Here is a 57,671-nt window from a genome sequence, read left to right as displayed (position 1 = left end):
TATTCGTGTCAACGCTGGTGCCGCCGCTGTTTGCAGGACTCGTCGATGACGCGTCCCTGCTGCCGCCGGGCATCGTCGGGTTCCGCGAGGTCCTCGAGGCGCACGCCAAGCACCGCGACTCCTGGTACGAGCCTCTCGTCGGCGCTCTGCTCGTACCCTCGTCGTTGGTTGATCTTGATCTGTCTCCGCGTGGCCTGGCCGTCGGCGTCGTGAACGACGCCGCGATCAGCGCCCTGCCGGCCGTGGTCGCCAAGCTCAGGGCCGCCGGCGCCGTCGTGGGCCAGGTCGAAGCGGCCGTCGCCCGCCGCGGTGAGGACCCGCAGCCCGGCCTGGCAGCCCTGCGCGAGCTGGCCGCGGACCAGACCGACCTCGACGTGTACGCCGAGATCCCGCTGAGCTGGGGTCTGCTGGCCGGGCTCGACACCGTGGCCGGACTGCGGGCCGACGGGCTGCGGATCGCGCCGAAGTTCCGGGTCGGCGGGCTCGCTGCGGAGCTGTTCCCGACGCCTGTCGAGCTGGCCGCGGTCATCTGCGCCTGCCGGGACCGCGACCTGCCGTTCAAGCTCGCCGCCGGGATCCGCCACGCGCTGCGGCACACCGACCCCGAGACTGGATTCACCCACCATGGCTTCCTGAACGTCCTGGTCGGGTCGGCGGTGGCGGCCGAGGGCGGTGAGGTGGCCGAGGTGGCCGAGGCGCTCGGCGCGACACACCCGGTGCCGCTGGTCGAGCCGGTGCGCTCCCGGCGGGACCAGCCGCGGCCGCTGTGGGTGGGGTTCGGTGCAGGCAACGTGCTGGAGCCGCTGACGGAGCTGATCCGTCTCGGCCTGATCAACGGCGGCTACGAGTGACCCTCTTCGACCTGCGCAACCTCCCCTACGCCGTCTTCAGCAGGCCCGACGGGGTGCGGCGCATCGGCGTACGGCTGGGTGACGCCGTGCTCGACCTGTCCGCGGCCGAATCGTCGGAATTGATCCTGGCCGGTGGTGCGCTGTGCCGTTCTTCGCTCAATGTGCTGATGGCGCTCGGGCGTCCGCAGTGGACGGCGATCCGCGCCCGGATCGTCGAGCTGGCCCCGACGCTGCCCGCGATCCCGCTGACCGAGGTCGAGCTGCACCTGCCGTTCGACGTGGCCGACTACACCGACTTCTACTCGTCCGAGCACCACGCGACGAACGTCGGCCGGATCCTGCGCCCGGAACGGCCCGGCCTCCAGCCCAACTGGAAACACCTGCCGATCGGCTACCACGGCCGCTCCGCCACGGTCGTCGTCTCGGGTACGCCCGTCGAGCGACCCTCGGGCCAGCTCGGACCCGGTGTTTTCGGCCCGACCGAACGCCTCGACGTCGAGGCCGAGGTCGGCTTTGTCGTCGGCGTTCCCGGCCGCCGCATCAGCACCGAGGATTTCGCCGACCACGTCTTCGGGGTCGTCCTGGTCAACGACTGGTCGGCCCGCGACATCCAGGCCTTCGAATATCAGCCGCTCGGGCCCTTCCTGGCCAAGTCGTTCGCCACCTCCGTGTCGCCGTGGGTCGTTCCCCTCGAGGCCCTGACCGGCGCGTTTGTGCCGCCCGTGGCTCAGGACCCCGTCCCGGCCGGCTATCTCACCCCGCCCGGCAACGGACTCGACCTGTCCCTGTCCGTCGAGTGGAACGGCACCGAGGTCAGCACCCCGCCGTTCGCCCAGATGTACTGGACACCCGCCCAGCAACTCGCCCACCTGACCGTCAACGGCGCCAGCGTCCGCACCGGCGACCTCTACGCCTCCGGGACGGTCTCCGGGACTACCCGCGGCGAGGCCGGCTCGTTCCTCGAACTCACCTGGAACGGCACCGAGCCGGTCAAGCTCGACGACGGCTCCACGCGAGGCTTCCTCCAGGACGGCGACACCGTCACGATCGGCGCCACCGCGCCCGGAACGGACGGCGCCCCGATCGGGCTCGGCGCGGTAACCGGAACCGTCTGTCGCTGACGGACAACTCCCCGTACCTTGTAGGCGGGAGGTCACGCTATGTCCACGGTCGCAGTGACACGGCTGGTCGAGGCACCGGTCGCTGCCGTGTGGCGTGTCTTCACCGACCTGCCCAGCCGGTGCGCCTGGCTGTCGACGGTCACCGAGGTCGAGATGCTCACCTCCGGGCCGTTCCGCGCGGGCACGGTCTGGCGGGAGACCCGCACGATGGCCGACGGCGGTGAGATCACCGAGGAGTTCCACGTCGAGGAGTGCGCGATCCCCGAACGCTTCGTCGTGGCTTCCCCCGGGATCGGCGCCGAATACCGCATGACCTACACCTTCGTCCCCATCATCGAGGGCCGGCACCGCGGCGGCACGATGGTCACGGTCGTGCAGGACGGCAGCCCCACAGCCCCGGCGGGCCGGTTCCTGGCCCTGGTCTTCGGCGGGCTCGCCGCGCGTACGGTCGAGGGCGCCCTCCGGCGTGACCTGGACGACCTCGCCGCTGCCGCCTGACCTATCGTCGCTGGGTGACCCTTCCCCGTGCCCTCGCCGCGCTCCTCGTGCTCGCCGCCGCGGGACTGATCGGGTGGCGGGTGCTGGCGCCGGCCGAGGTGATCGAAGAGGCCGTCGAGCCCTACCCGGTCGCCGTGACGCTCCCGGCGGGAGTCACCGGGAAAACAACGATGGCGCCGCTGATCGTCGACGGGCGGATCCGGGTCTACGCCGGTACGCGGCTGGTCAAGGCCGATGCGCCGGTCGAGGCGAAGACGATGTACACGCCGCTGTGGTCGTACCGGCGCTGGCCCGCCCGGCTGGCGGGGGTGGTCGCCGTCGGCACCACGGTGGTCAGCCGATGGTCGGACGGGCGGCTGGTGGCGCTCGACGGGCGCACCGGGAAAGTGGTCTGGCGGGCCGACGGTCCTCCGGCCGACGGTTTTGCCGGACGCACCGGGTCGGCGGCGGTGTGGGCGCCCGCCGGAATGCACGTCGCCGGGACAAGTGTGCTGGTCAGCGACGGCAAGCAGGTGACCGCCCGGGCGGTGGAGGACGGCCGGGAGCGCTGGTCGACCACCCTGCCGCCGGGCTGCACGGACGGCTTCGTGACCGCCGGTGGCCGGTACGTGTGCGGCGCCGGCGCGTGGGACGTGATCTCGGGTAACGAGGTGCGCGGCTGGCCGGCCGGGCCGTCGACCGCGATGAGTTGCGACGTGGCGCGCTCGGCGTGCGCCGGGCTGCGGGACGCGTCCGGACAGGTGTGGCTGACCGGTGGCCGACGGCCTGTCCCGGCTCCCGGCTCCGCCGTTGCCGGTGATCTTGCGCTGACGGTGTCGGGTGGTGCCGTGATCGCTTCGCGTGCGGGACGTGAGGTGTGGCGGTGGGCGGGAACAGCGCAGGTCCTGGGCGTTCGCGCGGGCAAGGTGGTGCTGCTCGCCGGCAACCAGCTGGTCGTACTGGACGCCGCGACGGGTGCTGCACGGGCGACGTTCCCGCTTTTCGTGGCGAACGAGCGGGTCGAGGCGTGGCAGCCCGACGGCTGGCAACTGACCGACGGATACGTGGCGATCCAGCGCGTGCGGCCGGGCACGTCGGAGTTCTACACAACGGACCCGGTCGTTATCGCCGCCCTCTGACCCTCCCGGCCCCGGCCTGGTCCCGGCCCCGGCTCTGGCCCCGGCTCTGGCCCCGGCTCTGGCCCCGGCTCTGGCCCTGGCCCTGGCCCTGGCCCTGGCCCTGGCCCTGGCCCCGGCCCCGGCCCCGGCCCCGGCCCTGGCCCTGGCCCTGGCCCCGGCTCTGGCCCCGGCCCTGGCCCTGGCCCTGGCCCCGGCTCTGGCTCTGGCCCCGGCCTGGTCCCGGTCCCGGCCCCGGCACGGCCCCGGCCCGCCCTCGGCACGGCCCCGGCCCCGGCCCTGGCCCCGGCCCGGGCACGGCCCCGGCCCCCGGCCCCGGGCACGGCCCTGGCCCCGGCCGCCTTCGCCTCAGGTCAGGCGGGCCAGCAGGGCCGTCCAGGCCTCCTCGGCTGCGCCGACGATCGGGCCGTTGTCGCCCAGCAGGGCCGGTAGGACCGGTGGGGGTGTTGCGCGGCGGAAACTCATCAGGCCGGCCTCGTAGGCCGCCAGGAGCTGGGCGGGTGCGGCGGCCAGCAGATCGACGCCCAGCCCGCCGAGGGTCACCAGGTCGGCGTCCAGGCCGTTGACCAGGCCCGCGATGCCCCGGCCCAGGGCGGTGGCCACGGTTGCCGCCGCGGCCGCCGGCTCGGGGTTCGGGTCGGTGATGATGCGCCGCGCGTACGTGACGGGGTCCGGGGGTGTCTCGTGGCCGAGCAGGCGGGCCAGGGCCGAACCGTCCACTGCGGTGCCCCAGCAGCCGAACGCGCCGCACGGGCAGCGGACGGCCGGGTCGCCGAACGGCATGTGGCCGAACTCGCCGGACGCGCCCAGCGCGCCGATCAGCACCCGGCCGCCGTCCACGACCGCGCCGCCGAGGCCCGCCTCGATGCGCAGGTGCAGCGCCACCGCCGCGCCGACGGCGATCCCGCGCCGGGACTCGGCCGAGGCGGCCAGGGTAGCGTCGTTGCCCGCCACGAAGATCTCCGCGCGGGGCCAGGCCACGGCCAGGTCGACGTCCTGCCAGCCCAGCTGGCTCGCATCCAGCATCAGGTCGCGGGAGACCGTGCCCGGCACCGAGATGCCGATGCCACGGATCCGGTCGCGGTACTCGATGCGCAGGCGGTGCACGGCCGCACCCAGCGCCGCGACCACCTCGTCGCCGCTCCGGCCCGCGAGCTCCTCGCCGGCGGTGGCGAGGATGCTGCCGCCCAGCTCGACCACGTCGACGCGCCAGGCCTCATGGGTGATCGAGGCGGCGGCGATCAGCGGTCCGCGCGGATGGGGGATCAGGGCGGTCGTCGGGCGTCCCCGGGCTCCGCTCGGTGCCGTCGGTCCCTCGGCCAGCAGCTCGGCCTGTCCCAGCCGGCCGACCAGCTCGGTGGTGGCGCCGGTGCCGACACCGATCAGCCGGGCCGCGTCGGCCCGGGTGACACCGGGCCGGGCGTGAACCACCCGCAGCAGCTCGGTTGCGCGCGTCGTCACAGCGATCCCCCTTCTTTTACTCTTTGCCAGAGCTTATTGTCTTGTGGTGAACCAGAACCACCGCGGCGCCCTCGTTGTCCTCGGCGCTTCCTGCTTCGTCTACGTCACCGCGGAGACCATCCCGGTCGGGCTGCTCCCGCAGATCGCCGACGGTCTGTCGGTCAGCGAGGCAGACGTCGGGCTGTTGCTGACCAGCTACGCCGTCGTGGCGGCGCTGACCACCATCCCGCTGACCGCGCTCACCATGCGGATCCCGCGGCATCTGCTCATCGCCGCGACCGTGGCGATATTTGCAATCTCCCAGCTCATCGCCGCTTTTGCGCCAACCTTCCTCATCCTCACTCTGTCGCGTCTGATCTGTGCGGTGGCACACGGCGTGTTCTGGTCCACGATCGCCCCGGTGGCCGCCCGTCTCGTGCCACCGGACCGGGCCGGACGAGCCACGGCACTGGTCTTCCTCGGCAACTCACTGGCGATCGTGCTCGGGGTGCCGCTCGGCACCGCCCTCGGCCAATGGCTGGGCTGGCGGGTCGCCCTGGCCGTCCTCGCCGTCCTCGGCGCGGCCTGCGTGGCGGCGCTGATGATCGTGCTCCCGAAACTGCCGGCACTGCCGCGGGATCTGGCCGTCCGGGCGGGTGCGCAACTCAAGGCCTCGGTGCAGATCATCCGCTCGGGCCCGGTCGCGGCGGTCTGCCTGATCACGGCGGTGCTCGTGATCGGACACTTCGCGGCCTACACCTACATCGCCCCCCTGGTACGCCGTGACGGCGGCCTGGAAGGCATCGGCCTGAGCGCTCTGCTGCTCGGCTACGGCGCCGCGGGCCTGCTCGGCAACTGGATCGTCAGCCGTTTTGTCGACCGCAAGCCCCGGACGTTGCTCACCATGCTGATCGGCATCATGGTCGTCTCGCTGGCGTTGCTGATCCCGGTGCTGGGCACGGCACCGACCGTGCTGGCCGCGCTGGCCTGGGGCGGCACCTTCACCGCGATCCCCGTGATCCTCCAAGCCGCGATCCTGCGCGTAGCACCCGACGCCCGTGACGCCGCCTCGGCGGTCTACGTGGTCGCCTTCCAGATCGGCATCGGCGGAGGCGCGCTGCTCGGTGAACGGTTTGTCCGGGCCGAGATGCTGGCCTGGCTGCCGGTCATCGCCGCCGTGCTCACCCTCGTGGCCGGTCTGACGGTCCTGACGGCCCGGCGAGCTTTCCCGTCTCACGTCCCACTCCCTTCGGCTGTTTGAGCGCCACCAGACCGGTCTCGTAGGCGACGATCACCAACTGCGCGCGGTCACGAGCGTGCAGCTTGGCCAGCAACCGGCTGACGTGCGTCTTGACCGTGGCCAGACTCAGCCCGAGACGGCCGGTGATCTCGGCGTTGGACAGGCCCTGGCCGACCAGCGACAGCACCTCTAGCTCGCGGTCGGTGACACCGTCGAGAGAGCCCAGAGGCCGGGCGACCGGCTCCGGCCGGCCGACGAAGTGGGCGATCAGCCGCCGGGTGACCGCGGGCGCCAGGAGAGCCTCGCCCGCGGCGACGGTCCGGATCGCCGCAAGCAGATCGTCGGGCTCGACATCCTTGAGCAGGAAACCACCGGCGCCGGCGCGCAGCGCCTGGAAGACGTACTCATCGATGTCGAACGTCGTCAGAATCAGAACCTTCGTAGCCGCTGTTGTCGGCGAGGTGCAGATCAGCCGGGTCGCCTCGATGCCGTCGAGGTCCGGCATGCGGATGTCCATGAGGACAACGTCGGGGTGGTCGCGCTCGGCTGCGGCGACCGCCTCCGCTCCCGTGCCCGCTTCTCCGACCACCACCAGATCCGGGGTCAGGTCGATCAGCAGCCGGAAGCTCGCCCGCAGCAGAGGCTGGTCGTCGGCGATCAGCACCCGGATCGGGTCTTCGGTGTGAGCACTCATGCTGTCTGCTCGTAGGGCAGCGTGGCTGAGACAGCGAACCCACCCTCGGCGCGAGGGCCGGCGGTCAGACTGCCGTGGTGCAACGCGACGCGCTCGCGCATGCCGGTCAGACCGGCACCGTCGACGGTCTGGGAGCGGGCCGGAGGACCGTCGTTGGCCACCTCGATCTGCAACTCGCCCGGTCCGCCGCGAATCTTGATACGGCACGTGGTCGGGCCCACGTGTTTGACCACATTGGTCAGCGACTCCTGCACGATGCGTACTGCTGCGAGCGCAATCCCGTCGGGCACGGTCCCACCGTTCTGAATGGTCAGGTCGACCTGGACACCGGCCTCGGCGGCGCGCTCGGCGAGTCGCGACAGCTCTTCCAGCGTGGGCGGTGGCGCGAAGTCTGCCTCCGTGCGCAGAGCTCCGACTGCGCGGCGCAACTCGGTCAGAGCGCCGCGGCTGGTCGACGCGATCACCCGCAGAGCCGCCGACGCCTCTTCCGGACGTTGCTCGGCCACATGGCTGCCGATGGAGGCTTTGACAGCGATGACGGTCAGGCTGTGCCCGACGATGTCGTGAATCTCGCGGGCGATGCGGAGGCGTTCGTCAATGACCGCCTGGGCGGTCGCTTGTGAGGTTGCCTGGGCCACACTCGCGCGCCGTTCGCGCAACGTCCAGCCGACCAGCCAGCAGGCACCCAGCGCGACGACGACAAATGCCACCTCGGCGCGACCAGGACCGGCCTTGGAGTTGCCGGCGATCAGCATCCCGGCCGTCGCGGTGGCGATCGAGCCGACAAGCACGACATAGCTGCGGCGACCGGAGACGCTCACGGCGACGGTGTAGACGGTGATGCCCGCGGCGGCCAGCGGGCCGGTGGAGGCGTAATCGGGAACCACGCCCAAGGAGAGCCAGACGCCGGCCGACACCAGCACCACCACCGCGACCACGACCGGCCAGATCCGGCGCACCGCAAGGGGCGCACCGAGGGTCACCCCGACCAGGACCGTGACCCAGGCGGGCTCGTGCACCCCGCCGGCGGGCGGCAGCGGAGACTCGGAGGCGGCATACCAGCAGAGGACGCCGACCGCCTCCGCGAGGAGGACGTCGAGCGCCCACCGCAGCGTGGGAACAGGTCGGATCAGCACGGATCCGACCCTAGCGGCGGCCGTCCGGCCGGGCGTCGTGCCCGAGACCGTCATACCCGAGGATGACTTCCAGAGTCCTGTACGGCGCCAGGAGGACCGACTCTGGCCTGACGACAGCAGCGGCATCTGCGGGGATCGTCCTCGGCATGACAGCTGCCCTCCGCGACGTGCGGATGATCTACGGCCCCGAGACCCGGCAGGTGCTCGCCCTCGATGATGTGACCGTGGAGTTCCCGCCCGGGACGTTCACCGCCGTGATGGGACCGTCCGGCTCCGGCAAGTCGACCCTGCTGCACTGTGCGGCGGGACTGGAACGCCCTACCGCCGGCTCGGTGACGATTGCAGGCACCGATCTCGGCGGGCTCACCGAGACCGCACTGACCCATCTGCGGCGCGAGCGGGTCGGCTTCGTCTTTCAAGCGTTCAATCTCGTCTCGTCGCTGACCGCGGCTCAGAATGTCGCGTTGCCGTTGCGTCTCGCCGGTCGCCGCCCGGCCCGGCAGGAGATTTCGGCCGCACTGGCTGCGGTCGGGCTGGCCGACCGGGCCCGGCATCGCCCGAGTGAGTTGTCCGGCGGCCAGCAGCAACGGGTCGCGATCGCCCGGGCACTGATCACCCGCCCGGCGGTCGTCTTTGCGGACGAGCCGACCGGGGCGCTCGACAACCGCAGCTCCAAGCAGGTTCTCGACCTGCTGAGAGCGCTGGTGGACGACCACGGGCAGACGGTGGTGATGGTGACCCACGACCCGGTGGCCGCGGCGTTCGCTGACCGGGTGCTCATGCTGGCCGACGGCCGGCTGGTCGACGAGCTCGAGGATGCCGATGCGGCGTCGATCGCGGCTCGGATGACGGCGTTGGAGCTGGCATGGTGAGCCGTGACCGGCTGGGGACGTTCGTCGCGGTGTGGCTCAGCACCGCGATCGTGGCGGCGACGCTGCTGTTGCTGACTTCCGCGCGTCCACGGGTGCCGGACAGGTTTGCCGGCCTCAGCGTGGTCGTGCAAAGCCCGGCAGCGAAGAACTCGCCGGGCTCGTTTCCTTCGAGCGTTCCGTGGTCCGCGGCGGACGTGGAGCAGTTGACCGCGAGACTACGGACGGTTCCCGGTGTCACCGGTGTGACGGTCGATCGGCCGTTCTACGCGCAGCCCGTCTCGGGCCCGGCCACGGGCAACGGCTGGGCCGGCGCCCACACGCCGTTGCTGGAGGGCCGGCCACCGACCGGAGACAAGGAAGTAGTGGTCGACAGAGCTTTCGGCGTGCCAGTGGGACAGGACATCACCTTGCTCACGGCGAGCGGTCCGGCACAGTGGCGCGTCACCGGGCACGTCGGCACTGCGGCGGTCTACGTCTCCGACGCTGTCGCCGCGCGGATGAGCCCGGGAGCGCGGGCAATCGGACTGCACGGCAACCCGGATCCCGGTGCTGTGCGGGCGATTGTCGGCGTTGCGGGACAGGTGTTGACCGGTGATGCCCGGGGCGCGCTGGAACCCCGCGCCGATGCCCGCACCCGGTGGATCGGCATGCAGGTCCTGTCCGCGATGGCCGGGCTGGCCGGCTTCGCCTGCGTGTTCCTGGTGGCGTCGACGTCAGCGTTCTCAGTCGACCAGCGGCGCCGCGAGATCGGCCTGCTTCGGGCAGTCGGTGCGACTCCACGGCAGGTCCGCTCCAGCTTGTACAGGTCGGCGCTGGTCGTAGGGGCGGTCGCTGCGGCAGCCGGCGTGGGCGTCGGTGCGCTGGCCGCGGTCCCGCTGTCCCGGCTGCTGGTCAGCGGCGGTTTTGAACCTCGGGGTTACAGCGTGCGCTGGGTGCCGTGGGCGTTGCTCGTAGCGTTCGCCGCCGGGCCAGTGGTCTCGCTGCTCGGGGTGGCCGCCTCAGCCCGCAGGGCGTCCCGGACAGGTCCGCTCGACGCATTGCGGGTCGCCGAGGTCGAGAGCCGCCCGATGTCTCGCGCCCGATGGTCTGCGGGGCTTGTCTTCGCAGTCCTCGGAGTTGTTGCCGGTGTCTACACCGCATCGGCGGCCGACGTCACGGAGATGGGACAGACCTCCTTGCTGGGCGCCATGGCGTTGGTGGTCGCAGTGACGCTGCTGGCGCCGGCCGTGATCCCGCTGCTGGTCAAGGTGCTGCTGCGGCCGCTGACCGGTGTGACTGCGATGCTCGTGCGGGAGAGTGCACTCACCGGCGTCCGTCGTACCGCGTCGACTGCCGCACCTGTGCTTCTCACGGTCGCGTTCGGAATCTTCGTGGGCGGCACGGTGCAGACCTCAACGGCGGCCTTCGCGGCCCGTCGCGGTGCTGCTGTGCCGGCTGGAGTGGTGCTTGTCCCGGACGGAACGCCGGGTCTGCACGATGCAGCCGCGCCGGATGCCCCGCTCCGGACCGAGCTCTACGTCGAGGGAGCCGCCGTGACCGCAGTCGGCACGTCGCCGGTGGAGCCCGGAAGTGTCCTGGTCTCCGGCTCCGCGGCGTCCCGATATGCCGGCACGGTGTCTGTGACCTATGCCGACGGGGTTCGTGAGGAACTGCGCATCGCGGGCACCGCCCCGCCAGGTCCGTTGACCGCTGACCTGTTCCTGTCGCGTGGGACGGTCCGGGCTCATGACTCTTCTGCACTGGCGACGGCGGCGTTCGTGCCGGGCGGCACACGCGCCGCGACCGGGGCGAAGGTCGTCTCGGCGGCCACGTACGCCCGGCAGGCTGACACCGAGGAAGATCGGTTGGTCTGGCTGTTCACGCTGCTGCTGCTCGGCGCCTCGGCCGGCGCGGGCGCCCTGGCCGTCGTGAACACCCTCCTCATGGCCACTCGTCACCGCGTCCGCGACTACCAGGTGCTGCGTCTGGCCGGCGCGGCGCCACGTCAGGTGGCGCTGACGGTCGCGTTGGAATCGGCGCTGGTCGTGGTGCTGGGCTCGGTGCTGGGCGGAGCGGCAGCACTGATGGCCCTGGTGGGCTCGGCCCGATCCCTCAGTGCCCAGATCGGCGAAACGGTCCCCGTGGTGGTGCCCTGGTCGATCGTCGTGCTTGTGGTCGGGGCCTGCCTGGTCCTGGCCGTGGCGGCCAGCGCGCTACCGGCTTGGAAGATCCGGGCGGTGGTCTGACGTGACAGACCAGATGCAACATGCAGATGACCTGGCGCTGGCGGTCATTCTGGTTGGCCGCCGTGGGCCGGATCCGGCCGGTCTTTCGGAGCGCCGGTGCTGTTCAGAAGCGACGGCCCGTGCGAGGCACGGACCGTCGCCAGGAAGCATCTGGTCCTCAGGAAGTGAGGGCCGACTCCGCGGCGGCCAGGAAGGCGTCGTTCTCTTCCGGGGTGCCGATCGTGACGCGGACGCCGTCGCCGGCAAACGGGCGGACGATCACGCCGCGCTGCTCACAGGCCGCGCCGAAGGGCACCGCGGCGTCGCCGAGAGGGAGCCAGACGAAGTTGGCCTGGCTCGACGGGACGTCCGGGAGGAACTTGTGAAGGGCCTCGGTGACACGTTCGCGCTCGCTGATGACCAGGGAGCAGCGGCGGATCACCTCGTCCTCGGCGTCGAGTGCCGCCAGCGCGGCGGCCTGAGCGACCAGGCTGGTCGAGAACGGCGTGAGCACCTTGCGGATCGCCGCTGCCACCTCGGGCTGGGCGACCAGGAAGCCGACGCGGAAGCCGGCCAGGCCCCAGGCCTTCGACATCGTGCGGAGGACCACCACGTTGGGGCGATCGCCGTAGGTCTTGAGGGCGTCCGGGACCTGCTCGTCCGTCACGAACTCGCGGTAGGCCTCGTCGAGCACCACCAGCACGTCCGACGGCACCTGCGACAGGAAACGGTCGAGCTCTTCCTTGCGGACGCTTGTGCCCGTCGGGTTGTTCGGATTGCAGACGATCACCAGGCGGGTCCGGTCGGTGATGGCGTCGGCCATGGCCTGCAGGTCGTGACCGTGGACCGGCGTGTTCGGCACGCGGACGCTGGTCGCGCCGACACCGGCGGAGATGATCGGGTACGCCTCGAAGGACCGCCACGAGTAGACGATCTCGTCGCCGGGCAGGCAGGTCGCCTTGGCCAGGTGTTCGGCCAGCGCCACCGAGCCGCAGCCGGTGACGATGCGGTCCGGGTCCACGCCGTAACGCTGCGCCAGGCGGTCGCGGAGGGCAACCACGCCCATGTCCGGGTAGCGGTGGGACTCGGTGACAGCCCGGGCCACGGCCTCGGCGACACCCGGCAGCGGGCCGAACGGGACCTCGTTGCTGGCCAGCTTGACCGCCTCGGCGATCCCCAGCTCGCGGGCCAGATCAGCCACGTTGCGTCCGGGCACGTACGCCGGCAGCGCGTCCAGGTCGGCGCGGGTCAGCCTGCTCATCTCTTTCCTCCGGTGGAATCGTCGGCGTGGTCGGGCGTCGTCGCCTGCGCCGGCTGCTCGGGCCGGCCGGGCGGCACCGCCACGACCACCGTCGCGGCCGACTTGTCGTGCAGCGCCTGGCGGAGTTTCTGGTCGAAGAGCACCGAGCCGGAGTCGACCAGCTGAGCCACGAAGCCCAGGCCGTAACAACTCCACAGCGGTGTCCACATGCCGAGGCGGGCCCAGCGCCGGAACGCCCGGCCGAAGCCCAGCTGGTCGGTGTTCTCCAGCTTCACGACCTTGACCTGGAGCAGCCGTTTGCCGAGGGTCTGACCGCTGTTGGCCAGGGCCGGCACCTCGTAGGCGAACCAGAGCGCCGTCGCTACCACGAGCATCGTGAGGATCAGGTAGCTGGAGCGGGCGGAGACCGGGTCCGGGGTGGCGAACGGGTCCGCCATCGTCGCGCGGAATACCGGCTCGACCTCGAGCCACCACTGGTAGGCCAGCCAGCCGTTGACCAGGACGTTCAGGATCAGCACGGCGACGATGTCGACGAGCCGCGCGACCAGGCGGCGGCCCAGACCGGCCAGTGGCTGCCCGTGCGGACGGGCCTCGACCTGATAGGCGTAGGCGTGCGGAGCCCACCCGGGCGGCGGCTGCCAGCCCGCAGGCGGCTGCGTCCAACCGGCAGGCGGCGGTGCCCAGCCGGCAGGCGGCGGTGTCCCGCCGGGCGGCGTCCATCCGGGCGGTGGGGTCCATCCGGGCGGCGGCTGCCAGCCGGGGGGAGGCTGCTGCGAGCCGGCCGGGGGCTGCCCCGGTGAAGGCTGATGCCCGGGCGGTGGGGTCCAGCCGGGCGGTGGGGCCCAGCCGGGCGGTGGCGTCCAACCCTGCGGTGGGGTCCAACCCTGCGGTGGGGTCCAACCCTGCGGGGGCATCCCGCCCGGTGGGGGCTGCCACCCCGCGGGTGGCGGCGTCCAACCGGCAGGCGGTGGGGTCCACCCGGGCGGCGGCTGCGAGCCCGGCGGTGGCCCGGGAGACGCCCAGCCCGGAGGCTGAGCCGGCTGGACCGCAGCAGGACCGGAAGGCACGCCGGGAGCAGCGGGCGTCACGGGCGCGGCGGCAGGCTCTTCCTCCTCGGCGGGCGGGGGCCCGTCGGGCGGCGTCGCGTCGGCCGGGAGGGCCTTGCCCAGCCAGCCGTCGCCGTCCCACCAGCGCTGGGTCGACGGGTCGGCCGGGTCCTTGTACCAACCGGCAGGCAGCGAAGTCATGGCGCAACCTTTACCACGACGGTCTTGGCGACCTTGTCGTGCAGGGTCTGCTGGTAGGGCTTGTCCCACAGTTGCCAGAGGCCGTCGAGGTAGGTGAAGAACGGCACGATGATGCCGACCACGAACTCGATCAGGTAGCGCTTCGCCGCGATGCCGCGGGTCAGGACCGCGCCCGGCTCCAGCGGAACGACCTTGATCTTCATGAGCTTCTTGCCGACGGTCTGGCCGCTGCGGTACATCATCTCGACGTAGTAGACGTAGTAGGCCACGAACAGCAGCACGAAGAAGCCGAGTTCGAGCAGCAGGAACGGGATGAAGAACTCGGCGGGGTCGAAAGTCGGCGTGTACGACGGGTCCGCGGCCGAGGGGAAGTCCGGCATCACGTTGAACACGAAGATGAACATCACCGGCAGGAACACGACCGTGGCGATGCCTCCCACGATGGCGCCGTCGATGAGGTGTGACAGCAGCCGGATGCCGAAGTCGGCCAGGGGCCGTCCGTCGGGTGCCACCGGTACGGGCGGCGGCCGCCACCCGTACCCGGGCGGCGGCGGCCCGTAGTAAGCCGGCGCGGGACCGCCGGGCATCGGACCACCGAAGGCCGGCGCGGGACCGCCAGGCACCGGACCGCCGGGCATCGGACCACCGGGCATCGGACCACCGAAGGCCGGCGCAGGACCGCCAGGCATCGGACCACCGAACGGTGGGGCCTGGGGCGGCGGTCCGGCAGAAGCGGGACCGCTGGGCGGTGGGCTGCCGGGAGGCGGTCCGGCGGGCGCCGGGACGGGGACCGGCTCACTCACGGGCGGCCGGCCCACGTCAACGGCGTCGTCGTTCGGTTGTGTCACGGGGACAGTGTTACAGGTTTCCGCGCAGCTCTTGCTCCCGCTCGATCGCCTCGAACAGGGCCTTGAAGTTGCCCTTACCGAATCCGAGCGACCCGTGCCGCTCGATCAGCTCGAAGAAGACCGTCGGGCGGTCCTGGACCGGCTTGGTGAAGATCTGCAGGAGGTAGCCGTCCTCGTCCCGGTCGACCAGGATCGAGCGCTTCTTCAGTTCCTCGATCGGTACGCGCACCTGGCCGATCCTGGCTCGCAGCGAAGGGTCGTCGTAGTACGAGTCCGGCGTGTCGAGGAACTCCAGGCCGGCCGCGCGCATGGCGTCGACGCTGGACAGGATGTCGTTGGTGGCCACGGCGATGTGCTGGGCGCCGGGGCCGCCGTAGAACTCCAGGTACTCGTCGATCTGGGACTTGCGCTGGGAGACGGCCGGCTCGTTGAGCGGGAACTTGACCTTGCGGGTGCCGTCGGCCACGACCTTCGACATGAGCGCGGAGTAGTCGGTGGCGATGTCGTCGCCGATGAACTCGGCCATGTTGGTGAAGCCCATGACGCGGCCGTAGAAGGCGACCCACTCGTCCATCTTGCCGAGCTCGACGTTGCCGACCACGTGGTCGACGGCCTGGAAGTAACGCTTGGGCTGGAGGCCGGCGTCGATCGCGGGCTGCCGGTCGACGATCGGGCTGCGGGCCACGAAGCCGGGCAGGAACGGACCGTCGTACCTCGACCGGTCGATCAGCGTGTGGATCGTGTCGCCGTAGGTGGCGATCGCGGCGATGCGTACCGTGCCGTGCTCGTCGGTCAGGTCGTGAGGTTCGGTGACGGGTCGCGCGCCGGCGGAGACCGTGTGGGCGAACGCCTTGTCGACGTCCGGGACGTGCAGTGCGATGTCGTAGATGCCGTCGCTGTGCCGGGTGACGTGGTCGGCGCCGGGCGCACCGGCGTGCACCGCACCGGTGATCAGGAACCGGGCGGACCCGCTGACCAGCACATATTCGGCGTGGTCGCGGTAGCCGTTCTCCGGCCCGCGGTACGCCACACAGGTCATCCCGAAGGCGGTCGAGTAGTAGTGGGCCGCCTGCTTCGCGTTGCCCACGAGGAACTGGAGGTAGTCGACGCCCTTGACGGGGAAAACGTCGACGGTCTCTGTGGCGGTTTCCATCACCTGCGTCATGTCCAGAGGCTGGCCTCTCCCCGCCCGGTGGGCAATAGTGAGAATTCTGGCTGGTCAGTATGCGCATTCGGTAGAGTCCGGGAGCACCATGGCTGTACAAGATGTCCACCTCGACGCCCTCGACGGCAAGATGCTCGCGCTACTCGCCGAGGAGCCGCGGATCGGCGTGCTGGAGCTGTCCCGCCGGCTCGGCGTCGCCCGCGGCACGGTCCAGGCCCGGCTCGACAAGCTGACCGCCCGCGGCGCCATCCGCGGGTTCGGCCCGGACGTCTCGCCGGCGGTCATCGGCTACGGCGTGATGAGCTTCGTGACTCTCGAGATCAGCCAGCGGTACGGCCACACTGCCGTGACCGAGCACCTCACGGACATCCCGGAGGTCCTCGAGGCACACACGATCACCGGCAGTGGTGACCTGATGTGCCGGATCGTCGCCCGGTCGAACGCCGACCTGCAGCGGGTCATCGACCGGGTGCTCGCGTACGAGGGGATCGAGCGGGCGTCGACCATCATCGCGCTGGCCGAGCAGATCCCGTACCGGACGATGCCGCTGGTGAAAGCGGCAAGCCAGGCATAATCGCTCGACACGGGCTTTTCGGGCTGATCGTCGAGTTGTGCCGGTCTGGCTACCGTGTCGGCGTGGCTTCCGGCGGGTCGGCGAAGGGCTACGCGCTGGTCGGCGTCGTGGTCGTCATCGTCCTGGCCACGACCGGGGTGTGGAACCCGTTCCCCCAGATCTGGTCGTGGATCAACCAGAGCGACCCGATCGCCGAGGGGGTGGCCACCTGGCAGACGGCCATCGGCGGGTCACCGAAGAGCGTCACCATCAGCGGCGGCGCGATCGTCGTCGAGTACAGGACGTCCGTGGAGGCGTACGGGATCACGGCCGGGGTGAAGCTCTGGAAGTCGGACGCTGACTGGGCCGGCGTGGCCGGCGGTGACAGCGACGCGGTGGTGGTTGTCGGCCGGCTGCTGACCAAGGGTTACGAGGTGCTCGACCCGGCGACCGGCGCGGTCCGGCGCACGGACACCGAGGCCACGGCCGTCTGGACCTACGCCGACGCGGTGCTCGACCTGCGCTGTCCCAAGGCCGGGGAGTGCGAGCTGAGCGCGTGGGAGCCGCGCGGCAGCCGACCCATGTGGACGATCGCGACGCCGGGCATCGGTTTTGTGCTCGACGCCTCGAACCCCGACCTGCCCGACACGCAGCCGTTGACGTCGTCGCAGTTCGACGGGCGGGCGGCCGGGCCGCGGTCGTTGCCGAACCTCATCGGCCTCCCCGGCGACGGCAAGATCCAGGTTGTCGACACCGCGCAGGGCCGTGTGGTGCAGACGCGGACCCCGGCCCGTGACCAGCGGGTCACCGTGGTCGGCAGCCGGGTCCTGACCGTGACCGGCGTGGCCCGCGACGGCACCTGTTACTACAGCGTCATCGCCCACGACCCGCCCAGCGGTCACGCGGTGTGGCAGCGCGACGGTCTCAACCTGCGGACCGCCGACAACGGCTCGACCTGCAAGCAGGAGCGGGACCCGGCCGGCGGGTACGACGTGGTGCTCGGCGTCGACCCGGTCGGCCGCCAGGAGCTGATCGCCGCACACGACGGACGGGTCCTCTGGCACGGTGAAAAAGGGCAGACCGTGCTGGCCGTCAACGACGCGTACGCGCTCGTCCGCACCTCCGACCAGCGCACCCTCACGGCCCGCTCGTTCGGCCGCGGGAAGGTCAACTGGCGGCGGGGGATCAACCCGGGGGCGCAGGCCGCGCTGACGCCGTACGCCGCCGTGGTGGCCGAGACGAAGCCCGCGAAGGTGGTTGCGCTCAGCCCGCGCACGGGTGGTGTGCTGGCCGAGGCGCGTACCGATGCGAAGGTTTTTGCGGTCGGCCCGAGCGGCATGATCCTGGTCTCCGGACGGGACATGGCCTACGTCCCGTTCGCGGGTTCACCGGCACGGTGATCGAACCGGTATGTGGGCGTGACCCTGCTGGTTCGCACCTTGTGCAGGCGCTGGCCTAGGCTTGCCCGTCATGAGCAGAGCCGCCGCTTTCTCGTACTCGCCGCTGTTGCCGCAAGGTGACGACCTGACCGAGTACCGTCTGGTCTCGGACGAGGGTGTCGACGTGGTCAACGGTCCCGGCGGCCGCCGGTTCCTCACCGTCGACCCGAGCGTGCTGACGCTTCTCACTGCCGAGGCCATGCACGACATCGCGCATTTCCTGCGCCCGGCCCACCTGGCCCAGCTGCGGTCCATCATCGACGACCCGAAAGCTTCGCCGAACGACCGCTTTGTCGCCCTGGACCTGCTGCGCAACGCGAACATCGCGGCCGGCGGCGTCCTCCCCATGTGCCAGGACACCGGCACGGCGATCGTCATGGGCAAACGTGGCCGGCACGTCCTGACCGACGGCACCGACGAGGAAGCCATCGCGCAGGGCGTCTACCAGGCGTACACCCGGCTCAACCTGCGTTATTCGCAGCTGGCGCCGCTGACGATGTGGGACGAGCGCAACACCGGCTCCAACCTGCCCGCACAGATCGAGCTCTACGCCGAGGACCCGGGCGGTCAGCCCGACGCGTACAAGTTCCTCTTCATGGCCAAGGGCGGCGGCTCGGCCAACAAGTCGTACCTCTACCAGGAGACCAAGGCGCTGCTGAACCCCGCGCGCATGATGGAATTCCTGGACGAGAAGCTGCGCCTCATCGGCACGTCGGCCTGCCCGCCGTACCACCTGGCCGTGGTCATCGGCGGCACCAGCGCCGAGTACGCCCTGAAGACCGCCAAGCTGGCCAGCGCGAAATACCTCGACAACCTCCCCCGCGCCGGCTCGATGACCGCCCACGGCTTCCGCGACGTCGAACTCGAAGCCGCCGTCCTCGAACTGACCCGCGACTTCGGCATCGGCGCCCAGTTCGGCGGCCGCTACTTCTGCCACGACGTCCGCGTGATCCGCCTGCCCCGCCACGGCGCCTCCTGCCCGGTCGCGATCGCCGTCTCCTGCTCCGCCGACCGCCAGGCCGTAGCCAAGATCACCCCGTCGGGCGTCTGGCTCGAACGCCTCGAACCGGACCCGGCCCGCTACCTGCCCGACGTCACCGACGAGGGCCTGGAAACCGACGAGGTCGTCCGTGTCGACCTCAACCGGCCCATGTCCGAGATCCGCGACGAGCTCAGCAAATACCCGGTCAAGACCCGCCTCTCCCTCACCGGCCCCCTCGTCGTCGCCCGCGACATCGCCCACGCCAAAATCGCCGAACGCCTCGACGCCGGCGAACCGATGCCGCAATACCTCAAGGACCACGCGGTCTACTACGCCGGCCCGGCCAAAACCCCCGAGGGTTACGCCTCCGGCTCCTTCGGCCCGACCACCGCCGGCCGCATGGACGCCTACGTCGAAAAGTTCCAGGCCGCCGGCGGCTCCCTCGTCATGCTGGCCAAAGGCAACCGCTCCGGCCAGGTCACCCGCGCCTGCCAAAGCCACGGTGGCTTCTACCTCGGCTCCATCGGCGGCCCGGCCGCCCGCCTGGCCCAGGACTGCATCCGCCACGTCGAAGTCCTCGAATACCCCGAGCTCGGCATGGAAGCCGTCTGGAAGATCGAGGTCGAAGACTTCCCCGCCTTCATCGTCGTCGACGACAAGGGCAACGACTTCTTCGCCGAAGTCACCAAGCCGGTCCTCGGAATCGGTCGCCGCTGAACAGCAAAAACTTCATTGCCACGCCCGGTGCATGGCAATGACCGCCGCTCCCGCGGGGACCGGGCGCGGGGATCCAGTCGCTGGCGCTCCTGAACGGATCCCCGCACCCTGCCGGCTGCGTGATCGGCCGAGCCGGCTCAGCTCTCCGGGGTGGCCACCCCGAACTCGTAGGTCATGGGATTCGAGATGATGTCGCCGACGTGCTCGCGGACCGTCAGGGTGTGCCACCCGGTCTGCTCCGCCGTCGGGGTCCAGGTCAGGGTGGCCGTGCCGTCCGCCGCTGCCGGGATCGTGTGCTCCTGGCCGTCGTCCAGGCGCCAGGTGTAGGCCGTGACACCCTCGTAGGCGGGGCTGAAGCTGAACGTGCCGGCGATGCCTGGTCCGCCTGACGTCCCCCACTCCCGGTAGTCCGCGGACTGCACCGTCGGGGCGTGCCACCTCAGAATGAAGTCGGAGGAGGTCGCCTCCGACTCCAGTCCGTCTGCCGTCCGGCTGGTCACCTGGACGGTGATGTTCGAGTCGTCCCGCTCGGTCCAGGTCACCGTGGCCGTGCCGTCGGCGTCCGCCTGGACCACCTGCTCAGCGCGACCGTTGACCTTCCAGACGTACTCGGTGACGCCGGCCATACCCGGGTGGAACGTGAAGGTAACCTGCTCGCCGACCAGCGGCAGATCATCGCTGCCGTCCTCCGGGAAGTCGGGAGACGTCACCGTCGGCGCGGTAGGGACATGGATCCGGTAGTCGGTCCGGGTGGACAGCTGACCGGACGTGGTGCGGCTGATCACGTGGACCTCTGTCGTGCCGACCTGGTCCGGTGTCACGGTCACCGTCGCCGTGCCGTCCGTTCCCGCTGGGACCGTGGTCTTGTCGCCGTCGTTCAACCAGTAGGTGTACTCCGCCACGTCCGGCATGCGCGGGGCGAAAGTGAGCGACCGCGGCTCGAAGAGCTGCCCCTCAGGGTTGTGGTCGGTGACGATCGGTTCGGTCAATCTGACCTGGAACTCATAGGTCGTAACCGCGGACCGGTTCCGTGTCCGGTCGATCGCCTGCACTTCGAGCCGTTGGGTGCCGTAGAACGTCGGCGTGAACTCGACCGTGGCCGTGCCGTCCGGTTCAAGGGGCACCTCGTTGCCCGGGCCGTTCGATCCTAGCCATCGGAAACCGACCACGTCGTTGTCGCGCGGGTCGGAGGTGATGGTGAAGGTGCCAGGAATGCCAGGACCCCCGGCGGCTGGGCCGGGATAGTCATCCGAAGAGACCTTCGGTGCCCGTGGAACTCTCGTGTCGACGGTGAATCGGCACTCCGCCGACCAGACGGACTTTGCCCCGGCCCGGTCGGTGGCCTGCACCGCGAATGCGTAAATCTCACCTTCAGTGAGTTCGCCGGGCACGGTCATCTGAACCGGTCCGGCGAACGACAAGTTGTCCTGGGTCAGTTCGGTGCGCTCGGTGGGCCTGACGACCGGCCAATAGGCGACCGTCGCGGTGACGGAATCGCTGGGGAAGTCAGGGTCTTCGATCTGGGCCCATAGCTTTGGGGTTCGAGTGCCCACAAAAATGCCGTCCGGCGTGCAGACCAGCCCGCTCACGCCGAGCTGCCCCGGCGTCGCAGGTGGACGGTTGTCCACGGTCTGGATGCCGACATTGACGACGCGGCGGCCGGCGGCCACCTTGCCCTCCTGGTCGTCGGGCACTCGCAGCATCAACGTCACCGAAGCGGCTTTTTCTGCCTGGGCCGCGCGCAGAACGGCGGCTACGTCGGTGAAGAGGTAATGACTCGGACACTGCGCCGGCGACGAGGCCAGCACACCGGCGCGGGTCAGTTGCTTCGGCGCTCTTTTCCATGTCGGTGCGGTGCTGGTGGCGGCGACCCGCCAGACCTCGATCGCCCGGGACCGGGTGCAGTCGGCCACGGTCTTCTCCTCCAGGGAGATGGTCGCCTCGGTGATCTGCCGGCCGGCCAGCGGTGACAGATCGAACGTGTAGTAGGCGCGGGAGACGTGTTTGTCCCCGTCAGCATCGAGCCAGGCACCGATCGGCGCTTGGTCCGTCGAACTGAGCGGGAAGGCCGCCTTCGGAGAGTCGCTGTCGGTGTGGGCGCTCAGCGTCAGTGGCAGGAACCGGGACGCCGCGGCTGCGGGTTGTGCCGGTAGGGCGATCAGTCCGGCAGCGACAAGAATCGACGCTCCGAACGCGGGCGCAAAAAGGGCGCGCAAGGGTGCCACAGGTCCTCCGGGTAGGCGGTGCTGACGGTCGTTCAGGGGAAACCAGCGCGGGGATCCAGTCGGTGTCGATTCCGAACGGATCCCCGGCGCCTGTCGGCTGCTGGAGGATCAAGAACCCTCGGGCTCGGCGACGATGAGGCTGTATTCCTTTTCGTCGGAGGTGACGTCTCCGATGTGTTCGCGGACCTTCAGGGTGTGCCAGCCGGTTTGGTCGGTGGTGGGGGTCCAGGTTGTGGTGGCTGTGCCGTCGGTGGTGGCCGGCACGGTTTGTTCGGGGCCGTCGTCCAGGCGCCACGTGTAGGACGTGACGCCGGGCTGGGCCGGGCGGAAGGTGAAGGTGCCTTCGATGCCCGGGCCGCCGCCGGTGGACCACTCCGGGTATTCGGCGGACTCGACCGTCGGGGCGTGCGAGGTCAGCGTGAGGAAGTACGAGTTGGGGGTCGACTCGAAGCCGTCCGCTGTGCGCGAGGTCAGCTCGATGTTGAGGTACGTGTAGTCGCGCTCGGTCCAGGTGACCGTGGCGGTGCCGTCGGCGTCGGCCGGGACGACCTGCTCGTCGCGGCGGTTGATTTTCCAGACGTACTCGGTGACGCCTGGCATGCCCGGGTGGAAGGTCAGTGTGACCTGCTTGCCGACCAGGGGGCCTTCACTGTTTTCGCCGTCCGGGAAGTCCGGGGAGGTCAGCGTCGGCGACGTCGCGACGTACATGTAGTAGTCGGCCTTGCCCGAGGGGAGGTCGGTCGAGGTCCGGCTGGTCACGTACAGGTGGTTGGTTCCGGCGAGGTTGGGCGAGACCACGATGGTGGCCTTGCCGTCAGCGCCTGCGGGGACCGTCGTGTGGGGACCGTCGTTCAGCCACCACGTGTATTCGACGACGTCGTCCATGGCCGGGGAGAGCACGATCGTGCGCGGCTGGAAGATCGCGCCGTCCGGGTTCTGGTCGTCGATCTGCGGCTGGGTGGTCTTGACGCGGAACGTGTAGTTGACCGTGTCCGAGCGGTTCAGGGCCCGGTCGTACGACGCCAGCGACATCGTCAGCGGTCCGTCGGACGTGGGTGTGTAGCGAACGGTGACCGTGCCGTCCGGGCCGACCGGAACGTTCTCCAGGACGCCGAAGACGCCCCAGCGGAACTGCGTCACGTCGGTGTCGCCGGGCGCGACCCTGAAGGTGAAGGAGCCGGGGATGCCGGGTCCGCCGTTCCAGCCGGTGGTCGGGTAGTCGGCCGAGGTGATGCTCGGGATACCCGGCCGGGTGGTGTCGATGGCGAACTTGCATTCCGGCGACCACGCCGACGTGGCGCCGGCCCGATCGGTGGCCCGGACCGCAAATGCGTAGGGCACGTTCTGCGCGAGCGCGGTCGGCACCGTGTAGCGCAGGAGGGTCCCGGTCGAAGTCTCCGACGACGTCCACTCGACGCGCTCGGACGGCCGGTCCACCGGCCAGTACGCGAACGTCGCGGTCAGGCGCTCGAACGGGTTGCCCGGATAGTCGGCGTCGTTGATCTCGGCGCGCAGCTCCGGGGTGGTGGTGCCGATCCACGGCGTGCCGTCGGTGCAGGCGATGCCGCTGACCGAGAGCTTGCCGGGCACGGCGGGCGCGCCGTTGTCCTCGAGCGAGATCCCGACGCTGGCCACCCGGCGGCCGGCGGCGACCGTGCCCTCCTGGCTCTGCGGGACCCGGAGCATCAGCGTGACGGCCGAGGCACCTTCCTGCTGGACGCTGCGCAGCAGCGGGCCGAGGTCGGCGTACAGATAGCGGCTGGGGCACTCCTGGGGCTGTGCGGGTGCCAGCTCGCCCACGCGCGTCAGCTGCGCCGGGGCGTTCTTCCAGGTCGGAGCGTTGGCGGTGGCGGCCACACGCCACACCTCGATGGCTCGCGGGCGGGTGCAGTCGGCGACCGACTTCTCCACCAGGCTCAGCGTCGCGTCGGTGATCTGGCGGCCGGACGCCCGGGCCAGGTCGAACGTGTAGTAGCCGCGGGAGACGTGCTTGGCCCCCGCGGAGTCCAGCCAGGCACCGATCGGCGCCTCGCCGAGGTAGTCCAGCGGGTACGCCTTTTTCGGCTTGCTGTTGTCGGTGTAGGCAGTCAGCGAATTCGGCAGGAAGTAGCTCGCTGCTGCCGCCGGCTGGGACGGCAGAGCGAGCAGTCCGGCAGCGGCCAGGGCCAGTGCCGAGAAGAGGGTGAGAAGACGAGGAACGGGCGCGAAACGGACGCGCAAGGGTGCCACGGGTCCTCCGGGATCAACGGTCGCCGATCTGGCGAGAGCGCTGATGTTAGGGGCCCGCTACGACATTTTCTGCCCCGTCGCTCAGGTCGCGCAGAGCCCCGCGACCGGGTCCATCCAGTCGGGCATCTTCGCCCGGAGCGTACGGTCGAGGTCCTTGGTGGTCTTGACCTTGTCGAACATGGCCTTGTCCGAGGCGCTCTTGGAGAACTTGGTCGCCGAGACCGCGCCGGCGGTCTTGAGGTCGGGGTCCTCGGCCGCCGAAGTTTCCTTGCGGACCTTGGCGCCGACCTCCTTGAGCTCCTTGCTCGCGAGCTTGCGGGCGGCCTCGGCCTCGTCGGCCTGCTTGGCCTCCTTGTAGGCGATCATCTTGCCCATCGCCGTGCCGAACTGGGCCACGTCCGCGTCGAAGATCTTGTCGAGGGCGGTGCACACCTTGCGGGTGTTCGCGTAGTAGTTGGGCGCCGGGACGGTGCTCGCCGGTGCCTCCGCCACGGGTGCCTCGGCGATGGTCTCGGTGCCGCTGTCGCCGTCACTGCTGCAGGCCGCTCCGGTGAGGAGCAGGCCGCCCAGGGCAACGGCGAGGAGGGCGCTTCGCATGACAAAGATCCTGTTCGTCGGGGAGGTGCAAACCCTTCGCGACGATACGTTCCACCTCGGTCGGCGTCCAACCGGCGCGGGCCGGAGCACCCCGGGAGTGGCACGGATCAACTGCGACCGTCGCGTGACGGAGGCAGGATGGAGGCGTGACGACGACTGACGAGAGCGGCTTCCGGATCGAGCGCGACACGATGGGTGAGGTCCGGGTTCCGGCCGACGCCCTGTGGCGGGCGCAGACGCAGCGTGCGGTGGAGAACTTCCCCATCTCGGGACGCGGGATCGAGCCCTCGCACATCCGTGCGCTGGCACAGATCAAGGGTGCGGCGGCGCAGGTCAACGCCGCTCTGGGCGTACTGGAAGAGGATGTTGCGAAGGCCGTGGCGACCGCCGCGGCGCAGGTGGCGGACGGCGGTTACGACGATCAGTTCCCGATCGACGTCTTCCAGACGGGCTCGGGCACCTCGTCGAACATGAACACCAACGAGGTCATCGCGACGCTCGCCTCGCGCGAGCTGGGCCGGCCGGTGCACCCGAACGACCACGTCAACGCCTCGCAGTCGAGCAACGACGTCTTCCCGTCGTCGATCCACCTGGCCGCCACCGAGGCCGTGACCAGCGCACTCATCCCGGCCCTGGACCACCTCGTGGTCGCGCTGAGCGCCAAGGCCAACGACTGGTCCGAGGTGGTCAAATCGGGCCGCACGCACCTCATGGATGCGACGCCGGTCACCCTCGGTCAGGAGTTCTCCGGGTACGCAGCACAGGTGCAGAACGGCATCGACCGGCTGACCGACACACTGCCGCGCCTGGCCGAGCTGCCCCTCGGTGGCACCGCGGTCGGCACCGGCGTCAACACCCCGCCCGGATTTGCGCCCGCGGTCATCACACGGCTCAAGGAGATGACCGGCCTGCCGCTGAGCGAGGCCCGCAACCACTTCGAGGCGCAGGGTGCACGCGACGCGCTCGTCGAGGCCTCTGGGCAGCTCAGGGTGGTTGCCGTCAGCCTCTACAAGATCGTGAACGACATCCGCTGGATGGGTTCCGGCCCCCGCGCCGGCCTGCGTGAGTTGCGCCTGCCCGACCTCCAGCCCGGCTCGTCGATCATGCCGGGCAAGGTGAACCCAGTCGTGCCGGAATCGGTGCGCCAGGTCGCCGCGCAGGTCATCGGCAACGACGCTGCCGTCGCCTTTGCGGGCACACAGGGTGACTTCGAGCTCAACGTGATGCTGCCGGTGATGGCCCGCAACGTGCTCGAGTCGATCAAGCTGCTGGCCAACGCGGCGCGGATGCTCGCGGACCGGTGCATCGACGGGCTCGAGGTCAACCACGAGGTCGTCCGTGCGTACGCGGAGGGGTCGCCGTCGATCGTCACCCCGCTGAACCGTTTCCTGGGTTACGACGAGGCGGCGGCCATCGCAAAACAAGCCCTGAAGGAAGACAAGACCATCCGGGCAGTAGTCATCGAACGGGGTCATGTCGCCGCCGGAACGCTGACCGAGGAGCAGCTCGACGCCGCCCTCGACGTCCTGCGGATGACCCGCCCCTGATCAACCCTTGTGGATAGGGGCGCTCTTCGATCGAATGCGTGGATGAGAAGAAGCTTCACGGCCGGGGCCGTCGCCACCGCGACGGGCCTGGCCTTCCTCGTCGGCCTGCCGACGTCACCCGCCAACGCAGCCACCGTCTCCGAGTACACCGTCGTTGCCGACGACGGGGTCTCCGCCGCTGACGCCGTCGCCGCCATCGAAGCAGCCGGCGGCACCGTGGTCAGCAGCAACACCGCGGTGGGCACCTACCGTGTGTCGTCGGCCGCGGCCGATTTCCGGCTCAAGGCCGCCAAGTCCGGCGCCCTCATCGGCGCTGCCGCCCGCAAGCCCGTCGGGTACGCCCCGAAGGTGTCGCCGGCGATCGAGCAGCCGATCACCGAGGCCGCCCGCGGCAGCAAGCCGAAGGGTGTGGCCGCCGACCCGCTCGACGACAAGCTCTGGGGCCTCAAGATGGTCAAGGCCGACCAGGCCCACGCCATCGAGAAGGGCGAGAAGGGTGTCACCGTCGGTGTCCTCGACACCGGCCTCGACGCCAGCAACCCCGACCTCGCGCCGAACTTCAGCAACCGGCTCTCCCGCAACTTCGCCCCCGACCTGGTCGACGTCGACGGGCCGTGCGAGGTCGAAGGCTGCGTGGACCCGGTCGGCACCGACGACGGCGGCCACGGCACCCACGTCGCCGGCACGATCGCCGCGGCGGCCAACGGCTCCGGCGTCACCGGTGTCGCCCCCGGCGTGACCCTGGTCGAGCTCAAGGGCGGCCAGGACTCCGGTTACTTCTTCCTCGACCCGGTGGTCAACGCCCTCACGTACGCGGGCGACGCCGGCCTCGACGTGGTCAACATGTCGTTCTACGTCGACCCGTGGCTCTACAACTGCAAGTCGAACGCCGCCGACTCCCCGGAGGCCCAGGCCGAGCAGCGCGCCATCATCGCGAGCATGAAGCGGGCCCTCAACTACGCCCACGCCCGCGGTGTCACGCTGGTCGGCGCGCTGGGCAACCAGCACGACAACCTCGGCGACCCCAACGACGACGCGTCCAGCCCCGACTACGGCACCCCGCCGTACACCCGCGACATCGACAACAAGGACTGCCTGAGCCTCCCGGCCGAGGGTCCCCACGTCATCGGCGTCTCGGCCGTCGGCCCGTCGACGTCGAAGTCCCACTACTCCAACTACGGCCTCGAGCAGATCTCCGTGGCCGCCCCGGGTGGCTTCACCCGCGACTTCTTCGGTACGCCGCAGTACAACTCGGCGGCGAACAACATCCTGTCCACGTACCCGCTCAAGGTCCTCCAGGAAAGCGGTGCCGTCGACGCGAACGGTGAGCCGACCCGGGCCACGGTCTTCAAGGACTGCACGAGCGGCACCTGCGGCTACTACACGTACCTCGCAGGCACATCGATGGCCTCCCCGCACGCCGCCGGCGTCGCAGCCCTGATCATCAGCAAGTACGGTCACCGCGACTGGTGGCGCGGCGGCCTGACGATGAACCCGAAGCTGGTCGAGCTGCGGCTGACGACCTCGGCTACGGAGACGGCCTGCCCGGAGCCGCGTCTGCGTAGCTATGCGCAGGAGGGCTTCGACGAGACGTTCGACGCGTACTGCGCCGGTCCTAAGAAGTTCAACAGCTTCTACGGGCACGGCATCGTGAACGCGTACGTGGCGGTCGGCGGGCGCTGACCCCGGCTCGCTCACCACAACAGCACTGAAGTTGGGCCTTCCCACACCCGGGAGGGCCCAACTTCCTGTAAGTCGGCCTGTCGCGCGCTCGGGAGGGCCCAACTTCCTTGAAGTTGGGCTTACACGGGCTCGGGAGCGCCCAACTTCCTTGATGTTGGGCTTACACGGGTTCGGGAGGGGCCGACTTCCTTGAAGTTGGGCTTACACGGGCTCGGAAGAGCCCGACTTCCGTGAAGTTGGGCTCATGCACCTGGCGAGGCCCAACTTCCTTGAAGTTGGGCCCGGCGGCTTCGGAAAGCCCGACTTCCTTGATGTCGGGCTCTCGCGCGCTTGGGAGGGGCCGACTTCCTTGATGTCGGGCTTACACGGGCTCGGAAGAGCCCGACTTCCGTGAAGTTGGGCTCATGCACCTGGCGAGGCCCAACTTCCTTGAAGTTGGGCCCGGCGGCTTCGGAAAGCCCGACTTCCTTGATGTCGGGCTCTCGCGCGCTTGGGAGGGGCCGACTTCCTTGATGTTGGTCTTACACGGGCTGGGAGGGGCCGACTTCCTTGATGTTGGGCCTTCGCGCGCTTGGGGAGGCCCAACCCTCCTTGAAGTTGGCCTTACACGCGCTTGGGAAGGGCCGACTTCCTTGAAGTTGGGCCTTTGCGCGTTCGGGAGGGGCGGACTTCCTTGAAGTTGGGCCTTTGCGCGCTCGGGAGGGGCCGACTTCCTTGAAGTTGGGCCTTCCGAGCGCGCGGGAGGGCCTTACTTTCTGGGAGTTCGGGTGGGGCGCCAGCCGCGGAGTTCCAGGGCGGACCGTATTTCGCACAGAATGCCCGAGAAGTCGTACTGCAGGCGTGGGTGGGTGACGTGGAGGACCGTCCAACCTGCGGCTGTGAGCTGGTTGAGCCGGCGGCGGTCGTGGTCGAGACTTCCGGCATGCCACCGGCCGTCGTATTCGACGGCGACTCGCCACTGTTCCCAGCCCAGGTCCGGGTGCAGCACGAGCCTGGGCGAGACGCGGACAGGACACTGAGCCACCGGGCGCGGCAGCCCGGCCAGCACAAGACGAACCCTGAGCCGCGACTCGGGCGGTGACTGGGCACCGGCATCGACCAGCGCAAACGCTTCCCGCGCGCGCCGCCAACCCCGACGTCCGATCCGGTGAGACAGCAGATCTGTGAGCGCGGCGGATGTCGTCAGGCCTCGTGCGAGCAGCGAGTCGATCACCGGGACCGATCGGAGTGGCTCGTGCCACGCAGCCACGTCCCAAGCCGTCCGGAGTGGTGTGGTGCACGGCAAATCACGGGCGACGGTCACCTCACCGGGTGACAGGTCGATGTGATGAACGCGGAGCCGGCGCTGTGCACCCAGGCGTACCGAGGGCGGTGAGCTGACGTGGACCTCGTCGAGGAATGTCGCCGCGTGGCGGATGCCGTGCAGGTGGGCGGCCGATGTGCCGGCGAAAAGCGTGGAGGCGGGCAGGCGGATCTGGGCGGCCCGGCAGGCCAGCTCGTGGTCACGATCGAGGCGGGCGTCCGCGTAGACGTCGTGGCGGATGCGCTGCCAGGCGGTGCTGCGCAGCTGGTCACTGGTCAGCACGCCGCGGCGCAGGGCGTCGGAGCCGCGGAAGACGGTGCCGGACAGAGGATGGGGGCGGTTCGGCGCTCGCGGCATGCGGGACAGCGTGCCGCAGCCAACAACAAGCCGGGAGGCCTGTGGATAACTCTGTGGATAAAGTGCGCTCGGGCGCGGGCGTTAGCAACTCGCGCGGGTCGGTACCCTTGTACGGTGACGCTCCGCCTGCATGACACCGCGACCCGATCCGTCCGGGACTTTGTCCCGATGACGCCCGGTCAGGTCGGTGTCTACCTGTGTGGTCTCACTGTGCAGTCGATTCCGCACATCGGGCACCTGCGGTCCGCGGTCAACTACGACGTGTTGCGGCGCTGGTTGCTGCACATCGGGCTCGAGGTCAACTTCGTCCGGAACATCACGGACGTGGACGACAAGATCCTGGTCAAGTCGCAGGAGACCGGCCGCCCGTTCTGGGCGATCGCGTACGCGAACAAGCTTGTCCTCGACGCGGACTACCGCTCGCTCAACGTCCTGCCGCCGACCTACGAGCCGCTGGCCACCGGGCACATCACCGAGATGCACGAGTTGATCCGCGAGCTGATCGAGCGTGGCAACGCGTACGAGTCGGCCGAGGGCAACGGTGACGTCTACTTCGACGTGCCCAGCTTCAAGGATTACGGCTCGCTCTCCGGGCAGCGCCCCGAGGACATGCTGTCCGCCGGCGAGGCGCCCGAGCGGGGCAAGCGGCACCCGGCCGACTTCGCCCTGTGGAAGGGTGTCAAGGCCGACGAGCCCGGCGACGCCTCCTGGGCCTCGCCGTGGGGCCGGGGCCGGCCGGGCTGGCACATCGAGTGCTCCGCCATGGCCCGGCGTTACCTCGGCAGCGAGTTCGACATCCACGGCGGCGGGCTCGACCTGACCTTCCCGCACCACGAGAACGAGATCGCCCAGTCGCGGTCGGCCGGGCTGCCGTTCGCGCGGTACTGGGTGCATCACGCGCTGCTCAATCTCGGCGAGGCCAAGATGAGCAAGTCGCTGGGCAACGTCATCGACGTGCAGGCGGTGCTCGAGATGGGCATCCGGCCGGTCGAGCTGCGCTACTACCTCGGCGTGCCGCACTACCGGTCGCGCATCGACTACTCCGACGACGCGCTGCGTGAGGCGGCTACCGCGTACAGGAGGATCGAGGGCTTCGTGCAGCGGGCCGTGGAGGTCGTGGGGTCGGGGCGTCCGAAGGACGTGCCGCCGGCGTTCGCCGCCGCGATGAACGACGACCTCAACACCTCGGCGGCGCTGGCCGTCGTGCACGACACGATCCGCGAGGGCAACACCGCCCTGGCCGCGAGCGACGAGACCGGCGTCCGCGCCGCGCTGACCGAGGTCCGGGCCATGCTCGGTGTTCTCGGCCTCGACCCGCTCGACCCGGCCTGGCACGACGGCGAGAGCGGCGGCGACCTCAAGCCGATCGTCGACTCGCTGGTCGCCCTCGCCCTCGAGCAGCGCGCGCAGGCGCGCTCACGCAAGGACTGGGCGGCGGCCGACTCGGTCCGCGACCAGCTCAAGAACGCGGGAGTTCAGGTGGAGGACACTCCGGCCGGGCCGCGCTGGACGGTAGGAGAGCAGCACTGATGCCCGGAAATTCCTTCAACGTGAGCAAGCGCATGACCAGCAAGAAGGGCGCGAGCTCGGGGTCCGGCGGAAAGAACCGCGCCAGCCTCAAGGGCCGCGGTAAGACGCTGCCCGCCGACGAGCGCCCCTGGCACAAGGGCTACTCCGGCACCGAGAAGCTCCCCGAGAAGACCGCCCGTAAGCAGGACAAGGAGCGGCGCGCCGCCGCTGCCGAGGGCCGGGCGCCGAAGATCGGCACGCCGGGCACCAAGGACACCACCTGGGGACGCGGCGGCGGCCGGGGCACGGGCAAGCCCGCTCCTCAGCGCGGTAACCGGCCGCAGGGCCGCAGCGGTCCGCGGGTCGCGCCCGGGCGCAAGTCCAACCCGACCCGGGAAGGCCCCGAGCTGCTGCTCGGCCGCAACCCGGTGACCGAGGCGCTGCGTGCGTCGATCCCGGCGACGGCCCTCTACGTGGCGCAGGGCATCGACATCGACGACCGGATCACCGAGATCGTCCGGACCGCCGGTGACCGGGGCATCCCGATCCTGGAGATCAGCCGGCTCGAGCTCGACCGGATGACCGGTGGTGTCCTGCACCAGGGTGTCGGCCTCCAGGTCCCGCCGTTCGCGTACGAGAACTTCGACGACCTCGTGGCGGCCTCGCTCGAGCAGACGGCACCGCTGCTGGTGGCCCTCGACGGGGTGACCGACCCGCGCAACCTCGGTGCTGTCATCCGTTCGGTGGCCGCGTTCGGTGCTCACGGTGTGTTCATGCCGGAGCGTCGTGCGGCCGGCATCACGGCGACGGCCTGGCGCACCAGCGCCGGGGCGGCCGCGCGTGTCCCGGTGTCCCAGGTGGTCAACCTGACGCGGGCCCTCAAGACGGCGCAGCAGGCCGGTTTCACCGTGATCGGGCTGGACGCCGACGGCGAGACCGACCTCTACCAGCTCGAGGCCGCGGTCGGTCCGCTGCTGGTCGTGGTCGGCTCCGAGGGCCGCGGTCTGTCCCGCCTCGTCGGCGAGACCTGTGACCTGCGGGTGAGCATCCCGATGATGTCCGAGGTGGAGTCGCTGAACGCCAGCGTCGCCGCCGCCGTCACCCTTGCCGAGGTTGCCCGCCGCCGCATCTACGGGTAGTCGCACCCTCCCTGTAACGTGACGGTCCGGGTCACGGGTGCGGAGGTGCGAAGGGGTATGACCGACGGCTACGTGCTGGGCGTCGACCTGGGCACTTCGCACACGGTCGCGATGCTGCGCTGGCCGGACGGCCGCACCCGGCCGCTGCTCTTCGACGGTCAGCCGCTGCTGCCGTCGGCGGTCTACCTCGACACGACCGGGCGACTTCACGTCGGTCGTGACGCACTCCGCCTCGGCCAGGCCGAGCCGGACCGGTTCGAGCCGAACCCGAAACGGCACATCGACGCCGAGACGGTGCTGCTCGGCGGTTCCGACGTGCCCACGGCCGACCTGCTGGCTGCTCTGCTCGGCGCGGTGGCCCGCGAAGCCGTCGCGGCGACGGGGTTCCTGCCGCCGGCCGTGCTGACCTACCCGGCGGCGTGGGGGTCGCGCCGCCGGGAGGTCCTGACGACGGCGCTGGCCCGTGCGGGCTGGCCGCCGTCGACCCGGCTGGTGGCCGAGCCGGTGTCGGCAGCCCGCTACTTCGCGGACGTCCTGCGCCGGCCCGTGCCGGTCGGGTCGGCGCTGGCGGTCTTCGACTTCGGCGGCGGCACGCTCGACATCGCGGTCGTCCGCAACGAGGGCGTCACCCCGGAAGGCCTGCCGACATTCGCCGTCGCGGCGTCCGGCGGCGTCGACGACCTCGGCGGCCTCGACCTCGACGCCGCCCTGGTCGACCACCTCGGCGCCACCCTGGAAAAGGCCGAACCTGCCGCCTGGGCCGCGCTTACCGAGCCGGTCACCCTCGCGCAGTGGCGGGCCCGCCGCCAGTTCTGGGACGACGTCCGCGGCGCCAAAGAAATGCTTTCCCGTACGCCGCAAGCACCCGTTCCCGTGCCCGGCGTCGAACGTGCGGTGCACCTGACGCGCGACGAGTTCGAAACCGCGGCCGGCCCGTTGCTGCGCCGCGGTGTCGAGGAGGCCGGTGCGGTCATCACCGCCGCGGGTCTCCAGCCGGCTGATCTCGCCGGGCTGTTCCTGGTCGGCGGGTCGTCACGGGTGCCGCTGGTGGCCCGCCTGCTGCACAGCGAGCTGGGCATCGCGCCGACAGTCCTGGAGCAGCCGGAGCTCCCGGTCGCCGAAGGCTCGATCATCGCCGGCTCGGCCCCTGCCACGGACGCCGGCGAAACCCCGGCGCAGCCCCTGCGCGCAGCCGCAGTGCCCCCGACAACCGTCACCATGGCCCACGGCGGACCCACGGCGACAGCTGCCACCAACGGGACAGCGCCCACATCGGGCCGGCCGGTGAAGACCGAAGCCCAGCCGGTGGCAGTCAACGCAGCTCCGGCGAGTGCCGCACCCGCACCCGCACCGCCTGCCGCGCCGGCGGGGCAGGCGCAGGTGGGGGAGTCGGATTATGCCGAGCCGGTGGATCCGTGGGCGACCGGTGAGGCTGCTGCTTTCGGGAATGGCGGCGGGCCCGTGCTGCACCCCGTCTCCGGTGCTCCGGTTTCCGGTAGCCCGGTGTCGGCACCACCTCCTGCCGAGCCGTGGCTGGCCTCGACCCACGAGGAGGCCAACGCAAACACGAGGGTCAAGGCGTACCGGAGGAAGGGTCTTTGGGTTGTTGCGGCTGCGACCGTTGTGGTGCTCGGCGCCGCGGCGACAGCGACCGTGCTGCTCTGGCCGGGTTATCCCGCGCTCGACTATCAGGCGCTGAGTGAGGAGCACCGGGTCGCGCCAGCCGTGCCGGTGACCTCGGCGTTCAGTGGGACGGCTGTGCGGGACAAGAAGGCTTACTTCGCCAGCGCCGACGACAACGGCACGCTGGGTGTGGTTGCGGCTGACACCGAGAGCGGGAAGAAGGCCTGGAGCAGCACCGATGCGGGTGCGGCGACGCGCTGGGAGTTCTTCTTCGCGCTGCCGGACGCGGTGGTGGCGATCAGTGACACCGATTCGGGGACCAGTACGCGGCGGATGGTGCTGCTCGACCCGGACGACGGCAAGAAGATGTGGGACCGGACGGTGGCGAGCGCGGACAACGTGCTGTTTGCCGGTGACAAGGTGGTGCTGGTCGACCGGACCGAAAATCGCCTGGTCGGGCTGGAGATCGGCGAGCAGGGCAAGGTGGGCTGGGAGCTGAAGAGCCCCAAGTCGGAGTACGGCCTGGGCACCACGCAGGTGGTCGCGGCGACAACCGAGGACGATCTGACGGGGCCGGCGACGGCGACCGGGCTGCCGTTCGCCGAGGTGTTCGACGACGATGCGCGCGTCGTGCAGATCGGGGCCGACCGGTCGGCGCGAGTTGTCGACGCGTCGACGGGCAAGGTGGTTGCGGGGCCCCGGCAGAACGTGGGCGAGCCGGACGATCCGATTGTCGCCCACAACGGGCGGCTGATCGTGGCCGAGTCCGGTGACTCGCACCGGGTGGTCGCCTACGACCTGGCAAAGCTGGCCGAGACGCGGGTGGTCTACACCGCGCCGAAGTCCGACACGCAGTTCGGGCATCTGACCGCGTGCGGCGCCGACCGGATCTGTTTTGCCGAGCGGACCGGTTACGACGCCAAGACCGCGCAGGTGGTGGCGGTCGACGCGGCGAAGGAGGGTGAGCTCTGGCGGCGGGCCGTCCCTGAGGTCGACAGCCTGGTGCCCGTGGGGGAGGCCGTGCTGGCCACCCGGAACTCGTCGCCGGTGCAGACGACCCTGCTCGACGCGAAGGGCAAGGTCTCGTGGACCCGCGGCGGGGTCATCGCGCGGATCGACGGGGGCAACACGTTGCAGTTCTCGAAGGCGCTGTCGACCTCGGCCGACGATCCCGGGCTCGCGGGTGAGCACCTGGGGGACAAGGCTGTGCCGCTGGGTTCGCTCGCTGACGTCCGCTCGTCGACCTGCTCGTGGGACACGACCCACCTGGCCTGCGTCGCCGACGAGGACTTCGTCATCCAGCGCTTCGCCGGCTAGAGACGCAAGCAGAAGGGCGGCTCCCCGGAGGGAACCGCCCTTTGGAGCTGCAGAAACTTAGATCCGCTGACCCGAGGTGGCGTGGAAGACGTGCACCTGGTTGGTCTGCGGCTTGATGAACACGGTCTCGCCCATGCTCGGCATCGAGCGCCGGTCGGTGCGGACCACGAAGCGCTCCGAGCCACCGTCGAGGGCCGCGTGGCCGTAGACGTTGGCGTCCGAGCCGAGGTCCTCGACCAGGTCGACGACGATCGGGAGACCACCCTCGGTCGGGGAGACCATGTCGGTCGCCTCGGGCCGGAAGCCGATGGTCACCTTGCCGCCGTTGTCCTTGGCCGCCGCGACCTGCTCGCGGGTCAGCGGGACGGCCATGTCGGCGAACTTCGCGCCGGACTCGGTCAGCGGGACGGTCTTGATGTTCATGGCCGGGGAGCCGATGAAGCCGGCGACGAAGACGTTGCCCGGGTTGTCGTACAGGGTCCGCGGGGTGTCGCACTGCTGGAGGACACCGTCGAGCATGACCGCGACCCGGTGGCCCATCGTCATGGCCTCGACCTGGTCGTGGGTCACGTAGACGGTGGTGATGCCGAGCTTGGCCTGCAGCGTCGCGATCTGCGAGCGGGTCTGGACGCGGAGCTTGGCGTCGAGGTTCGACAGCGGCTCGTCCATGAGGAAGACCTGGGGCTCACGCACGATCGCGCGACCCATGGCAACACGCTGACGCTGGCCACCGGAGAGCGCCTTCGGCTTGCGGCTGAGGTACTCGTCCAGCTGGAGCAGCTGGGCGGCTTCCTTGACCCGGCGGTCGATCTCCGACTTCGGGGTCTTGCGCAGCTTCAGGGCGAACGCCATGTTCTCGTACACCGACATGTGCGGGTAGAGGGCGTAGTTCTGGAAGACCATCGCGATGTCGCGGGACTTCGGGGGCAGGTTGGTGACGTCCTTGCCCTGGATGAGGATGCGACCGCGGTCGACGTCCTCGAGACCGGCGAGCATCCGGAGGCTGGTGGACTTACCGCAGCCGGAGGGGCCGACCAGAACCAGGAACTCTCCGTCGCCGACCTCGAGCTCGAGCTCGTTGACCGCGGGGCGCTCCTGTCCGGGATAGATCCGGGACGCCTTGTCGTACGTGACCGTAGCCATGGTGAATCGACTTCCTTTCCACCGGCAGGAACGTGCCGGACGATCCGAGTGGAGGAACCTGTGTGGTGAGCCACACGCCGGTTACCGTAAATCTTTTTTCACGAACTGCCAAGCACGAGCCGACGCGGGGGTCCGGTAAAGGGCGTTTCAGCCTTCGCGGGACTCAGCCGGTATGCTGATGCGCGCGCCCCTGTAGCTCAGTTGGCCAGAGCACCTGTCTTGTAAACAGGATGTCGTCGGTTCGATTCCGACCGGGGGCTCCACCAGCCTTGTCGGACCCCGGCGAAAAGAATTCTCAGGCATGCGCATCGAGCGGGTCGAGGACGCTGCGGCCGTACACCGGGCCGCTGATCTTTTTGACGGGCCGCCGCTGGCGGAGGCGACCGAGAAGTTCCTCGCCCACCCGGACCACCACCTGCTCTTCGCCTATGACGGCGACCGCGCGGTCGGCATGGTCTCCGGCGTGGAGATGACCCACCCGGACAAAGGCACCGAGATGTTCCTGTACGAGCTGGGCGTGGCACCCACGGCCCGGCTGCAGGGTGTCGGCTCGGCGCTGGTCGAGGCACTGGCCGCGGTCGCCCGGGAACGCGGCTGTTACGGCATGTGGGTCGGCACCGAGGTCGGCAACGAGGCGGCGCAGGCCACCTATCGCCGGGCGGGCGCCACGGAGGAGACTCCGTTCGTGCTGCTCAATTGGGATCTTGCCCCGGGGGATCAGGCCTCATGACGTCGACCGAGCCCCGCCGCGGCTGGCTGACCCCGATGCGGGCGCGGTCCGCCGGCGAGCAGCATCGGGTGGCGACCCCGCTGGAGCTCTTCTTCGACCTCTGTTTTGTGGTCGCTGTCGCGCAGGCGGCAACACCGCTGCACCACGACATCGCCGAGGGGCATGTCGGGCACGGCCTGCAGAGTTACCTGCTGGTCTTCTTCGCCATCTGGTGGGCGTGGATGAACTTCACCTGGTTCGCGTCGGCGTACGACACGGACGACGACGTCTACCGGATCACCACTTTTGTCCAGATCGCCGGTGCTCTGGTGCTGGCCGCGGGTGTCTCGTCGGCGTTCGAGAGTGGCGACTACCTCGGCATCACCGTCGGGTACGTGATCATGCGCTTGGCGATGGTCGCCCAGTGGCTGCGGGCGGGCCGCGCCGACGAGCAGCGCCGGGCCACCGCGCGGATCTACGCGGTCGGCATCACCCTTGTCCAGATTCTGTGGCTGACCCGGCTGCTGCTGCCGGAGGAGTGGGCGACGCCGTCGTTCCTCGTTCTTGTGGTCTGCGAGCTGCTGGTGCCTGTCCTGGCCGAGCGCGCCCCGGGTGGGCCGACCACCTGGCACGCGCACCACATCGCCGAGCGGTACGGCCTCTTCACGATCATCATGCTGGGTGAGGCGGTGTCGGCCGCGACCATCGCGATCCGGACCGCCCTCGACACCGGTGAGCAGGTGTCGGACCTGGTGGCGGTCGCCGTCGCCGGGCTGGTCATCGTCTTTGCGCTGTGGTGGCTGTATTTCGACCGCTCGGCCCAGGGTCTGCTGACGTCCGTGCGCGCCGGGATGCTCTGGGGTTACGGCCACTACTTCATCTTTGCCGCGGCTGCCGCTGCGGGTGCGGGCATCGCGGTCAAGGTCGACTACGACACCCATCACGCGCACATCTCGGGGGTCACGGCCGGCTACGCGGTGGCCGTACCGGTGATGGTCTATCTGGTTTTTGTGTGGTTGTTGCACATCCGCCCGCACCAGACCGGGCCGATGCTGTTCGCCTATCCGGCGGTGGCGGTGCTCGTGCTGCTGGCGCCGTTCGGGCCGGCGCCGGTCGTGGTGATCGCGGGTCTGCTCGTGGCGCTCGTGGCCGTCAATGTCATCGCGGGTCGCCGCACTCCCGACCGGCTCGAGTCAGCCGTCTGACGCCCGGGTCCGGTCCGAGGGTGGCCAGACATAGGGCAGATCGTCCGGTACGTCGCCGAAGAGCGGGCGGTAAAAATCGGGGTCCTTGCGCATGAGGGCGGAGCGGTGGCTGAGGTGCAGCGCCTCGTCACCGATCCACGGCGGTAGCTCGCCGGCCGCCTCGAGTTCCTGCTGGGTCCGGATGACCGTGATGCCGCGGGCGGCGGCGACGTCGGCCTGCATCGTGGCGGCGGTGGTGTCGGCGCGGCCCGTGGCGACCCAGACCGCGCACATGTCGAGGCCGTAGCGGACGAGCGCCTCCTCGTAGCCGATCCACATCTTCACGGCCGGGTGGTGGCGCCAGCCGTAGGTCGGGACGGTGAGGCCGCGCAGCACCTGGACGGTTTCCACGCGTTGTTTGCCGAGGCGTTTCTGGTCCAGCGCTTCGGCACTCGCCAGGAAGCCTGTATAAGGCAGGAATGTCTGCATCTGGTGATCTTCCACCCTTGATCGTCCGGTTAGAAGCAGGATGTCTTACGGCACAACGGGTTTCGCGTCGAAGGTCTTCCTGGCAACACCTCCATTTCATGCACATTGTTGAATGTCACGTGCTCGTCACAAAGATCGCGGGCGTAGTGACATAGAGGGTCGTGAAACCCAATGATCCGCGGAGATGTGCCCGTACCCCCCGGGCGCCCATCTCCTCGGAGGACCCGTTCGTGAGACACCAATCTTCACGGGGCAGGCGGACTCTCACCGCTCTCCTCGCCTCGGGCGTGGCCGTCGGTGCCGCCGCGCTCAGCGGTCCGGCCCCCGCGACCGCCGCACCCGTCCAGGCTCCCGCCCCGGCCCCCGTGGCCGAGGCCGCCACCCCGAAGGACGCGCCGGCCGACGCCCTCGACTCGCACGACGCCGACCTGCTCGCGAAGGCCGAGAGCAGCGGCGCCCGGAACGTCACCCTGATCATCTCCACCGACTCCGGCAAGGCCGGTGACGTAGCGGGCCAGGTCGAGAAGCTCGGCGGCACGGTCACCCAGCGGTACGACAAGGTCGGGTACGTGCTGGCCTCGGTGCCGACCGCCAACGTCGTCAAGGCCGCGAAGCTCGCCGGTGTGTCCGCTGTGGACCTCGACGAGGTGATCCAGCTGCCCGAGCTCGAAACGTTCCGGGGCGCGGCGAAGACGTCGAAGGCTTCCGGTCCCGGAGCCAAGACGCCGGCCGCGAACCCGTACATGCCGACGGACGAGATCGGCTCGGTCGCGTTCAAGAAGAAGCACCCCTCCTGGGACGGGCGCGGCGTCACGATCGGCATCATGGACTCCGGTGTCGACCTGGACCACCCGGCGCTGAAGACCACCACCACCGGCGAACGCAAGATCGTCGACTGGGTCACGGCGACCGACCCGGTGACCGAGGGCGACGGCTCCTGGCGCGCGATGGCCACCGAGGTCACCGGGCCCACGTTCACCTACATGAACCAGACCTGGAAGGCGCCCGCGGGCACCTGGAAGGTCAACCGGTTCACCGAGGCGATCACCCTCAACGACGAGGCGCTGGGCGACGTCAACCGTGACGGCGACACCACGGACGTCTGGGGCATCCTCTACAACCCGGTCACCCACGACATCCGCGTGGACGTCAACCAGAACAACGACTTCACCGACGACGCCGTCATGCGGCCGTACAAGGAGAAGTTCGACGTCGGTCACTTCGGCACCGACAATCCGGCCACCCCGGTCGTCGAGCGGATGCCGTTTGTCGTCGAGTACCGCGAGGACGTCGACGCGAAGGCGCTCAATCTGGGCATCGTCGACTTCGTCAACATCGGCATCCCGGAGGGGCTGCACGGCACGCACGTCGCCGGCATCACCGCCGCGAACGACATGCTGGGCAACCGCAACTTCGACGGCCAGGCGCCGGGCGCGAAGATCGTCTCGTCGCGGGCCTGCTCGTGGGGCGGCGGCTGCACCGCGGCCGCGCTCAGCACCGGCATGATCGACCTGGTGGTCAACCGGCACGTCGACGTCGTCAACATGTCGATCGGCGGCCTGCCGGCGCAGAACGACGGCAACAACGCCCGTGCCGAGCTCTACGACAAGCTCATCAAGGACTACGGCGTGCAGTTCTTCATCTCGGCCGGCAACTCCGGCCCGGGTGTGAACACGGTCGGTGACCCGTCGGTCGCCACCGACGTCGTCAGCGTGGCCGCCAGCGTCAGCAAGGAAACCTGGCTGGCCAACTACGGCTCGGTCGTCGCGAAGAAGAACGCCCTCTTCAACTTCTCGTCGCGGGGCCCGCGTGAGGACGGCGGCTTCAAGCCCAACCTGACCGCACCCGGCTCGGCGATCTCCACGATCAACACCTGGCTGATCGACCCGGGTGTGGCCGAGGCCGGCTACACGCTGCCGATCGGCTACGCCATGGAGAACGGCACGTCGATGGCGTCGCCGCAGGCCGCCGGTGGGGCGGCGCTGCTGCTCTCGGCAGCCAAGGCCACCGACCGGGGCGTGACCCCGGCGCAGCTGCGGCGTGCGCTCTACACCTCCGCGGACAAGATCAGGGACACCTCGGTCGCCGGGCAGGGCAACGGTCTGATGGACGTCAACGGCGCCTGGTCGCTGCTGTCCCGCAAGGTCGAGACGCGCACGTACAAGTCGTCGGCGCCGGTCTGCACGGCGTTCTCGGACGGCTTCGCCACCCCGGGCCGCGGGGTGGGCATCCACAACCGGTGCGCGCCGGGTGAGGGTGGTCTCAAGGCCGGGCAGACCAAGACCTACACCCTCAAGCTGACGCGTACGACGGGACCGAAGGGCTCGGTGTCGCACAAGCTCTCGGTCGTCGGCGACAAGAAGGCGTTCAAGGTCCAGTCGTCGGTGAAGCTGCCGCTGAACAAGACGGTGAGTGTGCCCGTACGGGTCACGCCGAAGTCGGGGCTGAACAGCGCCATCGTCGAGGTCGACGACCCGCGGACGTCCGTCACCGACTTCGAGGTGCTCAACACGGTGGTCACCGGGGTTCAGCCGAAGAAGCCGGCGTACGAGATCGACGCGGCCGGCACGGTCGAGCGCAACTCGACGACGTCGTACTTCGTCACCGTGCCGGAGGGGGCGACCGCACTGCAGGTCGACCTGTCCGGGATCGCCACCGGCTCGCAGACGCGCTGGATCGCGATCAACCCGTGGGGTGTGCCGGTCGAGAGCACGTCGAGTCTCGCCTGCTACACCAACTTCTCGGACGCGGCCGCCTGCAAGCCGCAGGAGCGGGCGTACGAGAACCCGATGCCCGGCATCTGGGAGCTCGAGGTCGAGTCGCGGCGGACGTCGCCGATGCTGCGGAACCCGTACGAGCTGACCGCCAAGGTGCAGGGTGTGACGGTCGAGCCGGCGACGATCGAGCTGCCCAGCGTCACGGCCGGTGTCGCGACGCCGGTCACCTGGACCGTGAAGAACAACTTCGGCCCGCTCGAGCTGACCGCGACCGGTGGTGCGCTCGGCAGTTCGCTCTCGCAGCGGCCGACGATCGCGAACGGCGCCAGTCAGAAGTACACAGTGGAGGTGCCCGTCGGTGCGGAGCGTCTCGACGTGGCGATCGGCAACGTCAGCGACGCGGCGGCGGACCTGGACCTGAGCGTCTTCCTCGGTGACGAGCAGGTCGGTCAGTCGGCGGACGGTGACTCGGAGGAGTCCGTGTCCATCCCCACCCCGGCCGCGGGCACGTACACGGTGGTCGTCGACGGTTACGCGGTGCCCTCGGGCAGCACGCAGTTCGACTACCGGGACGTCTACCTCAGCCCGGTGCTCGGCTCGATGACCGTTCCCAGCGCGCCGTTCACGCTGGCCAACGGCGCTTCGGCGCCGGTCACGGGCTCGGTCGTCGCGGCGTCCGCGCCGGTCGAGGGTCGCACCCTCTTCGGCGACATGTCGCTGGTGACCGACGAGGGCGCGGTTGTCGGCCGCGGCACCGTCACGATCGGCGAGGTCAAGTAAGAGCCGACACCACGAGCCCGCTCCCGGTACGCACGGGAGCGGGCTCGCTGGTGTTCTGCCTACTTGAAGTCCTTGTCCTCGCCGGCGATCGGGCGCCCACCGGACGAGAAGGAGCGCTCGTCGCCACCGGCCTCGCCGTCGGTGGGTTCCTCGTGCAGCCGCGGGTCGTCGACCGGTTCGTCCGCGGTCGAGGTGTCGTCCTTGGGCGGGTCGACCAGGGCGGGGTCGACCGCGGTGCCACCGGCCGGCATGCCGGTGACGGGGTCGTCGCCGTCGGCCGGGAGCGTGGTCGGGGTCTCGTTCGCCGGTGTCAGACCGCCGAGACCGCCGAGCAGCGGCAGGCCGCCGTCGAAGAGCGCCGACTCGCGGGGTGCCGTGTTCGCCGCCGACCGGCCGTCGGGGGTGAGCCCGCCGCCGAGGAGGCCGCCACCGAGCAGGTTGGCCGGGACCAGACCGGTCAGACCGCCACCGGCGCCGCCACCCGCACCGCCGCCGGTGAGTCCACCGAGGCCACTGCCGGATCCGCCGCCGCTGAGGCCGCCGGTCCCGCCACCCGAGCCACCACCGGAGACGCCGCCGAGGCCGCCACTCGAACCACCACCGGTCAGCCCGCCGAGGCCGCCGCTCGAGCCGGAACCGCCGCCGGTCAGTCCGCCCACGATCGGCAGGTCAGCGGGTGCCGCGCCGGCACCCGGCCGGCGTCCGGCCGGCTCGTCCGACTCCTGCGACAGCGGGCTGCCCTGCGGAAGGACGTTCGAGACCGCCGGTGCGGAACCCTGGAAATCAGCGGAGTTCTGGCCGGGCTTGACGTTCATCAACTGGGAGGTGCCGCCGAGCGGGCTCTCCAGATTGAGGCCACCGGCGGGATCGAGGCCGCCACCGGCCACGGAGGACAGCAGTCCACCGGCGGGCGCAGGGATCACGTCGGCATGCGCGGGTGCCGCGCCGAGCAGCAGGAAGCCGCCGACCACCGCCCCGGCGTAGAACCACTTGCGCATCGATCTCCTCCTGCAGAAACTCGGACTAAACGGTCGGAAAGACAAACGAGTGGTCTGCGGGGAGGGTTCGGGGGCCGACGGGGTCAAGCAATCGTGATCATCTGGATACGATGCGGTCATGGCCGTCGAACTGCCACGTGATCCACCCGGCCGCTCGTTCGTGGCACGCCTGCGGCGCAACCCGGACGGACGCCCGCATTTTGTGGTCTGCGGCGCCGACGCGCTCGTCTACACCGTCGCCGAGGAGTTGGCGAACGCCGGCCACCGGATCCGCCTCACGGTCATCGTCCCGACGAAGCTCCGCGGCGACGTCCCCGACCTGACCACGCTCCGCGGCGTGCGGGTCATCCGCGCCGACCGCCTCGACGAGCGCACGTTCCGGTCGGCCGGTCTGGCGGGTGCCGCCGCGCTGGCGCTGGTGATGCCCGACGACGTGGTCAACCTGCACGCGGCCCTCTGCGCCCAGGCCGTCGAGCCCGACCTGCGGCTGGTCATCCGGATGTTCAACACCGGGCTCGGGTACGGCGTCCGCAAGCTCTTCGCCGACTGCGCGGTCCTGTCCGACGCTGCGATGGCCGCACCCGCTTTTGTGGCGGCTTCGCTGGGGGAGGTCGCACCCACCCACGTACGCCTGGCCGGCCGCACCCTCTATGTCGCCCGCCGCGCCGACGTGAACCCGGAACACGTGGTCTGCGCCCTCACCGCCGCGGACGGCGCCGGACGTGTCGACGTCCTTCCCGCGGACCCGCTGCCCGCTGCCCGGCGAGCGGCCGACCTGGTGCTGGCCGAGGCCACCGGCCGTCCCGCCGGTCAGGCGGTCGCGGCTCAGAAGCTGGTCCGGTCGCGCCGGCGTCGCCGGCCGTTCCGGGTGATGGGCCGGGCCGTCCGCGCCGCGCTGAACCGCAAACTGGGTATCGCGGTGCTGGCCACCCTGGTCATCACCGTGCTGGCGGGTGCGGTGCTGGTGCACGCCGACCCGGTCGAGGGCTTCTGGAAGTCGCTCTACGTCACGTTGCTGACCGCGGTCGGCTCGTCCGATGTGGAGATGGAACGCGACGGTGTCGCGCAGGCCGCCCAGCTCGTGCTGACCATCGCCGGGCTCGCACTGCTGCCGCTGATCACCGCCGCGGTGGTCGAGGGCATGGTCAACGCACGGCTGGCTCTCAACAGCGGCCGTACCGCCGCCCAGCACCAGGACCACATCGTCCTCGTGGGCCTGGGCAGCGTCGGCACACGTGTGCTCCGGCAGCTCGTCGACCTGGGCCTGGACGTGGTGGCGATCGACCGTAAGACCGACGCCCGGGGTGCCAAGGTCGCCGAGCAGCTCGGGGTGCCGTTCATCGTCGGTGACGCCGCACTGGAGGAGACGCTGCGGTCCGCGTCGATCGCCACCAGCAAGGCGCTCGTGGTGCTCTCCACCGACGACGTCACCAACCTCCAGGCCGCGCTGAACGCCCGCGCGGTCCGCCCCGATCTGCGCGTGGTGCTGCGGCTCTTCGACGACGACTTCGCCCGCCGGGTCCAGACCGCCTTCAACATCGGCATCTCGCGGAGTGTGTCGCGGCTGGCCGCTCCGGCGTTCGCGGCGGCGATGCTCGACCGCGACGTGCTCGCGACCATCCCGGTCGACCGGCACGCGCTGCTGGTCGCCGGGGTGCAGATCTCCGCCGGCTCGCCCCTCGACGGTGTGCCGCTGAGCCGGGCCGACCGGCCGCAGAGCGTCCGCGTGATCGGACTGTCCGCGTCCGGCTCGGAATGGGTCGACTGGTCACCGGACCACCGGCGCGTGCTCGCGGCCGGTGACCGGATCCTGATCGTCGCCCGCCGCGCCGGCCTGCGCGCCCTCGCGGAGCAGGCCAGCCCTCCGCCCGAGCTCCCCGAGTCCGGCGAGGAAGCGAGCTAGAGGGCGCCCACCTCGACGCCGAGGACGGCCTGCTCGTCGGGCTTGTGGGCCAGGACGTCGGTCAGGTACGACTGCACGGCCGGCGCCATGCCGACGTCGCGACCGGCCCGCTCGGACAGCAGCCACTTGTGCTGGATGATCTGCGAGAAGATCTCCTGCGGTTCGAGCTTGCGGCGCAGGTTGGCCGGCACGGCCCGGACGACCGGCTCGAAGACCTCGGTGAGCCAGCGGTGCGCGGCCTGCTGCTCGTCGGTCAGGTCCGACTCCGCGCGGTACGCGTCCAGGTCGTTGAGCAGCTGCCGGGCCTGGTTCTCCTCGGCGTCCAGACCGGTCAGGCGCAGCAGGCGGCGGGTGTGGTAGCCGGCGTCGACGACCTTGGGCCGGACGCGGTAGCCGCCGTCCACGGTTGACATCGCCACCTCGGCGACGTCGAAGCCCATGTCGTTGAGGCGCCGGATGCGGCCCTCGATGTCGTGGCGGGCGTCGCGGGCGACCTCCTGCTCGTACGTGACCTCGTGCCAGAGCCGCTCGTACCGCGCCACGATGTCGTCGACCACGGTCTCCGGGTCGATCGCCTCGTGCAGCAGCTCGGCGGCCTGCAGGTCCAGGCACTCGCCGAAGATGTTCAGCCGCAGGATCTCGATGTCCTCGCTGCGCTGGCCCTCGGACAGCTTCGGGTAGAGGTTGCCCGTCTCGGCGTCGACCAGGTACGCCGCGAACGCACCCGCGTCCCGGCGGAACAGCGTGTTGGACAGCGAGCAGTCACCCCAGGAGAAGCCGGTCAGGTGCATCCGGACGATCAGCGCGGCCAGCGCGTCGAGCAGCCGGGTCATCGTCTCGGGACGCAGCGTGTGCGAGAAGAGCGCACGGTACGGCAACGAGAACTGCAGATGCCGGGTGATCAGCACCGTCTCCAGTGGCTCACCGGCGTCGTCGACCCGGTCGGTGACGACGGCGACCGCCTCGACGGCCGGGAAGTCGATCCGTTCGAGGGCGCGGAGCAGGTCGTACTCCCGTTCGGCGATCCGTTCCCGGGTCTCCTTGAGGGCGTAGACGGTCTCGTTGAGCTTGACGAACCGGACGATGTGCCGCGAGATGCCCTGTGGCAGCGCGACCAGGTGCGAAGCGGGCCACTCCTCGAGCGGCACGCTCCACGGCAGGTCCAGCAGAGCCGGGTCGACTAGGGCAGAGGTGATGCGCACGAAGCCAGTGTGCACGTTCAGGACGGCGCGTCGCTGCCGCACGTGGCTCGTTACACAGAAGCGAGATCGCCGGAGGGTTTCCCGGCCGGTGGTGTGACCTTCAGGGGCGGGAGTGATTTTGCGACGCGCGGTGAGCATCGTCGTCGGGGCGAGTGCTGCCCTGGCATTGGCCGGCACGGTCGGTGCGGTGGCATGGAACTACTCGACGGACGAGGGTCGCCCGGTCGGCTCCTGGCAGGAGGCGGCGGGCTCGGCCCGTACCCCGGTGTCCACGCAGCAGTCGGCCGCCGCGACCGGCGGAAACGGGTCTCCGGGCAGTGGGCCGGCCGCCGGCGGTGAGAAGCCGTCGGAGGAGCGACCCACGGCGACCCCGTCGTCGTCGGGCCCGGCTTCGAGCGGCCCCGGCGCACCCGAGTCCGCGTCGGCGGCTGGTGGTGACGGGCGGCAGAAGGTCGGTGAGCTGCTCAAGATCGACAAGCTGCTCGGATACGGATCACCCGAGCGTGAGGTCTTTCACTATCCGGACGCGTCCTACGTCAAGGTCCACTTCAGCCGCATGGCCATGCTGCCGGGCGACTACGTGACCGTGTCGGACGCCAAGGGCGAGGAGTCCTACCGCTACGACGCTCCGAAGCTGCTCGACGGGGTCACCGACACCGACCGGTGGGCCATGTCGATCACCGGTGACACCGCGGTGGTCGAGATGCACCGCGGTGGCGGCAACCTTGTCGGCTCGCTGCTCGGCAAGCTCGGCCTCGGCGTCGACCAGGTGGCCCGCGGCTACTCCCGCAAGGAGCAGGCGAAGGTCCCGTCGGAGAGTCTCGGCAAGCCGGGCCGCACCGGCCGGGAGGAGTCCGTCTGCGGCACCGACACCAGCTCGGACGCGGTCTGCTACCGCTCGGCCGACCCGGTCGCGTACACCCGGTCGAAGGCGATCGCCCGGCTGCTGATCAACGGCACCGAGCTCTGCACCGGCTGGCGGGTCGGCTCGAAGAACCGGATGCTGACGAACAACCACTGCTTCGACAACTCGGCCGACGCGTACGAGACCGAGGTCTGGTTCAACTACCAGTGCGCCAAGTGCGGTGGTTACGACGTCTTCCGGCCGACGAAGGTCTGGGGTGACAAGGTCCTCGCGACCGAGCACGTCCTGGACTACACCCTCTTCACGGTGGGCAACTTCGGTTCGGTGGAGAAGTTCGGCTACCTGACCCTGGACGCGGCCCGGCCGGCGAAGAACCAGGAGCTCTACGTGCCGCAGCACCCCGCCGGTGAGCCGACCCGGATCGCCGGTCGTCTCGGTGAGAAGGCCGGCACCTGCGCGGTCGTCGACCCGGCCTTCGACGGGTACGCCCAGAATTCCGACGTCTCGTACTTCTGCGACACCGAGGGTGGCTCGAGCGGCAGCCCCGTGCTGTCCCGCAAGACCAACAAGGTGGTGGCGTTGCACCACTTCGGCGGCTGCCCGAACTCGGGGGTCCGCGCCGACCTGCTCATCAACAAGATCAAGTCGTATCTCTGACGTACCGTATGCGCCATGCGTGAGGTACGCCCGCGGGGCTGGTGGTTCGACCTCGTCCTGCTCGGCGGTTTTGCCGCACTGACCGTGGCGCTCGCCCGCGGCCACCTGCTCACTCTCGACGTGCAGGTGGCCGACTGGCTCTCCAGCCATCGCCCGGCCCCGGTCTACTGGGTGCTGCGGGTGCTCAACTACCTGGGCCAGGGCGGCCAGGTGCTGATGCCGATCACGATCGTGCTGGCCTGTCTGGTGGCTTGGCGGCGGCGCTCGGTGCGGCCGCTGCTGGCCTTCGCGGGTGTATTTGTGCTCACCTACGTGACGATCGGCCCGCTCAAGATCTGGCTGGACCGGGCGGCACCCGCCTTCACCGGCGCGGACCGCGAGATCCTGTTCAACCCGGCCGCGGATGGCCCGCTGGCGATGAGCTATCCCTCCGGGCACGTGGCCAACGCCCTGGCCTGGTACGGCGTGATTGCCGTCCTGCTCGGCGCGCTGCTGCGCTCGCTGGACAAGCCGGCGTTGTCGCCTCGCGCGTACCTGGCCCTGCGGGTCCTGCCCCCGGCGATCGTCTTCGTGACGACCACCTGGCTGGCTTTCCACTGGATCACCGACTCGGTGGCCGGTCTCCTGCTGGGCCTGATCCTGACCCGCCTCCTCACACGCATCCCGTGGGACTCGATCCCGCTGCCCGCGCTCCCCAACGGCCTCGACCGCACGGCCGGCCTCGACCCGGCACCCGCACTCGCCCGTCACTAGGGTGCTGTCATGGCCTTGAGCGGGGACGACCGGATCGCCATCACGGATCTGATCAACAGGCATGGGCATCTGACCGACCGCGGGGACTTCGACGGCCTGGCCGAGCTGTTCACCGAGGACGTCGCCTACGACGTGAGTGCTCTGGGCGGTGGTGTGCTGGTCGGCCCGGCCGCCATCCGCGACGCCGGCCTGGCCCTGGGCGACGGCAATCCGGTCGCCCACCACGTCACCAACATCGTGCTGGACCAGTCGCCGGACGGCAGCACCCACGCCCTGTCCAAGGGCCTGGGTGTCATGGCCGACGGGTCGGTCGGCAGCGTCACCTACGCGGACACCCTGGTGCTGACCCCGGCGGGCTGGCGCATCGCGCGCCGGGTTGTCACTCCCCGCCGGAAGCCGCTGGAGGGCTGAGCCAGGCGCCGGAGCGCATGACCCGTTTGACCGTCAGGTCCGGGTTCAGGACGACGAGGTCTGCGCGGAGACCCGCCTCCAAAGCTCCGACCTGGTCCGACAGGCCCAGCGCCCGGGCCGGTGTGGTCGAGGCCATCGCGGAGGCCGTGGCCAGGTCGAGGCCCGCGCCGACCGCCTGCCGGAACGCCGCGTCCATGGTCAGCGTGCTGCCCGCGATCGAGCCGTCGCGGACCAGCCGGGCCACCCGATCGGCCACTGCCACCGCCTGACCGCCGAGCTCGTACTCGCCGTCGGGCATGCCGGCCGCGTCCATCGCGTCCGTGATCAGGGCCGCGCGGTCCGGACCGGCCGCGTGGGCCGCGAAGCGCAGCATCCCGTCGTGCAGGTGGATGCCGTCGGCGACCAGCTCGCAGACGATCGACGGGGAGTCGAGCAGCGCGACGATCGGGCCCGGCTCGCGGTGGTGTGCCGGGCGCATGCCGTTGAAGAGGTGGGTGCCCACGCTCGCGCCGGCGGCGACACCGGCCAGGGTCTCCTCGTACGTCGCGTCGGTGTGTCCCAGCGCGGCGACAACACCACGGCGGGCCAGGAACTCCACCGCGGCCAGGGCGCCGGGCAGCTCGGGGGCGATGGTGACCATGCGGACCGCGCCGGCGCCGAGCTCGACCAGGGCCGACAGCTCTTCCAGGGACGGGTCGCGCAGGAACGACGGGTTCTGCGCGCCGCAGCGGGCGTGCGACAGGTACGGCCCCTCGAAGTGCACACCCGCGATCACACCCGCGGCGACCAGGGGTGCGTACGCGGCCGTGGCGTCACGCATCAGCTCGTACGGGGAGCTGACCAGGCTGGCGAGCATCGTTGTCGTGCCGTGCGCCTGGTGGAACTCGGCCGCGGCCCGGGCGTCCACCGGGTCGCCCTGGGTGAACGTGTGCCCGCCGCCGCCGTGGCAGTGCAGGTCGACGAAGCCCGGGACGATGATGTCGTCGCCCGTGTGACCGTGCTCCGAGACGGACAGAATCGTCGGCCCGTCCACCTCGACGTACCCGGGGACAACCGCCCCGGGCCGGACGACGCGGCCGCTGATCTTCTCCGTCAAGAGGGTGCTCCCAAGCTGTCGAGGGCCAGCAGGGCCGCGCCGAGGCAGCCCGCGGTGTCGCCGAGTGCCGCACGCACGATCTGCGGCATCCGGTGGAACGTGATCCGGGCGTCGAGGGCGACCCGCAGCGGCGCGAGCAGCGCCTCCCCGGCCTCGGCGAGCCCGCCGCCGAGCACCACGATCCCGGCGTCGTAGAGGGCCTGGGCGGTGAGCAGCCCGTCCGCGAAGGCCTCGACGGCCTCGGTCCACACGGAGTTCGCCAGCTCCTCACCGGCGGCGGCGCGGGTCGCCACGTCGAAGGCGGTGACGCCCTCTATCCCGGAGAGCTCCACGTAGCGCCGGCCGACCGCCGACGCTGAGGCGATCGACTCGAGGCATCCGCGGGCGCCGCAGCCGCAGGGCGGTCCACCGGGCCGGACGATCACATGACCGACCTCCCCGGCCGCGCCGTGGGCACCGGCGAACGCCTGGCCGTCGACGACGTGAGCAGCGGCGATGCCGGTGCCGATGGCGATGAAGAGGACGTGCCGTTGGTCGCGGCCGGCACCCAGGCGGGCCTCGGCCGTTCCCCCGGCGCGGACGTCGTGACCGAGCGCGGCCGGCAGGCCCAGCCGCGCCGTGACGAGATCCCGCAGCGGTACGTCCCGGAAGCCGACGTTGCTGGACCAGACCGCGGTGCCCGTCTCCTCGTCGACCACACCCGGCACGGCCACACCGGCGGCAACCGGGGTGAGGCCGTCGGCACGGGCGCGGTCGGCCAGCCCGGCGGCAACCTCGAGGATGTTCTCGGTGACCGCCGCGGGTCCGCGTGAGGCGAGGGTCGGGTGCCTTTCGGCGTGATGGACGGTCCCGTCGGGGAGCACCAGGGCGCACTTCATACCGGTGCCGCCGACATCCAGCGCCACCACCACGTCGTTGCTCACGGGCTTACCTTTCGCAGCGCTTGCAGGGATCGACGCAGCGCTGCGTCCGGTGGTGCTGTCGTGGGGTCGTCACGGGAGGACAACCGAGCGGGTGAGGTTGCGGGGGTGGTCCGGGTCCAGGCCCTGGCTGGTGGCGAGCAGCACCGCGACCCGCTGGGCCACGACCAGGTCGGCCATCGGGTCGAGCGGGGCCCGGCCGCCGCACCAGCTGCCCAGGGCGGCATATCCGCCGTTGTAGCGGCTGTGCACGAACGCCGCGCCGGTCGCCTCCACGTCGTCGGCCAGGCCGGCCGGGATCTCGCCGAAGGCCCAGACCACGCGGCCCGGCCCGGCGATCGAGATCGGGCCGTGGCGGTAGTCCATCGCCGGGTACGCCTCGGCCCACCAGGAGGCGGACTCGCGGCACTTGAGCGCGGCCTCCTCGGCCAGCCCGACGGTCCAGCCGCGGCCGAGGAAGGTGATCTGCTGAGCCAGCGCCGGGTGCACCGGCAGCGGCAGCCGCACGGCGACCTCCGCGTCGGCGGCGATCGGCTCCATGTCGGTGCCGAGGTGCGCCCGCAGCAGCGAAAGAGCGCTGGTGGCGAAGCGGGTCTGCACGACCGCGAGCTCGTCGGCGAAGTCCAGGACGATCGCGTCCCGGGCCACCGCGGCGGCGGGCTCGGCACCGTCGGCGGTGATCACGGTGGTCGGCGTCCGGCCGTCGAGGGCATCGAGCAGGTCGATGACCTCGGTGGTCGTACCGGAGCGGGTGATCGTCACGACGCGGTCGTAGTGCCGGCCGAGCGGGAACTCCGACGCCTGGAAAGCGTCGGTCTCGCCGAGGCCGGCCTCCTCGCGCAGGGCGGCGTACGCCTTGGCCATGAACCAGGAGGTGCCGCATCCGGCGACCGCCACCCGCTCGCCCGCGGCCGGGAGACCGGGTGAGTCGGAGAGCTTGGCCGCCTGCAGCCAGCAGTCGGGCTGGCTGGCGATCTCCACCTTGACGTGACTCATGGCAGTGTTCCCTCAATCGCCTGCGCAGATGCGCTCGGTTCGCCGGTATTTCGAGCGTCATTCTGCGTGGAAGGTCTGCGCGTCCGCAACCACCGGAGCGTGTTCGAGCAGGCACGCTCTTTGCTTCGCGACGTTTCGCGCACTAATGTGCACACTCTTATCACGAAACGTGCAGCAGGGAGCTCGGGTGGACCGGTACGCGCGGTGGAATGCCCTGCTCGAGTTACTGGCCGAGAGCGGCCGGGTCACGGTCGAGGACGCGGCCGACAAGCTCGACGTCTCGCAGGCCACCATCCGCCGGGACTTCGACCAGCTCGCCCAGCAGCAGATGATCACCCGGACGCGAGGTGGCGCGGTCGCCAACGGCGTCTCCTACGACCTGCCGCTGCGCTACAAGAGCGCGAAGCACTCGGCTGAGAAGCAGCGCATCGGTGAGGCGGCGGCCAACCTGGTCGTACCGGGAACGGTGGTCGGTCTCAACGGCGGCACCACCATGACCGAGGTGGCCCGCGCGCTGGCCGTGCGCCCCGACCTCAACACCAGCGGCGAGGGCGCCCAGCTCACGGTGGTCACGAACGCGCTCAACATCGCCAACGAGCTGCTCGTCCGCTCCCGGATGAAGATCGTCGTCGCCGGCGGTGTGGTCCGCCCGCAGTCGTTCGAGCTGGTCGGGCCCCTGGGTGGTGCACTGCTCAAGGAGGTCACGCTCGACATCGTGCTGCTCGGTGTGGACGCCCTCGACGTCGAGCTCGGCGCCGCCGCCCATCACGAGGGCGAAGCGGCCATGAACAGCCTCATGGTCGCCCGCGCCAAGCGTGTGGTGGTCATCGCCGACTCGTCGAAGCTCGGCGGGCACGCGTTCGCCCGCATCTGCCCGATCAGCAAGGTCGAGACCCTGGTCACCGACTCGGGCGCACCCGCCGAGCTGCTCGAGGGCTTCCGCGACGCCGGTGTGCAGGTCGTCTGCGCCTGATCGGCTGCCGGACACCCGCCGTTGAGGTGCCGGACGCCTGCGCGGTGTGCGATGGGGCGTGCACCACGCCAACCACTACTACGGGCACTCGCACGTGCTGGCCCGGTACTGCGGGATCGACGGTGACCCACCCCGGCTGCACGGCTATCTGCAGCACGGCTGGAACATCGGCGACGGCATGGCGGCCGACCACGAGTTCGTCGCCGGTACCCCGCTGCTGCTCTGGTCGGAGCGCACCCGCCGCCGCGCCTGGTCGCTCGGCCGCCGCGAGACCTACGTCGTCGGCTCACCCTGGGCCTACCTCCTGCTCCAGGATCAAGCTCCTCCGGTACGCCGTGACGGCACGATCTGGTACCCGTTCCACGGCTGGGAGGGCCAGCACGTCCAGGGTGACCACGACCGCCTGATCGCCGAGATCAAGGACACCGAACCGGGCCCGGTGACGGTCTGCCTGTACTGGCAGGAGTTCCGCACCGCGAGCGTGCGCCGCCGGTACGAGCGGGCCGGCTTCCGGGTCATCTGCCACGGCTACCGCGGTGGCTGGTGGGAGGACCTCGACCCGCTGTTTTTGCACCGCCAGCTCGACGAGCTGCGCAAACACCGCCGCGTGGCGTCCAACCGGCTGTGCAGCGCGGTCTTCTACGGCGCGCTGGCCGGCTGCGAATCGGCGGTCTACGGCGACCCGATGGTGCTCGACCGGGAGAACCTGGCCTTCGGCGGGCAGGCGCGGATCCAGCGGCAGTGGCCGGAGTTGCACGGCACACGGACCGACCCGGTCGTCGCCCGCGAGATCGCCGTCGCGGAACTCGGCGCCGACCGCCTGCTGCCCCCCGAAGAACTGACCCGGATCCTCGGGTGGACAGGAGTTCCGCGATGATCCGGCTGCTCGGTGACGAGATGCTGCAGTGGTCCGACCCCGCCCCCGTACGCGGTGAGGCACTGTTCCCGCTGGTGGCGGTGGCCCACGGCCGTACCCTGATCGCCGGTCCCCACGGCCCCGCACTGATCGGCCAGGTCCCGGCCGACGACCTGACCTTGCTGGTCCGGGGCTTGACCGACGGCGAGGCGCTCGCCGCGCGTTTCCCGGCGGCCACGGTCTGCGTCGGCGGGCTCGCCAAGTTCACCGCCGGGCCGCCGTTCGACACGGTGATCGCGCTGGCCGGGCTCGAGCCGCTCACCTCGGCCGAGGGCGTCGAGCTGTCCTGGGGTGAGTCCCTCGACCTGCTGCTCGGCCTGCTCCGGCCCGGCGGCACGCTGCTGCTCGGCGTCGAGAACTTCCTCGGCCTGCACCGCCTGGTCGCGCTGCCGTCCCGGCCGACCGACGCCGACTGGGCGCCGGTTGCCGAGCACGACCCGACCCGCCCGCGCGGTCTGCGGCGGGTCCGGGACCGGGTCGGCGTCGCCACCAGCGCTTTTGCGGTCTACCCGAGCCTGAGCGCACCGACGCTGGTGCTCGACGCCGACGACCTCGACCGCGAGGAGCACCTCGGTGCCCTGTCGGCGCTGATCACCCGGGCCGTCGAGCCCTCCGCCCCGGTCCTGACGGATCCGCGCCGGCTGGCCGTGGAGACTCTGCGCCACGGCACCGCCGCCGATGTGGCTCCGGCGTGGATCGTGACCGCCGGGGTGCGGGTGGACCTGGCGCGGGCGCTGCCGTCCGGGCGTACCCTCCAGGATCTTCTGCTCGAAGCCGCGCTCGGGCGGGACCTCCCCACCGTGCGTGAGCTGCTCGGACGCTGGTGGGACGGCCCCTGTGCCGGAGTCCCGGCCGACCAGATCGTCGTCGGCTCCGAGTGGGTCGCCCTCGCGCCGGCCGGCGACCACGGTGCGGCCCTGCTGCGCTTCGCGACGGACCTGATCGACGGTGGTTACCCGCATCCGTGGCCGGCGCCCCCGGGCCCGGCCGACCTGGCCGTCACACTCGCCGCGATGACCGGCCGCACGATCGATCCACCGGCGCCGGCCGACCGGCCGGACCTCGTGCTCCGGGACCTGGTCGCCGCCCGCGATCGGCTCACCGCCGAGCTGGCCGAGGCCCGCGCCAAACACCTCTGGTACGAGCAGATGCTGGTCAGCCGCGAGCAGGCGCTGCAGCGGGCGCGATATCTGCTGGGTGCGTCAGCGCCGGTCCGTGCGGTGGTCAGCGGCGCCAGGGCTGCGAAACGAACGCTGCGCGTGCTGCGTCCGCGCTGACGGCGTCGTAGAGATCCTCCAGCCGGCGGGTCTGCCGGAGCAGGTCGAAGCGGGTCTCGACGTGCACGCGGGCCTGCCGGCCGAGCCGTTCGCGCAGCGCCGGATTGCCGAGCAGCTTCTGGATGTGGTGGGCGGTCGCGGTGCTGTCACCCTCGGCGCCGAGCAGTCCCGTCTCGCCGTGCACGACCGCCTCGGGGATGCCGCTGTGCCGGGTCGACACGGTCGGAATGCCCTGCACTGCCGCCTCGAGAATCGTGGTCGGCAGGCCCTCGGAGTCGCCGTCGGCCGCGGTCCTGGACGGTGCCACGAGCATCCGCGACTCCGCCAGACTGCGGTTGACCTGCACGGGTGACAGAGCGCCGGCGAAGGTCACGTCCAGCCCGCGGGCCTGCTCGCGCAGCTTCGCCTCCAGCGGGCCGGTGCCGATGAACAACGCCCGGGGGCGTGGCTCGGGCAGGGCCGCCAGGGCCGCGAGCAGGTCGTCCGCGCCCTTCTTCTCGACGAAGCGCCCGACAAAAGCCACATCCCACCGCTTCGGCAGGACCAGGGCGGGCGTGATCGGTACGCCGGTGTGGTGCACGACAACACGCTCCGGATCGGCGCCGAGCCCGATCGCCTTGCCGCGGATGTGCTCGGACACCGCCACGACCAGCTCGGCACGCTCGAAAACCGTGCGCAGATTACGGCGGTACCGCGCGCCCTTGGCCCCCGGAGTGTCCGGCTGCCGTGTCACGTCGTGGCCGTGCACGGTGACGATCAGCGGCACACCGAGATCGGCCGCGGCCCGGCTGACCAGCCAGCCGTCGCCGCCGAAATGCGCGTGCACCAGATCGGGGCGCAGCCGTCCCAGCGTCCGCAGCAGGTGTGGCGAAGAACCGGTCAGCCGCAGCCGCAGGAACGCCCGCCGCCCCGCCGGATCGTCCGGGAAGACAACCACGTCGGACGCCGCGGACAGCGCCGAATTCTCCTTGGTGGCACCCAGATAGGCGGGCCGCCACCGGGTCAGAGCCTCACCGTGGTTGCGGACGAACGTCTCCGACCCCGACAGCAGGGCGCTGCGCCAGATGACCACACGGTCAGCGGCCACGGCCCAGCACCTTGTCCCTCAAGGCGTGCCGGACCTCCGCCGGCAGCGCCCAGATCTGCATGAACGTCAGGTAGTCGATCGCACCGGGCCGGCCGTGCGTCCGGGCCTCGCCGAGCAACTCCCGGAAGACCTTGGCGCTGCGGGTCGGCGCGGCCATCGAGCTCACCACGCTCATCAGGAACGCCGCGTACGCCCGGGGCGTGAACAGCTCCCGGCTGCGCTGTGACCACTCGAACTGCTGCCGCCACGGCATCTCCAGGCTGATGCGCTCCCGGTTCTCGTCCTGATGCCACACCACGAGGGCGTCCGGGGCGACGATCAGTTCCACGTCCTCGTGGCGTACGGCCCGCAGGGTCCAGTCGAGTTCCTGCTGGCGGCGCAGCCCGACGGTGAACGGCACGCGGTGGAACAGCTCGGTCGGCGCCAGGATCGTCGACGTCTGGATGAAGCCGTCGCCGTAGAACAGCCCCCGCCGCACGGTCAGGTACTCGCTGACCGGCTCGTCCGGGTCCGGCAACCTTCGCGGCATGATCGACTCGGCGCGCGGTGTGCGGTTGACCAGGCGGCTGGCCACGATCGGTGTCGCCCGCCGGGCCGAGTACGCGAGCTTGAGCTGCACCTCGAGCTTCCCGGGCAGCCACTCGTCATCGTCGTCGAGCATCGCGGTCCAGCGGCCCCGGGCGGCCTGCGCGCCGGTGTTGCGGGCGTGCGGCGCACCGCCCTTCTTCGGCTGCACCAGCACCCGCAGACGCGGGTCGGGCAGCGCCGCGAGTGCGGTGACGGTGTCCTCGTCGGGGCCGTCGACGACCACGATGACCTCGAGGTCGTCCATGGTCTGGGCCAGCACACCGGTGACGGCACGCAGGACCAGGTCGGGGCGGAAGCGGGTGGGGATGACGACGCTCACCTCTGGCGCGGAAGTCATCGGCCGGACGCTAGTGACGCCAGGCAGCGCCCAAGTGAATCCCGCTCGTCATCGCGGCAACGGCTGTGCGGCGGCTATTGACCGATCTCGTTGACCTCGGCGAACGGCTTGTCGACGTTCCACACCACGTGGATCACGAAACTGTGGTTGACCTCGTTGAAGTAGACCGCGAGGTTGTCCGGCTCGTTCTGCACGGTCGCCACCGAGAAGCCGTCGCTCGGCGTCGCGGTCACCAGCCGGACCCGGTCCTCGGTCACCCGGATCACCGTCTGCCCGCCCTCGACCCGGAACGACCGCACGTACGTCTTCTCGCCGTCACCGTCCGTGGTCACCGTCCACCCGTCCTCGGTGGTCGTGGTGCTCTCGGCCGGCGTTGTCGTCGGCGTCGTCGTGGCCGGGCTCTTCGACGGCGGGGTGCTCGGCGGCTTGCTCTTGGTGCGGTTCGGCGTCCGCGTCGTGGTGGTGGTGGCGTTCGTCGGCTCGGGATCAGGCTCCGGCTCGGCGAGGCTCGACTGCGGCTGTGGCGTCGGCTCGACCTCACCCGACTCCCGCAACTGCTCCACGGACACCAGCGTGCTCTCGTCGGGTGTGGCCGTACGCAGCACCGGCAGCATCGCCACCCACGCCAGCGCGACGCTGGTCAGGGTCGCGGCACACCAGCCGAGCACCGGAACCACACTTCGAGGAGATCGCACGTGGCCATGATCTCACTTCCGCCTAGGGTGTGCGCATGGCGCTGATCCTGCTGGTCGAGGACG

At 70.5% G+C, this 57,671-nt stretch carries 47 protein-coding genes and 1 tRNA gene (1 of these 48 only partly in view); 27 read left to right on the top strand and 21 right to left on the bottom strand.

What is annotated here, in order from left to right:
- Positions 1 to 5: 5 nt before the first annotated feature.
- The 4 genes from AFR_RS41425 to AFR_RS41410 are packed head-to-tail and all read left to right on the top strand — an operon-like array spanning position 6 to position 3,588.
- Entirely contained in the window at positions 6 to 851 is an 846-nt protein-coding gene (locus AFR_RS41425) for a hypothetical protein (protein ID WP_023562829.1), read from the top strand.
- Complete coding sequence (fahA, locus tag AFR_RS41420; RefSeq protein ID WP_023562828.1) at positions 848 to 1,972, top strand: fumarylacetoacetase; 1,125 nt, start codon at positions 848 to 850, stop codon at positions 1,970 to 1,972. The genes AFR_RS41425 and fahA overlap by 4 nt, the downstream gene beginning before the upstream one ends.
- A gap of 39 nt (positions 1,973 to 2,011) precedes the next feature.
- A complete protein-coding gene (locus AFR_RS41415) occupies positions 2,012 to 2,470 on the top strand; it encodes an SRPBCC family protein (protein ID WP_023562827.1) in 459 nt (152 codons plus the stop codon).
- Positions 2,471 to 2,484: 14 nt separating this feature from the next.
- The gene (locus AFR_RS41410) at positions 2,485 to 3,588 is read left to right on the top strand and encodes an outer membrane protein assembly factor BamB family protein (protein ID WP_023562826.1); all 1,104 of its coding nucleotides are present in this window, start codon (positions 2,485 to 2,487) and stop codon (positions 3,586 to 3,588) included.
- Positions 3,589 to 3,933: 345 nt separating this feature from the next.
- On the opposite strand, the gene AFR_RS41400 is transcribed toward AFR_RS41410, so the two are convergent.
- Positions 3,934 to 5,046 carry an ROK family protein gene (locus tag AFR_RS41400; protein ID WP_023562825.1) on the bottom strand — a complete coding sequence of 371 codons (1,113 nt, stop codon included), beginning with the start codon at positions 5,044 to 5,046 and terminating at the stop codon, positions 3,934 to 3,936.
- 46 nt (positions 5,047 to 5,092) lie between these two features.
- On the opposite strand from AFR_RS41400, the gene AFR_RS41395 reads away from it, so the two are divergent.
- Positions 5,093 to 6,286, top strand: coding sequence for an MFS transporter (locus AFR_RS41395; protein WP_052359919.1), 1,194 nt, complete (start codon positions 5,093 to 5,095; stop codon positions 6,284 to 6,286).
- Here the strand turns inward: AFR_RS41395 and AFR_RS41390 are convergent.
- Together AFR_RS41390 and AFR_RS41385 are read right to left on the bottom strand one after the other, a co-directional pair.
- Positions 6,207 to 6,959, bottom strand: a complete 753-nt coding sequence (locus AFR_RS41390) for a response regulator (protein WP_052359588.1) — start codon at positions 6,957 to 6,959, stop codon at positions 6,207 to 6,209. The two genes, AFR_RS41395 and AFR_RS41390, sit on opposite strands and share 80 nt — an antisense overlap.
- Positions 6,956 to 8,095 carry a sensor histidine kinase gene (locus AFR_RS41385; protein ID WP_041843391.1) on the bottom strand — a complete coding sequence of 380 codons (1,140 nt, stop codon included), beginning with the start codon at positions 8,093 to 8,095 and terminating at the stop codon, positions 6,956 to 6,958. Before AFR_RS41385 ends, AFR_RS41390 begins: the two co-directional genes overlap by 4 nt.
- Positions 8,096 to 8,241: 146 nt before the next feature.
- Between AFR_RS41385 and AFR_RS41380 the strand changes: the two genes are divergently transcribed.
- On the top strand, positions 8,242 to 8,967 hold the full coding sequence (locus AFR_RS41380) for an ABC transporter ATP-binding protein (RefSeq protein ID WP_023562821.1): 726 nt from the start codon (positions 8,242 to 8,244) through the stop codon (positions 8,965 to 8,967).
- Positions 8,961 to 11,192, top strand: a complete 2,232-nt coding sequence (locus AFR_RS41375; protein ID WP_023562820.1) for an FtsX-like permease family protein — start codon at positions 8,961 to 8,963, stop codon at positions 11,190 to 11,192. Before AFR_RS41380 ends, AFR_RS41375 begins: the two co-directional genes overlap by 7 nt.
- A gap of 157 nt (positions 11,193 to 11,349) precedes the next feature.
- On the opposite strand, the gene hisC is transcribed toward AFR_RS41375, so the two are convergent.
- The 4 genes from hisC to hppD form a co-directional block, all read right to left on the bottom strand.
- On the bottom strand, positions 11,350 to 12,432 hold the full coding sequence (gene hisC / locus AFR_RS41370) for a histidinol-phosphate transaminase (RefSeq protein WP_023562819.1): 1,083 nt from the start codon (positions 12,430 to 12,432) through the stop codon (positions 11,350 to 11,352).
- A complete protein-coding gene (locus AFR_RS45675; RefSeq protein WP_238547200.1) occupies positions 12,429 to 13,679 on the bottom strand; it encodes an RDD family protein in 1,251 nt (416 codons plus the stop codon). Before AFR_RS45675 ends, hisC begins: the two co-directional genes overlap by 4 nt.
- The gene (locus AFR_RS41360) at positions 13,676 to 14,266 is read right to left on the bottom strand and encodes an RDD family protein (RefSeq protein ID WP_238547199.1); all 591 of its coding nucleotides are present in this window, start codon (positions 14,264 to 14,266) and stop codon (positions 13,676 to 13,678) included. The genes AFR_RS45675 and AFR_RS41360 overlap by 4 nt, the downstream gene beginning before the upstream one ends.
- A 271-nt stretch (positions 14,267 to 14,537) precedes the next feature.
- A complete protein-coding gene (hppD, locus tag AFR_RS41355; RefSeq protein ID WP_023562816.1) occupies positions 14,538 to 15,692 on the bottom strand; it encodes a 4-hydroxyphenylpyruvate dioxygenase in 1,155 nt (384 codons plus the stop codon).
- An 88-nt stretch (positions 15,693 to 15,780) separates the two neighbouring features.
- On the opposite strand from hppD, the gene AFR_RS41350 reads away from it, so the two are divergent.
- The 3 genes from AFR_RS41350 (at position 15,781) to AFR_RS41340 (ending at position 19,383) form a co-directional block, all read left to right on the top strand.
- Positions 15,781 to 16,266: an Lrp/AsnC family transcriptional regulator gene (locus AFR_RS41350; RefSeq protein ID WP_023562815.1), complete on the top strand. Its 486-nt coding sequence runs from the start codon at positions 15,781 to 15,783 to the stop codon at positions 16,264 to 16,266.
- A gap of 62 nt (positions 16,267 to 16,328) precedes the next feature.
- Positions 16,329 to 17,645 (top strand): PQQ-binding-like beta-propeller repeat protein, encoded by a 1,317-nt coding sequence (locus AFR_RS41345; protein WP_023562814.1) that lies wholly within the window; start codon positions 16,329 to 16,331, stop codon positions 17,643 to 17,645.
- Positions 17,646 to 17,715: 70 nt separating this feature from the next.
- The gene (locus AFR_RS41340; RefSeq protein WP_023562813.1) at positions 17,716 to 19,383 is read left to right on the top strand and encodes a fumarate hydratase; all 1,668 of its coding nucleotides are present in this window, start codon (positions 17,716 to 17,718) and stop codon (positions 19,381 to 19,383) included.
- Between the two features lie 137 nt (positions 19,384 to 19,520).
- Here the strand turns inward: AFR_RS41340 and AFR_RS41335 are convergent, their stop codons facing one another.
- The 3 genes from AFR_RS41335 to AFR_RS41325 all read right to left on the bottom strand — a co-directional run bounded on the left by AFR_RS41335 (position 19,521) and on the right by AFR_RS41325 (position 24,434).
- Entirely contained in the window at positions 19,521 to 21,608 is a 2,088-nt protein-coding gene (locus tag AFR_RS41335) for a DNRLRE domain-containing protein (RefSeq protein ID WP_158510596.1), read from the bottom strand.
- A 108-nt stretch (positions 21,609 to 21,716) separates the two neighbouring features.
- Positions 21,717 to 23,837 carry a hypothetical protein gene (locus AFR_RS41330; RefSeq protein ID WP_148308221.1) on the bottom strand — a complete coding sequence of 707 codons (2,121 nt, stop codon included), beginning with the start codon at positions 23,835 to 23,837 and terminating at the stop codon, positions 21,717 to 21,719.
- 81 nt (positions 23,838 to 23,918) lie between these two features.
- The gene (locus AFR_RS41325; RefSeq protein ID WP_023562810.1) at positions 23,919 to 24,434 is read right to left on the bottom strand and encodes a hypothetical protein; all 516 of its coding nucleotides are present in this window, start codon (positions 24,432 to 24,434) and stop codon (positions 23,919 to 23,921) included.
- A gap of 191 nt (positions 24,435 to 24,625) precedes the next feature.
- On the opposite strand from AFR_RS41325, the gene AFR_RS41320 reads away from it, so the two are divergent.
- Complete coding sequence (locus AFR_RS41320; RefSeq protein WP_438829964.1) at positions 24,626 to 25,981, top strand: class II fumarate hydratase; 1,356 nt, start codon at positions 24,626 to 24,628, stop codon at positions 25,979 to 25,981.
- Between the two features lie 42 nt (positions 25,982 to 26,023).
- The gene (locus tag AFR_RS41315) at positions 26,024 to 27,664 is read left to right on the top strand and encodes a S8 family serine peptidase (RefSeq protein WP_023562808.1); all 1,641 of its coding nucleotides are present in this window, start codon (positions 26,024 to 26,026) and stop codon (positions 27,662 to 27,664) included.
- A gap of 748 nt (positions 27,665 to 28,412) precedes the next feature.
- Here the strand turns inward: AFR_RS41315 and AFR_RS41310 are convergent.
- Positions 28,413 to 29,324, bottom strand: coding sequence for a DUF559 domain-containing protein (locus AFR_RS41310; protein ID WP_023562807.1), 912 nt, complete (start codon positions 29,322 to 29,324; stop codon positions 28,413 to 28,415).
- Between the two features lie 114 nt (positions 29,325 to 29,438).
- Between AFR_RS41310 and cysS the strand changes: the two genes are divergently transcribed.
- Genes cysS through AFR_RS41295 form a run of 3 tightly spaced genes read left to right on the top strand, consistent with a single transcriptional unit; the run spans position 29,439 to position 34,912 of the window.
- On the top strand, positions 29,439 to 30,854 hold the full coding sequence (gene cysS / locus AFR_RS41305; protein WP_023562806.1) for a cysteine--tRNA ligase: 1,416 nt from the start codon (positions 29,439 to 29,441) through the stop codon (positions 30,852 to 30,854).
- On the top strand, positions 30,854 to 31,972 hold the full coding sequence (rlmB, locus tag AFR_RS41300) for a 23S rRNA (guanosine(2251)-2'-O)-methyltransferase RlmB (protein ID WP_023562805.1): 1,119 nt from the start codon (positions 30,854 to 30,856) through the stop codon (positions 31,970 to 31,972). Before cysS ends, rlmB begins: the two co-directional genes overlap by 1 nt.
- Before the next feature lie 57 nt (positions 31,973 to 32,029).
- On the top strand, positions 32,030 to 34,912 hold the full coding sequence (locus tag AFR_RS41295; RefSeq protein WP_023562804.1) for an Hsp70 family protein: 2,883 nt from the start codon (positions 32,030 to 32,032) through the stop codon (positions 34,910 to 34,912).
- 57 nt (positions 34,913 to 34,969) lie between these two features.
- Here the strand turns inward: AFR_RS41295 and AFR_RS41290 are convergent, their stop codons facing one another.
- On the bottom strand, positions 34,970 to 36,055 hold the full coding sequence (locus AFR_RS41290) for an ABC transporter ATP-binding protein (protein ID WP_023562803.1): 1,086 nt from the start codon (positions 36,053 to 36,055) through the stop codon (positions 34,970 to 34,972).
- A 186-nt stretch (positions 36,056 to 36,241) separates the two neighbouring features.
- On the opposite strand from AFR_RS41290, the gene AFR_RS41285 reads away from it, so the two are divergent.
- The 3 genes from AFR_RS41285 (at position 36,242) to AFR_RS41275 (ending at position 37,969) form a co-directional block, all read left to right on the top strand.
- Positions 36,242 to 36,318, top strand: a tRNA-Thr gene (locus tag AFR_RS41285).
- Positions 36,319 to 36,356: 38 nt separating this feature from the next.
- Complete coding sequence (locus tag AFR_RS41280) at positions 36,357 to 36,785, top strand: GNAT family N-acetyltransferase (RefSeq protein WP_023562802.1); 429 nt, start codon at positions 36,357 to 36,359, stop codon at positions 36,783 to 36,785.
- Positions 36,782 to 37,969: a low temperature requirement protein A gene (locus tag AFR_RS41275; RefSeq protein WP_023562801.1), complete on the top strand. Its 1,188-nt coding sequence runs from the start codon at positions 36,782 to 36,784 to the stop codon at positions 37,967 to 37,969. The genes AFR_RS41280 and AFR_RS41275 overlap by 4 nt, the downstream gene beginning before the upstream one ends.
- On the opposite strand, the gene AFR_RS41270 is transcribed toward AFR_RS41275, so the two are convergent.
- Positions 37,958 to 38,437: an MSMEG_6728 family protein gene (locus tag AFR_RS41270; protein ID WP_023562800.1), complete on the bottom strand. Its 480-nt coding sequence runs from the start codon at positions 38,435 to 38,437 to the stop codon at positions 37,958 to 37,960. The two genes, AFR_RS41275 and AFR_RS41270, sit on opposite strands and share 12 nt — an antisense overlap.
- 230 nt (positions 38,438 to 38,667) lie before the next feature.
- On the opposite strand from AFR_RS41270, the gene AFR_RS41265 reads away from it, so the two are divergent.
- Positions 38,668 to 41,934 (top strand): S8 family serine peptidase, encoded by a 3,267-nt coding sequence (locus AFR_RS41265; protein ID WP_041841550.1) that lies wholly within the window; start codon positions 38,668 to 38,670, stop codon positions 41,932 to 41,934.
- A 59-nt stretch (positions 41,935 to 41,993) separates the two neighbouring features.
- On the opposite strand, the gene AFR_RS44420 is transcribed toward AFR_RS41265, so the two are convergent.
- A complete protein-coding gene (locus AFR_RS44420) occupies positions 41,994 to 42,932 on the bottom strand; it encodes a hypothetical protein (protein WP_023562798.1) in 939 nt (312 codons plus the stop codon).
- 118 nt (positions 42,933 to 43,050) lie between these two features.
- On the opposite strand from AFR_RS44420, the gene AFR_RS41255 reads away from it, so the two are divergent.
- Positions 43,051 to 44,835, top strand: coding sequence for a potassium channel family protein (locus AFR_RS41255; protein ID WP_023562797.1), 1,785 nt, complete (start codon positions 43,051 to 43,053; stop codon positions 44,833 to 44,835).
- Here the strand turns inward: AFR_RS41255 and AFR_RS41250 are convergent.
- Positions 44,832 to 46,037, bottom strand: a complete 1,206-nt coding sequence (locus tag AFR_RS41250; protein ID WP_041843387.1) for a DUF4032 domain-containing protein — start codon at positions 46,035 to 46,037, stop codon at positions 44,832 to 44,834. The two genes, AFR_RS41255 and AFR_RS41250, sit on opposite strands and share 4 nt — an antisense overlap.
- A 112-nt stretch (positions 46,038 to 46,149) precedes the next feature.
- Here AFR_RS41250 and AFR_RS41245 point away from each other — a divergent pair, with 112 nt between their 5' ends.
- The 3 genes from AFR_RS41245 to AFR_RS41235 are packed head-to-tail and all read left to right on the top strand — an operon-like array spanning position 46,150 to position 48,723.
- Positions 46,150 to 47,559 (top strand): trypsin-like serine peptidase, encoded by a 1,410-nt coding sequence (locus AFR_RS41245; RefSeq protein ID WP_238547198.1) that lies wholly within the window; start codon positions 46,150 to 46,152, stop codon positions 47,557 to 47,559.
- Positions 47,560 to 47,574: 15 nt separating this feature from the next.
- The gene (locus tag AFR_RS41240; protein ID WP_023562794.1) at positions 47,575 to 48,312 is read left to right on the top strand and encodes a phosphatase PAP2 family protein; all 738 of its coding nucleotides are present in this window, start codon (positions 47,575 to 47,577) and stop codon (positions 48,310 to 48,312) included.
- A 9-nt stretch (positions 48,313 to 48,321) separates the two neighbouring features.
- The gene (locus tag AFR_RS41235; protein ID WP_023562793.1) at positions 48,322 to 48,723 is read left to right on the top strand and encodes a nuclear transport factor 2 family protein; all 402 of its coding nucleotides are present in this window, start codon (positions 48,322 to 48,324) and stop codon (positions 48,721 to 48,723) included.
- Here AFR_RS41235 and nagA read toward each other — a convergent pair.
- From nagA to AFR_RS41220, 3 genes are all read right to left on the bottom strand, one after another.
- Positions 48,692 to 49,819 (bottom strand): N-acetylglucosamine-6-phosphate deacetylase, encoded by a 1,128-nt coding sequence (nagA, locus tag AFR_RS41230; RefSeq protein ID WP_023562792.1) that lies wholly within the window; start codon positions 49,817 to 49,819, stop codon positions 48,692 to 48,694. The two genes, AFR_RS41235 and nagA, sit on opposite strands and share 32 nt — an antisense overlap.
- A complete protein-coding gene (locus AFR_RS41225; RefSeq protein ID WP_023562791.1) occupies positions 49,816 to 50,742 on the bottom strand; it encodes an ROK family protein in 927 nt (308 codons plus the stop codon). The genes nagA and AFR_RS41225 overlap by 4 nt, the downstream gene beginning before the upstream one ends.
- 69 nt (positions 50,743 to 50,811) lie before the next feature.
- A complete protein-coding gene (locus AFR_RS41220; RefSeq protein ID WP_023562790.1) occupies positions 50,812 to 51,735 on the bottom strand; it encodes an SIS domain-containing protein in 924 nt (307 codons plus the stop codon).
- Between the two features lie 187 nt (positions 51,736 to 51,922).
- Here AFR_RS41220 and AFR_RS41215 point away from each other — a divergent pair, with 187 nt between their 5' ends.
- Genes AFR_RS41215 through AFR_RS41205 form a run of 3 tightly spaced genes read left to right on the top strand, consistent with a single transcriptional unit; the run spans position 51,923 to position 54,901 of the window.
- Positions 51,923 to 52,708 carry a DeoR/GlpR family DNA-binding transcription regulator gene (locus AFR_RS41215; protein WP_023562789.1) on the top strand — a complete coding sequence of 262 codons (786 nt, stop codon included), beginning with the start codon at positions 51,923 to 51,925 and terminating at the stop codon, positions 52,706 to 52,708.
- A 58-nt stretch (positions 52,709 to 52,766) separates the two neighbouring features.
- On the top strand, positions 52,767 to 53,585 hold the full coding sequence (locus AFR_RS41210; protein WP_023562788.1) for a hypothetical protein: 819 nt from the start codon (positions 52,767 to 52,769) through the stop codon (positions 53,583 to 53,585).
- Entirely contained in the window at positions 53,582 to 54,901 is a 1,320-nt protein-coding gene (locus AFR_RS41205; protein ID WP_023562787.1) for a hypothetical protein, read from the top strand. Before AFR_RS41210 ends, AFR_RS41205 begins: the two co-directional genes overlap by 4 nt.
- On the opposite strand, the gene AFR_RS41200 is transcribed toward AFR_RS41205, so the two are convergent.
- From AFR_RS41200 to AFR_RS41190, 3 genes are all read right to left on the bottom strand, one after another.
- On the bottom strand, positions 54,849 to 55,988 hold the full coding sequence (locus AFR_RS41200; protein WP_023562786.1) for a glycosyltransferase: 1,140 nt from the start codon (positions 55,986 to 55,988) through the stop codon (positions 54,849 to 54,851). The genes AFR_RS41205 and AFR_RS41200 overlap by 53 nt on opposite strands.
- Positions 55,978 to 56,913, bottom strand: a complete 936-nt coding sequence (locus AFR_RS41195; protein ID WP_041841548.1) for a glycosyltransferase family 2 protein — start codon at positions 56,911 to 56,913, stop codon at positions 55,978 to 55,980. Before AFR_RS41195 ends, AFR_RS41200 begins: the two co-directional genes overlap by 11 nt.
- A gap of 74 nt (positions 56,914 to 56,987) precedes the next feature.
- Complete coding sequence (locus AFR_RS41190) at positions 56,988 to 57,608, bottom strand: hypothetical protein (RefSeq protein WP_041841547.1); 621 nt, start codon at positions 57,606 to 57,608, stop codon at positions 56,988 to 56,990.
- Between the two features lie 35 nt (positions 57,609 to 57,643).
- On the opposite strand from AFR_RS41190, the gene AFR_RS41185 reads away from it, so the two are divergent.
- A protein-coding gene (locus AFR_RS41185) for a response regulator transcription factor (protein ID WP_023562783.1) crosses the window boundary here: on the top strand, positions 57,644 to 57,671 show its start. The gene runs 659 nt beyond the window's last position; the window shows 28 of its 687 coding nt (coding positions 1-28); the start codon lies at positions 57,644 to 57,646; its stop codon lies off the right edge, out of view.

The organism is Amorphoplanes friuliensis DSM 7358, assembly GCF_000494755.1.
Taxonomy (GTDB): Bacteria; Actinomycetota; Actinomycetes; order Mycobacteriales; family Micromonosporaceae; genus Actinoplanes; species Actinoplanes friuliensis.
The sequence above is the reverse complement of the archived record's forward strand: the minus strand, read 5'-3'. Positions and strand labels throughout refer to the sequence as shown.

Excerpts from the sequence above, each read along its gene's own strand:
- rlmB (WP_023562805.1), top strand. The coding sequence starts at position 30,854 with ATGCCCGGAAATTCCTTCAACGTGAGCAAGCGCATGACCAGCAAGAAG.
- AFR_RS41350 (WP_023562815.1), top strand. The coding sequence starts at position 15,781 with ATGGCTGTACAAGATGTCCACCTCGACGCCCTCGACGGCAAGATGCTC.
- AFR_RS41390 (WP_052359588.1), bottom strand. The coding sequence starts at position 6,959 with ATGAGTGCTCACACCGAAGACCCGATCCGGGTGCTGATCGCCGACGAC.
- AFR_RS41195 (WP_041841548.1), bottom strand. The coding sequence starts at position 56,913 with ATGACTTCCGCGCCAGAGGTGAGCGTCGTCATCCCCACCCGCTTCCGC.
- AFR_RS45675 (WP_238547200.1), bottom strand. The coding sequence starts at position 13,679 with ATGACTTCGCTGCCTGCCGGTTGGTACAAGGACCCGGCCGACCCGTCG.
- AFR_RS41310 (WP_023562807.1), bottom strand. The coding sequence starts at position 29,324 with ATGCCGCGAGCGCCGAACCGCCCCCATCCTCTGTCCGGCACCGTCTTC.
- AFR_RS41255 (WP_023562797.1), top strand. The coding sequence starts at position 43,051 with ATGGCCGTCGAACTGCCACGTGATCCACCCGGCCGCTCGTTCGTGGCA.
- AFR_RS44420 (WP_023562798.1), bottom strand. The coding sequence starts at position 42,932 with ATGCGCAAGTGGTTCTACGCCGGGGCGGTGGTCGGCGGCTTCCTGCTG.
- hppD (WP_023562816.1), bottom strand. The coding sequence starts at position 15,692 with ATGACGCAGGTGATGGAAACCGCCACAGAGACCGTCGACGTTTTCCCC.
- AFR_RS41415 (WP_023562827.1), top strand. The coding sequence starts at position 2,012 with ATGTCCACGGTCGCAGTGACACGGCTGGTCGAGGCACCGGTCGCTGCC.
- AFR_RS41240 (WP_023562794.1), top strand. The coding sequence starts at position 47,575 with ATGCGTGAGGTACGCCCGCGGGGCTGGTGGTTCGACCTCGTCCTGCTC.
- AFR_RS41375 (WP_023562820.1), top strand. The coding sequence starts at position 8,961 with ATGGTGAGCCGTGACCGGCTGGGGACGTTCGTCGCGGTGTGGCTCAGC.
- AFR_RS41340 (WP_023562813.1), top strand. The coding sequence starts at position 17,716 with ATGAGCAGAGCCGCCGCTTTCTCGTACTCGCCGCTGTTGCCGCAAGGT.
- AFR_RS41205 (WP_023562787.1), top strand. The coding sequence starts at position 53,582 with ATGATCCGGCTGCTCGGTGACGAGATGCTGCAGTGGTCCGACCCCGCC.
- AFR_RS41270 (WP_023562800.1), bottom strand. The coding sequence starts at position 38,437 with ATGCAGACATTCCTGCCTTATACAGGCTTCCTGGCGAGTGCCGAAGCG.
- AFR_RS41315 (WP_023562808.1), top strand. The coding sequence starts at position 26,024 with ATGAGAAGAAGCTTCACGGCCGGGGCCGTCGCCACCGCGACGGGCCTG.
- AFR_RS41380 (WP_023562821.1), top strand. The coding sequence starts at position 8,242 with ATGACAGCTGCCCTCCGCGACGTGCGGATGATCTACGGCCCCGAGACC.
- AFR_RS41360 (WP_238547199.1), bottom strand. The coding sequence starts at position 14,266 with ATGCCCGGCGGTCCCGCGCCGGCTTACTACGGGCCGCCGCCGCCCGGG.
- AFR_RS41275 (WP_023562801.1), top strand. The coding sequence starts at position 36,782 with ATGACGTCGACCGAGCCCCGCCGCGGCTGGCTGACCCCGATGCGGGCG.
- AFR_RS41290 (WP_023562803.1), bottom strand. The coding sequence starts at position 36,055 with ATGGCTACGGTCACGTACGACAAGGCGTCCCGGATCTATCCCGGACAG.
- hisC (WP_023562819.1), bottom strand. The coding sequence starts at position 12,432 with ATGAGCAGGCTGACCCGCGCCGACCTGGACGCGCTGCCGGCGTACGTG.
- AFR_RS41325 (WP_023562810.1), bottom strand. The coding sequence starts at position 24,434 with ATGCGAAGCGCCCTCCTCGCCGTTGCCCTGGGCGGCCTGCTCCTCACC.
- AFR_RS41280 (WP_023562802.1), top strand. The coding sequence starts at position 36,357 with ATGCGCATCGAGCGGGTCGAGGACGCTGCGGCCGTACACCGGGCCGCT.
- AFR_RS41220 (WP_023562790.1), bottom strand. The coding sequence starts at position 51,735 with ATGAGTCACGTCAAGGTGGAGATCGCCAGCCAGCCCGACTGCTGGCTG.
- AFR_RS41295 (WP_023562804.1), top strand. The coding sequence starts at position 32,030 with ATGACCGACGGCTACGTGCTGGGCGTCGACCTGGGCACTTCGCACACG.
- AFR_RS41235 (WP_023562793.1), top strand. The coding sequence starts at position 48,322 with ATGGCCTTGAGCGGGGACGACCGGATCGCCATCACGGATCTGATCAAC.
- AFR_RS41320 (WP_438829964.1), top strand. The coding sequence starts at position 24,626 with ATGGGTGAGGTCCGGGTTCCGGCCGACGCCCTGTGGCGGGCGCAGACG.